Here is a 44,333-nt window from a genome sequence, read left to right as displayed (position 1 = left end):
AAGCCACAGATAACATAAACAACCACACTGCAGTGCTTCCCCTCACCCTGGCCCTCTCCCGGAGGGAGAGGGCACCGTCCGGCTGGCGTTTAGGCCCGGCAAGCGTACTGCCAGGTAACGTTATCCGATGCCACTCCCCTACTTCGCCAGGCTGGCAAAGCGAGCAAAGACCGCATCAAAAATCGCCAGCCCTTGCGCCACCTGCTCAGCAGTAATGGTGCACGGCGGCACCACGTGAATGCGGTTCTCCACCACAAAGGCCAACAGCCCGGCCTCGGTTAAGGCCCCTTTGATCGCGGCCATGTCGGCGGCAGTCAGCGGCGTTTTTTGTTCACGGCTGCTCACCAGCTCCAGCGCCTGGAACAGGCCGCGACCACGCACCTCGCCGATAATGGCGTGCTTCTCCGCCAGCGCCTCGAGACCGGGGCGCAGCACCTCGTTGCCGATATAGGCCGCGTTCTCAACCACCTTCTCCTCTTTCATCGCGTCGATGGTGGCGACAATCGCCGCCATCGCCAGCGGATGGCCGGAGTAGGTCAGCCCGCCGGCAAAAAAGTGGTCGTCAAAATAGCGGGCAATCGGCTCGCTAATCAGCACCCCGCCCGCCGGCACGTAGCCCGCGTTAACCCCTTTGGCAAAGGTCACCAGATCCGGCACCACGCCATCCTGTTCGAAGGCGAACCAGCTGCCGGTACGGCCAAAGCCGGCCATCACCTCATCGAGGATCAGCACGATGCCAAACTCGTCGGCCAGGGCGCGCACACCCTGCATATAGCCTGCCGGCGGCACGAGGATCCCGGCGGTGCCGGGGATGGACTCCAGCAGGATCGCCGCGATGGCCGTCGGCCCTTCGCATTCAATGATCCGCCGCAGATGCGCCAGCGCGCGCTGGCACTCCTCTTCCTCGGTCGCGGCGTTGAACTCGCTGCGGTAAAGGTAGGGGTTGAAGAAGTGCACATGGCCGCGGGAGAACTCATTCGGCACCCGGCGCCAGTCGCCGGTGGCGGCGATCGCGCTGCCGGTGTTGCCATGGTAGGAGCGATAGGCCGACAGCACTTTGTCGCGCCCGGTATAGAGCCGCGCCATGCGAATCGCGTTCTCATTGGCATCTGCCCCAGCGTTGGTGAAGAACACCTTGCTGAAGCCCGCCGGCGCCAGGTCGACGATGCGCTTCGCCGCTTCGCCGCGGGCAAGGTTGGCGGTGGCGGGCGCGATGGTGACCAGGGTCTCCAGCTGCGCCTTCATGGCCGCCAGTACCCGGGGGTGCTGATAGCCAATGTTGACGTTCACCAGCTGGCTGCTGAAATCGAGCCAGGTATTCCCCTCGTAATCCCATAGCTCGCAGCCTTGCGCCCCGGCAATCACCAGCGGATGGAGATTGCCCTGCATCGACCATGAATGAAACACATAAGCGCGATCCAGCTGCCGAACTTCATCATTGCTTACCGCGACCTCGTTCTGTAGTGCCAGCTTCATACCCTGCCCTCTCTCATGTCGTTGTGGTTGGCTTCATCATTGGCCGCGGCAACGCAAAACGGATAGAGCCAGTGCGCGAAAAACGATGTGACACGGTGTCACATCCGCGTCCGCCGTCTGGCCCTGTGCCTTGCCGTCCGGCGTTTTTATAGTGGAGGGACAACCGCACAGGAGAATGACATGGCAACGAGCAACGTAGTGTTTATCACCGGGGCGACCTCGGGTTTTGGCGAAGCGGCAGCGCAGGTGTTTGCCGACGCGGGCTGGTCGCTGGTGCTGAGCGGGCGCCGCTATCCGCGACTGAAGGCCTTGCAGGACAGACTCGCCGCCCAGGTGCCGGTGCATATTATTGAGCTTGACGTTCGTGACAGCGAGGCGGTGGCTGCCGCCGTGGCGTCGCTCCCCGCCCCCTTCGCCGATGTCACCACCCTGATCAACAACGCCGGGCTGGCGCTGTCGCCACTGCCGGCGCAGGAGGTGGCGCTGGAGGACTGGAAAACGATGATCGACACCAACGTCACCGGTCTGGTGACGATGACCCACGCCCTGCTGCCGACGCTGATACGCCATGGCGCCGGGGCGAGTATTATCAATATCGGCTCGATCGCCGGGCAGTGGCCCTATCCCGGCAGCCATGTGTATGGCGCCAGCAAGGCGTTTGTGAAGCAGTTCAGCTATAACCTGCGCTGCGATCTGCTTGGCACCGGCGTGCGGGTCACCGATCTGGCGCCGGGGATTGCCGAGACCGAATTTACCCTGGTACGTACCAAAGGCGACCAGGCGGCATCGGATAAGCTCTATCGCGGCACCACGCCGCTGAGCGCGCGCGATATCGCCGAGCAGATGTTTTATATCGCCACGTTGCCGGCGCATATGAACATTAACCGGGTGGAGGTGATGCCGGTCCGTCAGGCGTGGCAGCCGTTCGCTATTGACCGGGACTAGGCAGGCGCGTGGTTTTTCCCCTGCCGGCGATACCGGCAGGGGATGCAAGCCGGACTAACGGCTGCTTTGCAGAAACTGCCTGACGCGTTCAGAGTCAGGCTGAGTGAAGAACTTCTCCGGCGGCGCCTTCTCAATCAGCAGCCCCTTCTCCAGAAACACCACCTCGTTGGACACCTGGCGGGCAAAATCCATCTCGTGCGTCACCACCACCATGGTGTAACCCTCGGCGGCGAGGGCTTTCATTACCCCCAACACCTCATTAACCAGCTCCGGATCCAGCGCCGACGTCGGTTCATCGAAGAGAATAACTTCGGGCGACATCGCCAGCGAACGGGCGATCGCCACCCGCTGCTTCTGCCCGCCGGAGAGGGTGATCGGGTAAACATCGGCTTTGTGCGCCATGCCCACTTTCTCCAGTTGCTGCATGGCAATGGCCTTCGCCTCGTCTCGTTTCATGCCCTTAACGTGCAGCAGCGCCTCGCTGACGTTTTGCTGAACGGTCAGATGCGGCCACAGGTTAAAACTCTGAAAGACCATCCCCACCCGCTCGCGAATTTTGGCCAGCTGGCGGTGCGACATCGCCCGGCCGCGCTGTTCATCAATCCCCAGTCGCTGACCGCCGATATGAATTTCACCGCGGTCCGGCTGTTCCAGCCAGTTCATACAGCGCAGCAGTGTGGATTTTCCCGACCCGGACGAGCCGAGAATACTCACCACGGTCCCCTTCTCCACCGTCAGGTTAATATCCCGCAGGACTTCCACATTATCGAACTGTTTGGAGACGTTTTTGACGCTTACGGCAATAGACTCAGGCATGGCTCATTCCTCTTTTGGCTCCCCAGGCGGTCAGGCGCTTAATCAGCAGCTCCAGCAGAATGCTGATCGCCCAGTAAAGCCCAATGGCGACGATAAAGGCGTTAAACGGAATAAAATAGGTCGCCTGGACGCTGTTGGCGGCGGCGGTGATCTCCTGAACGGTAATAATGCTCAGGAAAGCGGTGTCCTTCAGGCAAATAATCAGCTGATTGCCGATCAGCGGTAAGGCGGAAGAGATGATATTGGGTAAAATAATCCGCCGAAAAATGGCATAGCGCGAAAAGCCCTGAGCAATCGCCGCTTCAATATATCCGCCGGAAAATACCCGCCGCTGGCTGCGCAATATTTCAAAAAAATAGGCGCCATGATAAATAATCAGGGCCAGTAAACCGGCGGTCCACGGCTCCATGCTAATACCGAGCTGCGGCAGCCCGTAATACAGAAGATAAGCGAGGATCAAAAAAGGGATCGCACGCATCAGGCTGACGAAACCAATAATAATCCGGTTAATCACTTTCTTTTGATATTCGCTAAAATAACACAGCGCAATACCGATAATCAGCGCCGCCAGGGCGGCGGTAATAAACAGTTCGAGGGTCGCGAATAACCCGGCAATAAAGCTATCGCGAACCGACCAGATAACGCCCCACTGATTCATAATGCCTCCCGTTCCTAGCGCGCCAGACGCCTGGCTTTACGTTCCGCGATACCCTGCAGCTTCAACAAACAGCCGATGATCACCACATACAGCAGGCCGGCGGCGAGGATCGGCGACAGCGGCTCGTAGGTGACCGAGGAGATACGGTTGGTGACCCGGGTGAGATCCACCACGCCAATCACGGCGATGGCCGGGCTACCTTTGATCAAAAAGGACATCTCATTGACCAGCGCCGGCAGGCTCTCGATCCACATCTGCGGCAGCATGATGTAGCGGAAGTAGGTCCAGCGGCGCATTCCCACCGACTCCGCCGCCTCCCGCTGTTCGCGCGGAAAAGTGCGGAAGGCGTTGCGCCAGATCTCAGCGTTAAACGCCGACGTGTTAAGCGTCAACGCCACGATGGCGGCCACGTTCTTGTCGAGGTTAATGCCCATCGTCGGCAGGGAAAGGAACAGAAACAGCACCAGCGTCACCAGCGGCGTTGCGCGGGCCAGACTGATATAGACCACCAGCAGCTGGTCGATCACCGGCAGGCGCAGCATCCGTACCAGGGCGATCAGCAGGCCCGCCACCACCCCGAAGGCAATAGCGATGGCCGAAATCCAGAGGGTCGTCCATGCGCCTTCGATTAATAACTGCCAGGAAATTGCATCCATGAGGCCCTCCTTCTCAGCAACAGGCGGCGGTCGCCCGCCGCGGAATATTACAGTCCGGCGAGTTTGTGAAACTGTTCCGGGCTGGTGATCGCCTCGGTCGGCAGGTTGTCATAGGTTTCGCCAAACCATTTTTTCTGCAGCTCGGCGAGCTTGCCGGTCTCCTTCATGTGGTTCATAAACTTGGTCATATAGGCCAGCAGCTGCGGCGAGTTTTTCGGGATCGGCCACGCCATATACCCCGGTCCGGAGACAGCCAGCCCTTTGGCGAAGACCTTCGGTTTGGCTTTCGCCAGGTCGTTTACCGAGATCACCACGTTAATCACGTAATCCAGTCGCTTATTCGCCAGGTCGGCGTAGGCTTCCGGATAGGAGGGATACTCCACCACCGGTCCCAGCTTGCCGCCGGTCTTCTCCAGCATCGCCTTCAGCTCCGGCAAACGCGCCAGCAGCGCGCTCCCGGCCTGTAACCCCACTTTTTTGCCGCTGAGATCGGCAATGGTATTTAACGAAGTATCGCCAGCGCGTTTGACGAAATAGTGCTGCGCGGAGGCCCACGGTGGGGTGAAATCAAAAACCTTCAGCCGCTCATCGGTAATAACCGCCCCGGTTAAGGCCATATCGTATTGCCCGGTGGAGACGGCCGCTAATAATCCGGTCCACGGTAATATGCTCTGGTCGACATGGAATTTGGCGTACTTACGTAATTCCTCAAGCATATCTTTGTTAAAGCCATCGGCCTGGCCATTATTCATAAAGTTAAACGGCGCATAATCATCTTCCGTCGCCACTTTCAAGGTGCCGGATTTTTCTATTTCCGGAAGATCGGCCGCGACGGCGTGATAAGAAAAAGCGACCGTTAATACAGCGCTCAGACACATTGATGCCAATGATTTTTTCATTATTTCACCCCTGATGGATTGGCCAGACGGGTTCATTCCAGAACGCGAAAAGGTTTCTGCAAAATAGTGGCCGGGGACGTTCCGGTCCACGGCGGCTGAATACGTTTTTAATGTGGGAGCGTTTTTCAATTCCGTATAGAGCCAGATGGGCCGCATCGCTGTGTCAGATGGCGGCAGGGTGGTATGGAATTTGCTGAATGTAACGGGTGGTCGCAATGCGTTATTGCCAGAGGAGCCCCGTATGATCCGTCACCTGTTACACGTTGATTTTCAGCCTGGCCGCGGTTTGCAGGAACAGGTGCGAGAGACGCTGGTGAATGCCATTCTCAGCGGGATCTTCGCCGCCGACACCCCGCTGCCCTCCTGTCGCCAGTTGGCCAGCCAGCTTCGCGTCTCGCGCAACACCACCGCGCTGGTGTTTGAAAGTCTGGTCAACGAGGGCTACCTGATTAGCCGCCCACGAAGCGGTTACTACCTGCATCCCGACTATCATGAAGCTTCGCCTGCCGCCGTCGAGAGTGCACCGCAGCGCGAAGCCGCTGCACCACGCTGGGGCGACCGGCTGCAGATGACCCCCAGCCAGCAGGAGTCGATCCTCAAACCGGCGGGCTGGATGCACTACCGCTACCCGTTTATCTACGGCCAGCCCGATACCCGGCAGTTCCCGCTGGCCACCTGGCGCTCGGCGGCGAACTGGCTGCACGGCGGGGTGCGCGACCCGGCGTGGGTCATCGACCATATTGACCAGGATGTGCCGATGCTGATCGAGCAGATCCGCACCCGGGTGCTGCCCAAGCGCGGCATTGTCGCCGCGCCGGATGAAATTCTCATCACCCTTGGCTCGCAAAATGCGCTCTACCTGCTGACCCGACTGCTGCTCTCTTCCACCACCCGCATTGGCGTCGAAAACCCCTGCTTTCGCGAAGCCATCAACACCTTTCTGCTCGCCGACGCCGAGGTGGTGCCGCACCCGGTGGATGAAGAGGGGATCGTGCTTAATGAGCGTCCCTGCGATTACTACTATGTCACCCCCGGCCATCAGGTGCCCACCGGGGTGACCATGAGCAGTGCGCGGCGTCGCCAGCTGCTGGAGCATGCCGCCCGCCATGACGCGGTCATTATTGAAGATGATTATGACTCGGAGAGTAACTTTACCCTCAACCCGCTGCCGGCGCTGAAGGCCAGCGATCGCAGCGGCCGGGTGGTGTATGTCAGCAGCCTGTCAAAAGCGCTGTCACCGGGACTGCGGTTGGGGTTTATGGTCGCCGACCCGGACCTGATCGACGAGGCGCGCGCCCTGCGCCGGCTGGTCTATCGCCATCCGCCGACCAACATTCAGTACCAGATGGCCCACTTCCTTGCCCAGGGCCATTATGAAACCCATCTGCGGCGCTACCACTACGACTCCGCCCAGCGCTGGGAGCGCCTGCACGCCGCCCTGCAGCGCTATCTGCCGTCGTGTCGCGCGCTGGCGGGGAGCGAACATGCTAACGCCTTCTGGCTGCAGACCCCGGCGCAGATCAACACCCAGCAGCTCACCTGGCGCGCCGCCCACGCCGGCGTGCTGATTGAGCCCGGGGCGCGCCATTTTCTCAGCGCCGCGCCGCCGGATAACTACTTTCGCATGGGATTCCACGCCATTAACCCTGACGCCATCGCCCAGGGGGTGGAGGTCCTGCGCGGCCAGCTGGAGCAGATGGGTTAGCGGTATTGTTCATACTCAACGGCGTCGCGCACGCTGAGCAGCGCCTGGCGCAGACTGTCGAAAGGCACCGATCCGAGCGCAATGCGCAGCGCCTGCGGGATCGTGGCGGAGACGCAGAACGGCTCGGCGGTCGACACCGAAATACGGCGTTCCATCAGCGCATTCGCCAGTCGATCGGCCCGGCTCTCTTCACCCAGAGGCAGCCAGACAAAGTACGAATCGGGATGACTGACGACGGGAAGCCCACAAAGCACCTCGCGGGCCACCTGCTGCCGCTGTCGCGCATCCTGTCGTTTCTGCATTTCAAAGCGGGCCACCGTGCCATCTTCAATCCAGGCGCAGATCAGCGAACTTATCAGCGTCGGCGTATTCCACGTCGTGGCGCGGATGGCGCGCTCAATCTCCGGGCGATAGCGCGGCGGAGAGATCACCACCCCCACGCGCAGTCCGGTGGCGATATTTTTTGAAAAACCGGTGACATACACCGTTCTTTCCGGCGCATAGCTGATCACCGGCGGCGGCGGACGGCTCACCAGCCGGGCGTAGGCGGCATCTTCAATAATCAGCAGATCGTGTTGGCGCGCAAGATCGGCCAGCGCCTGCCGCTGCCCGGTGTTGAGCACCCAGCCCAGCGGATTGTGCAGCGTCGGCATGGTATACACTGCCCGCACCCGCCGCTGCTGGCACAGCGTATGAAGCGCCTGCAGGTCCGGCCCCTCCGGTCGACAGGGGATCGCCGCCAGCTCCAGATGATACAGCGCCGCCAGAACCTTGAAGCCCGAATAGGTCAGCGCATCCACCGCCACCACATCCCCCGGACGTAACAGCCCCATGACGGTCACTGCCAGCCCGTGCTGTGCGCCGTTGACGATCAGGACATTTTCCGCATCCGGCGTAAAGTGCTGGCAGGTCAAATGGCGGGCGATAATTTCCCGCTCGGCGAGCCGCCCGGCATGAGGCTGATAGCGCAGATGCGAGTCAATATCGCCCGCCATCGCCAGCTGCCTGAGCGCCTCGCGCAGCGCATCGCCCTGCTCCGGCAGCGAAGGGTAGTTGAAATTGAGATCCACGACATCGGCGGCCACCACCTGCTGATCGACCCCGTGCCCCGGCGGCAGCGAGAGGTCGCGCACGAAGGTGCCGCGGCCGGTTTCGCCGCTGACCAACCCCATCTCTTCCAGTTCACGGTAGACGCGCGTGGCGGTGGCCAGCGAGATGCGCTCCCCGGCGGCAAGGGTACGGTGCGTCGGCAGACGGGTGCCTGCGGGCAGTTGCCCGCTGCGGATCGCCTGGGCATATCGGTCGACAACGGCTTTATATCGGGCTTTCATCGTGAAATGTATCTATGACAATAATTTGATTGTATTAGATTGGGCACATTACCATCGCCGCAGACGATGCTCAAGCGGGCACAGCACATCTGATAACGCGAGGTTAACGTGGTAGATTCAACACTGGATAAATCGGTGCCCGGTCCCTGGTCCGGATGGCTTCATGGTTTACTGGGGGTGATTATTTTTAGCGGGTCGCTGCCCGCGACGCGGCTGGCGGTGCAGGATATGGATCCGTTCTTATTGACCTTTCTGCGCGCCTCCATCGCCGGGCTGCTTGCCGTCGCGCTGCTGGTCGGCTTTCGCCAGAAACGCCCGCGCCTGGCGCAGCTTGTGCCCTTGATCATCGTCTCATCAGGGGTGGTGATCGGCTTTCCGCTGCTCACGGCGCTGGCCCTGCAGCACATCACCTCGGCGCATTCGATTGTGTTTATTGGCCTGCTGCCGCTGATGACCGCCCTCTTCGGCGTACTGCGCGGCGGCGAACGCCCGCGGCGGGCTTTCTGGATCTTTTCGCTGCTGGGCAGCCTGCTGGTGGTGGGATTCGCCCTGACGCAAAGTGCGGCGGCCTCACTCAGCGGCGATCTGCTGATGCTGGCGGCGGTTATCGCCTGCGGCCTCGGCTATGCGGAAGGGGCAAAGCTGACGCGGGAGCTCGGCGGCTGGCAGGTGATCTGCTGGGCGCTGGTGATAGCCCTGCCGTTGATGCTCCCCGCCTCGCTGATGGTTCAGCCCGCGTCCTGGCATGCCATATCGGCCTCCTCCTGGGCGGCGCTCGGCTATGTGTCGCTGTTCAGCATGCTGATCGGTTTCATCTTCTGGTACAAAGGGCTGGCCGCGGGCGGGATCGCCGCCGTCGGCCAGCTCCAGCTATTGCAGCCGTTCTTCGGGCTTGGCCTGTCGGCGGCGCTGTTGCACGAAACCGTCAGCCCCTTGATGCTGGCGGTTACGCTGGGCGTGGTGCTGTGCGTGGTGGGCTCGCGCAAATTTGGCCGCCAGCGGGTTAGCGCAGGGAGCGGGAGCCGTGATTGACCGCCCCGTCATCCGCCGTCCCGGGTCGCGGCGGTGTAACCGCCTTACCCGGGTGACAGCATGATAAACGGCTGGAGGACGCGCCGCCGGGGAGGACGACCGTCTACACCGGCCGCGCGTACTGAAGCATCACCTGCAGCAGCACGTTGGCCCCGGCGGCGACGTGCTCCGGCGAGGCATACTCAATTTCGTTATGGCTGATCCCGTCCTTGCAGGGGATAAAAATCATCCCGGTGGGCGCCAGGTAGCTCATATACACTGCGTCATGCCCGGCGCCGGAGACGATCGGCCGCGCCGGATAGCCCAGCCGCTGCGCGGCATCGGCAATGGCCTGCTGGCATTCAGCATCGAACGGCGCCGCCGGATAGTGGCTTACCTGCTTCAGGGCCACCTGCAGACCGCTCTCCCGCTCAACCTCCGCGATAAACGCCCGCAGCTGGCGATCCATCTCGTCCACCAGCGCATCGCTGAGATTGCGCATATCAATGGAGAAGGTGACCTCCCCTGGCACCACGTTGCGGCTGTTAGGCCACACCTGCACGCTGCCGACGGTGCCGCGTCCCTCTTCGCTGCGCCCGGCAATGGCCACCACTTCCTGCATAATGCGGGTCGCCACCTGCAGGGCATCCTGACGCAGGCGCATCGGCGTGGGTCCGGCGTGCGAGGCCTGGCCGGTGACCACGCAGTCGTACCAGCGGATCCCCAGCACGCCCTGCACGATACCGATGGTTTTCGCTTCATCTTCGAGAATCGGCCCCTGCTCAATGTGCGCCTCAAAATAGGCGCCGATGGGATGCTCCCCCGGGGTCTGCTCGCCGATATAGCCGATCTGCGCCAGCGCCTCGCCGACGCTGACACCCTCTTTATCCGTGACGGCCCAGGTCTCTTCCAGCGGGAAGACGCCGGCAAAGACCCCGGAGCCCATCATCACCGGTACAAAGCGCGACCCCTCTTCGTTGGTCCAGAACACCACCTCAATCGGCGCGTCGGTATCAATCTGCAGATCGTTGAGCGTGCGCACCACCTCCAGTGCCGCCAGCACGCCGTAGTTGCCGTCAAATTTGCCGCCGGTGGGCTGGGTGTCAATATGGCTGCCGGAGACGATGGGCGGCAGGCCGGGGTTGCGGCCTTCCCGGCGCATAAACACATTGCCGATTTTATCGATGGTGACGCTCATCCCGGCCTCCCGCGCCCAGCCTATTACCTTGTCCCGCCCCTGGCGGTCGAGGTCGGTGAGGGTCAGACGGCGGCAGCCGCCCTTCGGCGTGGCGCCGATCTGCGCGAGATCCATTAACGACGCCCACAGGCGGTCGCCATTGATGCGCCAGCCGGTGGTGTCGGTCGCGGGGGTAAAAAGTACATCACTGCTCATGGTAGTCTCCTGACATCAAGGTCGCCGCCAGCGTAACCGGCGGTGGGAATGCGCTATCAACGCCTGGTCTTCATCCTGTATGGTTTTTGCCGCCGATCAGACGGCCAGGGCCTGGGCGTTAGCGTCAATCGCCAGCTCGCGCCAGCGGTGGCAACTCACCGCGTGGCGCTCCGCGACGGATTCCGTCGGCGGCAGACTCTGCTCACAGACCGGGCGACGGTGCGGGCAGCGCTCGGCAAAAGCGCAGCCGGGCGGCAAGCGCGCCAGATCCGGCGGCGCGCCGGGAATGCAGTGCAGGGCATCGCCTTTCTTAAGCCCCTCTTTCGGCCGACTGCCCAGCAGCACCTGGGTATAAGGATGGCGCGGGTGGCGCAGGATCTCGCTCATCGACGCTTCCTCGACGATCCGCCCGGCGTACATCACCGCCACCCGGTCGGCGATCTCCACCGCGGCGCCGATATCGTGGGTCACAAACACGATCGACAGCCCGCGCTGCTTTTGCTGCTCGCGCAGCAGGATCAGGATCTGGATTTGCACCGTGGCGTCGAGGGCGGTGGTCGGCTCATCCGCCAGCAGCAGCTGCGGGTTACAGGAGAGCGCAAGGGCGATCATCGCCCGCTGGCGCATCCCGCCGGACATCTCGTGCGGGTAAGCATCCAGCCGCCGCTCGGGGCTGGGAATGCGCACCTGGCGCAGGGCCTCCAGCGCCCTGTCCCGGGCCGCCTGGCGCGACAGCCCTTCGTGGCGGCGCAGCCCTTCAATAATCTGCTGCCCGACGGTGTAGACCGGATCGAAGGCCAGCAGCGGCTCCTGAAAAATCATCGCGCAGCGTCCGCCGCGATAGCGCCGCAGCTGACTGGCGCTCATCGTCAGCACCTCGCCGTCCCCCACCTGCAGGGTGCCGGAGAGCTCACTGCTCCCTGGCGGGTGCAGGCGCATCAGCGCCCGCAGGGTCACGCTCTTGCCGGAACCCGACTCGCCAATCAGCGCCATCACCTCCCCCTTTTGTACGTCAAAGGAGACTCCATTGACCGCGTTGATGGTCTGTCCGTCGCGGCGAAAGACGACCCGCAGGTCGCGCACATGGACAAAGGCGTTATCCGACATGGCTGACCTCCTTAAGGGGGATGCTTTGGTGCCAGGGCGAGGCCGGCTGCGCCATCAGGCAGGCGCTCTGGTGCCCCTCCCCGACCGCCTCCAGCCGCGGTTTCACCTCGGCGCAGACCGCCTTCGCATGCGGGCAGCGGGTGTGAAAGCGGCAGCCGCTCGGCGGCGCGATGGGGCTGGGGGGATCGCCGCTCAGCGGCGAGGTCAGGGTGCGGTTTTCCGGGTCCATGGAGGGCATCGAGCTTAACAGCGCCCGGGTATAGGGGTGGGCGGAGGCGGTAAACAGCTGCTCCGCCGGGCCAATCTCCACCACTTCGCCAAGGTACATGACGAGGATCCGATCCGACAGCCAGCGAACCACGTGCAGATCGTGGCTGATGAACACGTAGGTCAGCTCGAGAGTCCGTTTCAGCTCCTGCAGCAGCTGCAGCACCTGGGCTTCCACCGATTTATCCAGCGCCGACACTGCCTCATCGAGGATCACCAGCCGCGGCTTCATCGCCAGCGCGCGGGCGATATTCACCCGCTGCCGCTGGCCGCCGGAGAGCGCATGCGGGTAGCGGTCGGCAAAGCGCGCCGGCTCAAGGCCAACGTGCGCCAGCAGATAGCGGGCATATTCGCTGGCCTCTCTGGCGCTGACGCCATGGACGCGCTGGCCGAAGGCGATGCTCTCCTCCATGGTCAGGCGCGGATTGAGCGAAGCATAGCTATCCTGAAAGACCATCTGCACCTGGCGACGGTAGGCTTTCAGCGGCAGACGCGACGAGCCGACCCCCTGTCCGTCGAAGATCAGTTCGCCGCTGTCCTGGGTGAGCAACTGCATCAGCAGCCGGGCGGTGGTCGATTTGCCGCAGCCCGACTCGCCGACCACCCCCAGGGTTTCGCCTTTCATCACCGTGAAGCTGATATCGTCCACCGCCTGCACCACCTCCCGGCCTTTGCCGCCGCGAAAGTACTTCAGCAGGTGATTGACCTTCAGCAGCGGCTGCGCCGGCCCGCCAAGGTCGATATTGATAAAGGGTTGCATCGCTTACTCCTTAATCGCCATTGCCGCACGCAGGCGGTCCGCGAGGATATTGAACGAAATGGAGGTGATAAAAATCATCAGGCCCGGCAGGGCGGCCACCCACGGCTGGGTATAGATTGCCGTGCGCAGCGTATTGAGCATCAGCCCCCACTCGGGCTCCGGCGGCCGCACGCCGAGGCCGAGAAACGACAGGCCGGAGGCGAGGATCATGCACACCGAAATCAGCCCGGTGGAGAAGACGAAGATCGGCCCGAGCACGTTGCCCAACACCTGGACGCGGATAATGGTCAACGCGCTGGCGCCAGTGGCCCGGGCGGCGTCGATATAGTCCATATGTCGCACCTGGGCGGTCACGCTCTCGGCAATCCGCGCCACCTGCGGGACAAACACGAGGGTCAGCGACAACAGCGCATTGCCGATGCCCGCCCCCAACGCTCCCGACAGCGCAATCGCCAGCAGGACGGAGGGAAAGGCATAGAACACATCCACGGTGCGCATAATCACGGTATTGGTTTTGCCGCCCGTATAGCCGGCGATAATCCCGATGGCCCCGCCGATAAAAAAGGCGAACACCACCGGGACAATTCCCATAAACAACGACAGCCGGGTGCCAAGGATCAACCGCGACAGCATGTCGCGTCCCAGCTCATCCGAGCCCAACGGGAAGCCGTCGCTGCCGATGGGTTTCAGGCGCAGGAACATCGACGTTTGATAAGGATCTTTGACGATAAGCCACGGACCGAACAGCGCCAGGGCCAGCAGCAGGAGGATCACCACGCCCACCACCACCCCGCCGGGGTCGCGCAGTAAGCGGCGCAGCACGCCGCGCCAGTAACCTTGCCGGGAAGCGTGGGCCGCTGCGGCCGGGACCGCTTTCGTCGTTGCTGTATCCACCATGGTCAGCTCCTCTTAATACGCGGGTCGAGGGTGGTCTGCAGAATATCCACCAGCAGGTTGAGCAGCACGAAAAACAGCGCCAGCACCCAGATGGTGCCCTGCAGCAGGGGCAGGTCGCGCTGAAAAATGGCGGTATTGAGCAGCAATCCGGTTCCCGGCCAGGAGAAAACGGTCTCCACAAGGATCGAGCCGCCCATCAGATAGCCTACCTGCAGCCCCATCACCGCCAGCGCGGTGGGCGCGGCATTTTTCATGACGTGGACAAAGATGCGCGACTCGTTGAGCCCGCGAGCGCGCAGGCCAACGATAAACTCCTGGCTGAGGATATCGGCCACCTGCGAGCGCACGGTGCGGGCGATAATCCCGGTGGGGATCACCGACAAGGTGAGGGCTGGCAGCAGCATGAACTGCAGGTGCGCCCAGTCCCATTGCCAGCCCACCTCGCCTATCGGCCCGCCGCCGGTGGCCGGCAGCAGCGCGAACTTAACGCTGCAGAGGATCACCAGCAGCATCCCCAGCCAGTAGTGCGGCACGCTAACGCCAAATACCGACAACACCGAGGCCAGACGGTCAATGACGCTGTTGCGAAAATAGCCGGCGACAAAGCCGAACAGGCTGCCGAGGACGAAGCCGATCGCCGTCGCCAGCAGCGCCAGGCGCAGGGAGTACGCCACCGCGGTCATCACTTCGTCTATGACCGGGCGGCCGGTGGCGACCGACATACCAAGGTCGCCGTGCAGCGCCCGCCACAGCCAGTGGATAAACTGCAGGGGCAGCGGCTTATCAAAGCCGTAAGCCTGCATTAACGTCTGACGCAGCGCCTCCGAGGCGTCCGGCGGCATTACCGACACCAGCGGGTCGCCCGGAGCGATCTGCACCAGCATGAAACAGATCACCGCCACCCCAAGCATGGTGGGGATAGCCAGCAGAATGCGGTATAGCAGCGTATTGATCATCGGTCGCCCCTTTCGCGATTACTCTTTTTTGCTCACCAGGCTGAGGTCGATAAACCAGCTCTGCGGTTGCACCACCCCGGTCACCGCAGGGGAAATCGCACGCGGCCCGACGTCGTGGGCGACAAACAGGAATGGCACCTGATCCACCAGCGCGGCGTGCAGCTCACCGGCCGCTTGGTTCATCTCCGCCGGGGTAAAGGCGTGCTTGACGGCGGCGGCCAGCTTCTCCGTCTCCGGAGTGGAGAAGTAACCCCAGTTGGTCGCCACCGGCGGAAACGCTTTGGCGGTCGAGAAGCGGATCAGGCCAAAGTACGGATCGTTAACCGCGGCGCTGACGTTGATCGCATCGATCCCTTTCGCCGAGGGGTCCCGGGCGCCCAGGCGCCAGTTGGTAAACAGGGTGTTCCATTCCACCACTTTGATATCCACATTGAAGAAGCAGCTCTTCAGGCTCTGCTGGATATACTCGTTCATCGGCAAGGGCTGCATCTGCCCGGAGCCGGAGGCCGAGGTGGCCACCGTGACGTGCAGCGGTTTGCTGGCGCTGTATCCGGCCTCGGTCATTAGCTGGCGGGCGGTATCCGGGTCATATTTGATCTGGAAGGTGGGTTTGCCATGCCACGGGCTGTCAGCCTCATAAACCCCGGTGGCCTCGGTCATGTAGCCGCCAAGGTAGCTCTTCAGCTCGGCGCGGTTCAGACACAGGTTGGCCGCTTTGCGCACGCGGATGTCCTGCCACGGCGATCCTTTTTCAAAGGAGAACTGCCAGGGCCACAGGTGCGGCTGGGTATTGGCGTAGAGGTGAAAACCCTGAGACTTGATCTGATCGATGGCGTCCGGCGCCGGGGCTTCAATCCAGTCCACCTGCTTCGACAGCAGCGCCGCGGTACGGGCGTTGGCCTCCGGCAAGGGGATCAGCACCACTTTATCCACCCGGGGAATGCGATCTTTGTTCCAGTAGTCGGGGTTTTTATCGAGGATCAGCTGCTGACGCGGCACCAGCTTCTCCAGTTTGAACGGGCCGCTACCCACCGCGTGGGCGGCGAAGGCGGTCCACGCCTGTTTGCTGCGCGCGGCGCTATCTCCCGCGCTGGCCGGCACCGCGTCATACTGCTTCTGCCACGCCGTCGGCGAGACGATAAACAGGTTGGTGATGTTGTACGGCAGCAGCGCGTCCGGTTCCGAGGTGGTCAGCGCCACAGTGTGGTCGTCAATTTTCTCTGCGCCGGTGAGGGTCGGCATGCGCGACAGGGTGTTGCCGATCTGCCCCGGGGCGTACTGCGGCGCCGCTTTATTCAACACCTTATCCACGTTCCAGACGATGGCGTCGGCGTTCACCTCCGTCCCGTCATGGAACCTGACGCCCGGACGCAAGGTGAAAATCCAGCGGCTGGTGTTCTGCGGATCGATGTGCCACTCGGTCGCCAGCCCCGGCACCAGACCGCTGGGCTTTTCACCTTGCGACAGATCCCACTCCACCAGCGCGTCGTACAGCGGGATGCCGGTAAAGCGGTTGCCCTCATAGCCTTGATCCGGCTGGCCAAGGGTTAACGGAATATCCGCGGCGGTCATGGCAATCCGCAGCGTGGAGGCGTTGGCAGGTAAGGCGGCGCCCGCCAGGGCCAGTGCGCCGCTCACCGCCACGGCGAGACGACCGGCACGCGAAAATAACGTCTTTTTGTGCATCACATGATCCCTGTTAAATAAAGTGTCACGAATTAACAGGCAAAATGCGTACCAGCTCTTACGCGGACGATAATAGGCCAAAACCGACCGGTAAAATAAGAAGGACTTATATTATCACCATGATAATTATGGGAAAATAATTGCGCCTTATTCCGCCGCACCGCCAGCGGGAAATATGTTGCAGAATTGCACCAGCCGCTATATAGCAAATTTCAAATAATCACTCTGCGTCACTTTTTATTCATCCCCCGTCCGCCGCCGCCGCGTATTCTCCGTCGGGATCAATCCCTTCTATACTTCAGGGAACACATCGACCGGGAGAGACTATGCCTTTAGCCGATTTTCACCGCTCCGATCCTTTTACCCTCGGTATCGAACTGGAGCTGCAGGTGGTGAACCCGCCGGGTTACGACCTCAGCCAGGATGCCTCGACGCTGATTGCCGACGTCCAGCATCAGTTGACCGTGGGAGAAGCCAAACATGACATCACCGAGAGCATGCTGGAGATCGCCACCGGGGTGTGCCGCGACATCAGCCATGCCCAAACCCAGCTCAGCGCCATCCAGCAGGCGGTTCAGCGCGCGGCGCTGCGCCATCATCTGCAGATCTGCGGCGGCGGTTCGCACCCCTTTCATGCCTGGCAGCGTCAGCAAATCAGCGACAATCCGCGCTATGTTAAAACCGTCGAGCATTTTGGCTATCTGGCGCAGCAGGCCACGGTCTTTGGCCAGCATGTGCACGTCGGCTGCCAGAGCGGCGACGACGCCCTCTATCTGCTGCACGGCCTGTCGCGCTTTGTACCGCACTTCATCGCCCTTAATGCCGCCTCGCCGTGGTTTGACAGTACCGACAGCCGTTTCGCCTGTTCACGCCTGAACCGCTTCTCCTCCTATCCCGACAACGGTCCGATGCCGTGGGTGGCAGACTGGCAGGGGTTTCGTCGCCTGTTCCGCCAGCTGAGCTACACCAGCATGATCGACAGCATGAAGGATCTGCACTGGGATATTCGCCCCAGCCCGCAGTTTGGGACCGTCGAGGTGCGGGTGATGGACACTCCCCTGACCCTCGCCCAGGCGATCCATATCGCCGGCTTTATACAGACCCTGGCCTGCTGGCTGTTGACGGAGCGCCCTTTTAAGCACCAGCCTGATGATTATCTGCTGTACCCCTTTAACCGCTATCAGGCGTGCCGCTATGGGCTGGACGGGACCCTCACCGACGTGCGCAGCGGAGAGCAGCGCAGCATCCGCCAGGAGATCCTGCAGCTCGCCGACCGGCTGGCTCCCTTCGCCCATCAGTTGAAGGCGACGGCGGCGCTGGAAGCGGTGGTCCGCCAGGCGAAATCGCCGCACAGCGAAGCGCAGCAGATGCGCGACTTTATCGCCAACGGCGGTTCGCTTTCCGGCCTGGTGCAAAAACACTGTGAGATTTGGGCGGCATAAGGCAGCGAGGCGGGTATACTCGGCGCAGACCATAGAAAGGACTGCCCATGTTATTACGTTGCCTGCTCCCCCTGGCGCTGCTGCCCCTGGCCGCCGTCGCCAGCGCCGCCTGTACCCTCACCGACCCGAAGCTGACCCTGCAGAGCTATCGGGTGGATGCGCAGAAAGAGCGCATTGCGATGTACTGGCAGGATCGGCACGGCAAAGCGTGGGGTTCCCTGCGTTCGCTGCTGGCGGGTATCGATGGCGACGGCCGGGTGCAGATGGCGATGAACGGCGGCATTTACGATAAAGCCTACGCGCCGCTGGGGCTGTATATCGAAGACGGTAAACGGCTGACGCCGGTAAACCGTTCCGCCGGCGGCGGGAACTTCTTTATCCGCCCCGGCGGCGTGTTCCTGGTGGCGAACGGCCGGGCGAAAATCGTGCCGCTGCCGGCATACAAACCCTCTCCCGCCATCCGTTATGCGGTGCAGTCCGGCCCGATGCTGATTGAGAATGGCGTCATCAACTGGCGGCTGAAGCCCTCAGCCAGTTCGCGCAAGCTGCGTAACGGGGTGGGTATCGATAAGCAGGGCCGGGTGGTGTTTATGCTCAGCGATCGCGAGACCAACTTCTATGATTTTGCCTGCTATGCGCAGTCAAAGCTCGGGGTGCGGCAGATGCTCTATCTCGACGGCACGCTGTCGAAGATGTACCGCAAAGGCGCCAGCGTGCCGTGGCAGTATCATCCGTTCGTGACCATGATAACGGTGGAGAGGAAGTAGCGGGCGCCCGGCAGACGCTGTTGCTCCGGCAGATAAGGCGGGGCTAACGCCCAAACGCAACGTGAACGGAAAATTCCCCCTAACCCTGGCTCTCCCCCGGAGGAGAGGGGACCGCCCGGCAGACGTTGCAGCCTTGAGTATCCCCGTTACTGACCGGTAGCGCAACACTTACCCCCGCCGATGCGCCCACTCACGCATACGCTGAAACAGCACATACAGCGACGGGATAAACAGGATGCCAATCATCGTCGCCACCAGCATACCGCTGAATACCGTGGTGCCGATGATCCGCCGACTCTGCGCCCCGGCGCCGGTGGCGAGCATCATCGGCATAATGCCGATAATAAACGACACCGCGGTCATCATCACCGCGCGGAAGCGGCGGGTGGCCCCCTCGCGCGCGGCATCGACAATCGACAGCCCCTCCTCGCGCCGGCTGCGGGCGAATTCAACAATCAGAATCGCGTTCTTCGCCGCCAGGGCAATCAGCAGCACCAGCCCTATCTGAACATACACATCGTTGGCATAGCCCGCGGTCCACAGCCAGAGCAGCGCTCCGCCGATGGCGAACAGCACCGAGAGCATGACGCTCGCCGGCAGCGTCCAGCTCTCATACTGCGCCACCAGGAACAGCCACGCCATCGCCACCGCCGCCAGCACGATCCACACTGCCTGATTGCCGGTCTGCTGCTCCTGCCAGGAGATCCCGCTCCAGGCATAGTCATATCCCGGCGGCAGATGGGCCTGCAAAATCTGCTCCATGGCCGCCATCGCCGTGCGGCTGCTGACCCCCTCGGCCGCTGAACCGCTCACTGAAACGGACGGGAACTGATTGTACTGCTGAATAAACGGCGCCCCCACCGTCGGCGTAATGGTGACCAGATTGCTCAGCCGCACCCGCTCGCCGTCGCGGCTGCGGACGTACAGCTCGCTAATCTGCTCTGCCCGCTCGCGCCACTGCATCTCATTTTGCATCACCACATGATAGACACGATTGTTACGGCTGAAATCGCCGGCGCGCGTGCCGCCGAACGCCGTCTGCAGGCTGCTGAAAATCTGCGCCACCGGCACATCCAGCAGCGCCGCCCGGTCGCGGTCGACCGTCAGGGTCAGCTGCGGCACGTTGCTGCTCCAGGTGGTAAACACCCGGCTCAGTTGAGGATGCTGGTTCGCCAGCTGGAGGATCTGCCGCGTCACCTGCTCCAGCTCCGCCGACGACTGACCGGCCTGCGCCAGGATGCGCAGGTCAAATCCCGAGGCATTGCCCAGGCCCGGCAGGGTCGGCGGCGCGAAGGTCATGATCGTCGCCTCGGGTAGCGACAGCAGCTGGCGCTGAATATCCGCCATCACCGCATCCAGCGGCGGCCGCTGGTGCCAGTCCTTGAGCATCACCGAGATAAACCCGCCGTTAGAGGCGCTGGTGCCGTTGAGAATGTTGAACCCGGACACCTGAATCACATCCTCCACCGCCGGGTTAGCCATCAGCAGCTTGCGCGCCTGGGCCATCACCGCTTCGGTACGCTCCAGCGACGCCGCCTCCGGCAGCTGCACGCTGGCAAACAGGTAACCCTGATCTTCCTGCGGCAGGAAGCCTTTCGGCATCGAGGTGAAGCTGAACGCCACCAGCGCGCCTGCCGCCACCGTCGCCGCCAGCGCCAGCCAGGGACGGCGGTTCATCCAGCCTACCAGTCGGCCATAGCCGTCGCGGGTGCCGTCGAGAAGACGGTTAAACGCCCGCCACACCGCCGCTGGCCGGGCGGGACGCGGGCGCAGCAGCAGTGCGCAGAGGGCCGGCGTCAGGGTTAGCGCCACCAGGCTCGACAGGGCCACCGCGGTGGAGAGCGTCACGGCAAACTGCCGGTACAGCTCGCCGACGATCCCCGGGAGCAGCGCCACCGGCACAAATACCGCCAGCAGCACCAGGGTCGTGGCGATCACCGGCCCGGCGATCTGCTGCAGCGCCTGGGCGGTGGCCTGCAGGCGATCCAGCCCTTCCGCCATTTTGGTTTCCACATTCTCCACCACCACAATGGCGTCATCCACCACCATTGTCAGGGCGAGAATGATCGCGAACAGGCTGAGGGTGTTGGCGCTGTAGCCCAGCAGATAGAGCACCGCAAAGGTGCCGATCAGTGACACCGGGATCGCCAGCACTACGATCAGCGTCGCTCGCCAGCTCTGCAGGAACAGCGACACCACCACGACCACTGCCAGCAGGGTCAGCGCCAGCGAGACGCCGATCTCTTTGATCGTCGCCGCCACAAAGCGGGTGGTATCGAACTTCACCTCCCAGGTGAGATCCGCCGGAAAGCGAGTGTGCAGGCGGTTAAGCTCCGCACGCACTGCGCTGGCGACCTGCAGGGCATTGGCGGTGGGCGTCGGGTAGATCCCCAGATAGGCCGACGCTTTACCGTTCAGCTGCGCGCCGGAGCTGTAGCTGCGGGCGCCCAGCTCAATGGTCGCCACGTCGGCGAGGCGAACCAGCTGCCCCTGCGCGCCGCGGCGGAGGATAATCTCGCCAAAGCTGGCCGCCTCGTTAAGACGCCCCAGCCCGTTGATGGTCAGCGTCTGCTGCTGGCCGTTGAATACCGGCGGGGTACCCACCTGCCCCGCCGCGCCCTGCACATTCTGCTCGCGCAGCGCCTGGGCAACGTCATCCGTGGTGATGTTGAGCGCGTTCATGCGGTCCGGGCGCAGCCAGATGCGCATACTGTAATCCCGGGCGCCAAACATCTGCACCTCGCCGACGCCGGGCAGGCGGGCCAGCGCCTCGCGCACCTGGGTGCTGGCGTAGTTACTGACAAACAGCGGCGACAGCGTGCCCAGCGGCGAGTAGAGGCTCACCCCCATCAGCAGGTTGCTGGCGCGCTTGCGGACCTGGACGCCATTCTGCTGCACCTCCGCCGGGAGTTGCGCCAGCGCCTGCGCCACCCGGTTTTGCACGTCGATCGCCGCCAGGTCGGCATCGGTGCCCGCCGCGAAGGTAATGCTCAGGCGGTACGTTCCCTCATCCGAGCTGGTGGACTCCATATACAGCATATGATCGACGCCGTTGAGCTGGGTCTCCAGCGGGGCGGCGATGGCTTCCGCCACATCTGACGCGCTGGCGCCCGGCCAGCTGGCGCTGACGTTCACCACCGGCGGGGTGATCGCCGGGTACTGCTCCACCGGGATCAGCTTCAGCGACACCGCGCCGACAAAGGTCAGCAGCAGCGCGATCACCATGGCAAATCGCGGACGACAGATAAAAAAGGTCAGCATCCCTTCTCCTTACTTAGTTCAGCACCTGTACCGCGGCGCCTTCGCGTAAACGCTGCGCGCCGTCGGTGATCACCTGCTCGCCCGCCTGCAGCCCTTTCTCAACCGCAAACTGCTGCCCCTGCTGCCCCGCGAGGGTCAGACGACGCTGCCCGGCGGTGTGGTCCGGCTTCAGCACCCAGCTGAAAAAGCCCTGCGGATCCTGCTGCACGGCGGCGGCCGGGATCATCACCCGCGACTGCAGTTCCTGCGGACGGAACAGGATCGTTACGCTGCCGCCCGGCAGCAGACGGTGCTGCGGATTGGCGAACTCCGCCCGCACCGCCACGCTGCCGGTGCGGGCGTCAATCCGGTTATCGATGGAGGTCAACACCCCATCGCGCCGTTTGCCATCAACCTCAATCTGCGCCAGCCACGCCTGCTTCAGGGCGTGGATGTCGGCGTGCTGGCCGGTTTTGCTGAAAAACGCGGCTTCGTCGAGAGCGAACGACACCCGCACCGGATCCAGCTGCACGATGTCCACCAGCACGCCGCTGGATGGGTTAATCAGCGTCCCGACGTGAAAGGCGCTGTGGCCCACGCGACCGGTCACCGGCGCCGCAATCCGGGTGTAGCTGAGCACAATCTGCTGGGCCTCGACGCGGGCTTTCGCCTGCTGCACGGCGGCGGCGGCGACGTCGCGCTGCATCCGGGCCGTGTCGACGTCGTTGCGGCTGATGGAGTGGTTGTTAATGAGCCGCTCGTAGCGAGTGAGCAGTTGCTGCGACTGACGTAATGAGGCTTCGGCGCTTTTCAGCTCGGCCTGCGCCAGGGCCAGGGCCGCGCGGGGCTGCGCGTCGTCGAGGGTAAACAGCAGGTCGCCCTCGGTAACATACTGGCCATCCTGGAAGTGGCGCTGAACTATCACCCCTTCGGTGCGCGCGCGAATGTCGACGGCGCGGATCGCCTCGACCCGTCCGGGGATGGCGCGTTCTTCAGCATGAGGCGCCAGTTCAACCGTGGCGACGCGGACCGGCACCGCCGGCGCGGCGGTCGCCGTCAGGGCGCCGCCGGCCAGACCGCAGGCCAGCAGAGCAAAGCGGAAGGTTTTAATCATAGGGGGATCCTTGCGAAAGTAACGCGCGCCTGCAGCGAGGCGCGCGAGATCAATCAAGCCGTTTTGCGGAACCGGCGCGTCAGGCGCTTCTCAACTTCCACCACCAGGAACATGGCGACGCCGATGACCAGGGTGATAAACCAGTAGCGCAGCGGCAGCGCTTCCGTACCAAACATGCTCTGCATCAGCGGGACATAGATAATGACCAGTTGCATCAGCAGCAGGACACCGGTCACCAGCCAGATGCCTTTGTTGCGCAGCAGACCCATGCTCAAGGAGAAGCTGTCGCTGCTGCGGCAGTTGATCATGTAGACCCACTGCGCCGTCACCAGCATCTGCAGCAGCACGGTGCGGATAAACTCCGGACTGTGGCCGCGCGGCACCAGCCAGGCCTCAAGGATAAAGGCGGCAATAGCAATCATAGACCCGACAAAAGCCACTCGCCACACGGCGAAGCCATCCATAACGTGCTGGCCGGTTTTACGCGGCGGGCGGTTCATCACGTTGCGCTCTGCGGCTTCAAAGGCCAGGCCGAAGGAGAGCGTCGCCGACGTCGCCATGTTCATCCACAGGATCAGCACCGGGGTCAGCGGAATAATGTTCCCCGCCAGCAGGGCGATGATGATCAGCAGCCCCTGCGCCAGGTTGGTCGGCATGATGAAGAGGATGGTCTTCTTCAGGTTGTCATAGACCCGACGGCCCTCTTTTACCGAGCTGGCGATGGTCGCGAAGTTATCATCGGTCAACACCATGTCAGCCGCCTCTTTGGTGACTTCGGTACCTTTGATACCCATGGCGATACCCACGTCGGCCTGGCGCAGCGCCGGCGCGTCGTTGACGCCGTCTCCGGTCATGCCGACCACTTCGCCGTTATCCTGCAGGGCTTTCACCAGGCGCAGCTTATGCTCCGGGCTGGTACGGGCAAAGATGTCGTACTCCACCGCCGCCTTCGCCAGCGCCGCATCGTCCATGTGCTCCAGCTGGTAGCCGGTCATGGCCTGGCTGCTGTTGGTGATCCCCAGCATCTGGCCGATGCTCATCGCCGTCTGCGGGTGGTCGCCAGTGATCATCTTCACGCGGATCCCGGCGGTCTGGCAGGCATGGATGGCGTCAATGGCTTCCGGACGCGGGGGATCCATCATCCCGGCGATGCCGAGGAAAATCAGCCCCTCCTGCAGGTCCTCATGGTTGAGGGTGGTGGCATCAAGGCTGGCAGGCTTACAGGCCGCCGCCACCATGCGCAGTCCCTGACGGGCGAAGCGCGCCATCTCCTCTTCCCAGTACTGCGCCTCGAACGGCACCGCGCCGTGGCGGCTCATCTGCTCGCGGCACATGGCGAAGATAACGTCCGGCGCACCGGTGATCAGCACCCGGGCCTCGCCATCGATGTGCTGCAGGGTCGACATATATTTGTACTGTGAGTCAAAGGGGATCTTGGCCACCAGACGGGCCTCCACCGCCGGGAGCTGCGCTTTCGCCGCCAGCACCTTCAGCGCCCCTTCGGTCGGCCCGCCGGTGATCCCCCACAGACCGCGCTCATCCTGGGTAAGCTGGCTGTCGTTACACAGGTCGATGGTGCGCAGCCAGGTCTCCAGCACGGTGCCGGGCTGAACCTGCACGGGCTCGTCGCTCCCCTCAAGGAAGATCCGTCCCTGCGGCTCATAGCTGTCGCCTTCCACCCGGTAGCAGCAGTCTGCCGTGATGATCGCTTTGACGGTCATTTCGTTCATCGTCAGAGTGCCGGTTTTATCCGAACAGACCACAGTCATGGCGCCGAGAGTTTCCACGGTCGGCAGCTTACGAATAATCGCCCGCTTGCGCGCCATCGTCTGCACGCCCAGCGACAGAATAATCGAGATGATCGCCGGCAGCCCCTCCGGTACCGCGGCCACCGCCAGGCTAATCAGCGACAGCAGCAGCTCGCCCATCGGGATATCCCGCAGCGCGAGGCTAAAGATAAACAGCGCCACCATCATGGCGAGGATAATGACAAAAATCGCTTTGCCGAGCTTATCCATCTGCACCAGCAGCGGGGTACGGTGCTTCTCAATGCCCGCCATCATCTGGTTGATATGGCCGAGTTCGGTCTCCGCGCCGGTGGCGGTCACCACGCCGATGCCGCCGCCAGCGCTGACGGTGGTGCCTGAGAAGACCATGTTCACCCGGTCGCCCAGCGGCAGGTCGCCCTCCAGCGCGTCGGTGATTTTATCCACCACCGTCGACTCGCCGGTGAGGATCGCCTCTTCCACCCGCAGGTTGTGGGTTTCAATCAGGCGCATATCCGCTGGTACGCGGTCGCCGGCGCGCAGGATAACGATGTCCCCTGGAACCAGGTCGCGCGTCGGGATAGTCTCATGTTTGCCGTTACGCTGGACGCGGGCATCGCTGGAGAGCATGTTGCGGATCCCCTGCAGGGATTTTTCGGCGTTGCTCTCCTGGATATGACCGATCAGGGCGTTAATCACCGTCACGCCGAGGATCACCAGGGTATCGACCCAGTGACCCATAATGGCGGTCAGCGCCGCGGCAGCCAGCAGCACGTAAATCAGTACGTCGTTAAAGTGGGCGAGAAAGCGCAGCCAGCCCGGTTTACCCTTCTTTTCCGGCAGGGCATTCGGACCAAAGGTATTCAGGCGCTCGGCGGCGTCTGCGGAATTTAACCCAGCGGCCTGGCTTTTTGTCTGCGCCAGCACTGCGTCAACGGTCTGCTGCCAGACCTGCCGTGGCGCGGTGTCGCCCGAGGGCGTCGTAAACTTTGGGTTATTCATCTTGGTCAAATTACATTTTCCTTATAAATTCCGTGAATCGGAAAGCCTGAAATCATTCCTGGCCAATGAAGTAAAACGTGGCTAAAAAGCCGGTAAAAATGTGATCCAATATCCGCCTAAATTTTTCGCAAAATACAAAATGTGTGATAAGTTAATTCACAAGATAAATATTACAGAATATTAATAAACCAAAACTAAACGAGGTTAAATATGTTTGGAATCTACCGCGGACGCCGTCTGGTGCTGTACATCCTGCTGGCCATCATTGTTGCCACGCTGGTGGGATATAGCACTTATAGTTTTGTAAAAGCGCTGGCATAATAATGACGTTAATTTACACCCAGCTGCAATTAACTTAATTACAAATTATTTCAGATTAATTAACATGAGAGCGAAAGGCAGGCAATAATATTTAAAATAGCCGTGTTATAGAGAGTAAAAAAACAAAGCATATTGCGTTAAGCATTATTTTACCGGACAATATGTTTTTTAACTGATGATTAACATGACATGAAACATCCGCTGGAAACGCTTCTCTCCGCCGCCGGGATCTTACTGCTGGCCCTGCTCTCCTGTCTGCTGTTGCCCGCGCCTTCGCTGGGCCTGACGCTGGCGCAAAAGCTGGTTGAGACATTCCATATGATGGATCTCAACCAGCTCTATACGGTGTTGTTTTGTCTGTGGTTCTTAGCGCTGGGCACCCTTGAATTTCTGGTGCTGCGCTGGGTGTGGCGTCGCTGGTTCTCCCTCGAACGGTAAACCAGGAGAGCGCGCCTCAGTGGGCGCGGCTGTGGTTTTCTTTGCGGTAGGCGCCCGGCGGCTGGTTGAAGGTCCGGGTGAAGACGCGGGTAAAGGTCTGTTGCGAATCGAAGCCATACTTCAGGCAGATATCGTAGACCCGCTGATCGGTGTCGCGCAGATCGCGGGCGGCCAGCAGCAGCTTCCTTTCACGAATATAGCGCCCAAGGCTCTCTCCCTTGTACTGTAAAAACAGCCGTTGCAGATGCCATTTCGAATACCCGGCATGGCGAGCGATATCATCAATACGCAGCGGTTGATGCAGGTTGTCATCAATCCACTCGACGATAGTGTCAATCACCTGAGCGGAAATCGTCATATGCTCTCTCCTCTGAAACTGCACTGGCGCTTAGCGCCACCAGGCGTTAAATGATTGCGTCTTATCGGCGACCCACAGCGGCTCGCCCTGCATAGGCGTCAGCAGACGCCAGGCCCTTCCTTCGCTGGCAGCCGCCAGCCGTTGATACGGTTCATCCCAGCTGTGTTTCGCCAGAACAAACCGTCCTGCATGCCCAGGCAGCACCGCGCGGGCGCGCAGGTCGTCGGCAGCCTGAGCCGTTTCATCCGGCATCATGTGAATATATTTCCAGTCCTGGTCATACTGCCCGTTCTCCATGATCGCCAGATCAACCGGACCAAATTCATCACCAATCGCTTTGAAGTGCGGCCCATAGCCGCTGTCGCCACTGTAATAAATTTTTTGCTGCGGGGTGACGAACAGAAAACTGGCCCACAGCGTCTGGTTACGCTTCAGTCCACGGCCGGAAAAGTGCCGCGCCGGCAGAACGTGAACGGTGAATTCATCGCTGACCGGGATCGCCTGCTGCCAGTCCGCTTCGGTAATCAGCGCCCCGTCCATCCCCCAGTAGCGCAGATGCGACCCGACGCCCAACGGCGTAATGACCCGCTTAATTTTCGGCAGCAAGGCGCGGATGGTGGCGTAATCCAGATGGTCGTAGTGATCGTGGGAGATGATCAGCAGATCGATGTCTGGCATCCCTTCCGCCCGCCACGGATAGTCGCCGGGAAAGGCTTTATTGATAAAGGAGAACGGCGCCGCGTAATCGCTGAACACCGGATCGATCAGGATACGTTTTCCTGCCAGCTGCAGGTACCAGGAGGAGTGGCCGAGCCAGACCATCACATCCTGCCCCAGGGGCAGCGTCGCCAGGTCGGTCTTCACCAGCGGCAGCGGCTGAGCGGGACGGGCGTTTTCCCGTTTGGTCATCAGGAAATCCCACCACGCCGCCAGCATATTTTTCTGCCCGGTGAACCCTGGCGTGGGCAATGGGTTATGGAACTGGCCGTCCCGGTAGTGGGGAGACGCTTCCACCTGGCTAAGCTGTGCCCCCTGCGGCGCCTTACCAAAACCGGCATTGAGGACAAACGGCAATGTCGTTGCTGCTGCGAGTAACATGATGGCGACCACGCTAAAAGTGACACGGTTCATATCCTGACCAGACAAAAGCCCCCATCCCGGAGGCTTTGTGATATAACTTGATTATGAGTGAGTACGCACTCATTATTAGGAAAGTGATGAAAGTCGTCAAGACGATTTTCAATTTTTGCGTTCCGCCGTTGCAGCGACCTGGTCAGACGTGCAAAGATCGGCGGTTTGTTTAAACCTGCGTGAGGAAAAAAGTAGTGGCTCGTCCAAAGAGTGAAGATAAAAAGCAAGCGTTACTGGAAGCTGCCACCGCGGCTTTCGCCCAGTCCGGCATCGCCGCCTCGACGTCGGCCATCGCCCGCAGCGCTGGGGTGGCCGAGGGGACGCTGTTTCGCTATTTCGCCACCAAGGATGAGTTGCTCAACGAGCTGTACCTCGCGATTAAGCTGCGCCTGGTGCGCACAATGATCGCCGGGCTGGATCCGCACGAGAAGCGCCCGAAAGAGAACGCGCGCAATATCTGGAACAGCTATATCGACTGGGGCGTGCGCAACCCGATGGAGCACAAGGCGATCCGCCGGATGGCGCTCAGCGAGCGCATCACCGACGAAACCCGTCGCCAGGTAAAAGAGAGCTTCCCGGAGCTCAACGAAATGTGCCAACTGTCGGTGAAAGAGATTTTTCTCAGCGAGGCGTACCGCGCCTTTGGCGATGCCCTGTTTCTGTCGCTGGCGGAGACCACCATCGAATTCGCCAGCCACGATCCGCAGCGCGCCCGGGAGATTATCGCCCTCGGCTTTGAAGCCATGTGGAACGCCCTGCATGAGGCGGACGCCTAATGACCCCCGAGATGCTGCATCCCTGCGCTCATCGTATCGCCCTGACCTACCCGTTTACCGAGCACTGCTGGCCTTTTGGGCCAGAGTACGACGTGTTTAAGGTCGATGGCCGTATCTTTATGATCACCATGACCATTCGCGGCCGGGCGCTGGTCAACCTGAAGGCTGAGCCGCAGAAGTCGCTGCTCAATCAGGAAATTTATCGCAGTATCGAACCGGGCTACCATATGAACAAGAAACACTGGATCACGGTGGTGCCGGGAGAGGATATCAGCGAGGATCTGCTGGCCGAGCTGATTGACGATTCGTGGCATCAGGTGGTGAACAAGCTGAGTAAAAAGGCCCAGCAGCGCCTGCGTCCGCGCTGATTTTCAGCCAAATGCGATAAGTGTTATCGCATTTTTCACCCTTATCATTTGGCGATCTTCGCTGTACTCTTCCTCTCCTTAACGCACCGGTAAGGTGCTGTAAACTGTGAGGAAGAGTTATGGATATCGTATCGGTCGCTTTAACGCGCTATTCCACCAAGGCCTTTGACGCCACGAAAAAGCTGACTGCCAGCGAAGCCGAACAGCTGAAAACGCTGCTGCAGTACAGCCCGTCTAGCACCAACTCCCAGCCGTGGCACTTTATCGTCGCCAGCACCGATGAAGGGAAAGCTCGCGTAGCCAAAGCCGCCAGCGGCACCTACGTGTTCAACGAACGCAAAATTCTCGACGCCTCGCACGTGGTGGTGTTCTGCGCGAAAACCGCGATGGACGACGCCTGGCTGCAGCGTGTGGTGGATCAGGAAGAGGCCGATGGCCGTTTCGCCACCCCGGACGCAAAAGCCGCTAACCACAAGGGTCGTACGTTCTTTGCCGATATGCACCGCAAAGAGCTGAAAGATGACGATCAGTGGATGGCGAAGCAGGTGTATCTCAACGTCGGCAATTTCCTGCTGGGCGTGGCGGCGATGGGTCTCGACGCCGTGCCGATCGAAGGGGTCGATTTTGCGATACTCGATGAGGAATTTGACCTGAAAGCCCAGGGCTACACCAGCCTGGTGGTGGTCCCGGTCGGCCACCATAGCGTGGAAGATTTCAACGCCACCCTGCCGAAGTCGCGTCTGCCGCAGTCGACGACCATTACCGAGATTTAATTCCCTTCTGCCGGGAACGCCCGGGCCATAGCGCAGCAGCGTCTCGCCCGGGACTTTCTTCCCCCCACTCTTTCCCCTCTTATTCTGCCGTTTGTGCCAGGTTTCTGGCGCTAATGAGCCCGCTTGTGCCAGGAATAACGACTTTAGTGTGAACCAGCCGATTTAATTAATTGATAAATAATACTTTTTATTTCTGGCACGCCCTTTGCTCTTAACAGATACCGCTATCTGGATGAAGGAGAAACCGGGTGAAACATATCTATGTGGCCAGCCACGGCCATTTTGCTCGCGGACTGGTGAACAGTTTGTCGCTGCTGATTGGCGACGAACACGGCGTTATCCCGGTCTGCGCCTATGACGAAGATATCGTGACCACCGAACAGCTGGAGCAAACCCTGGAGCATCTCATCGTCCAGGCGAATGGTGATGAAGTGGTGATCTTCACCGACCTGCTTGGCGGCAGTATCAACAATAGCGCCGTGAGCGTCTTGATGCGACATCGCAACGTTTTCGTGGTCGCCGGCATCAATCTGACTCTGCTGCTGGAGTTTCTGCTGTGCGAAGAAGCCACTACCGAGGCCGCGATTATCTACGCCACCAGCGCGGCGCGTGAATCCATTGTTTTCATCAATCCTCTAATAACACAACCATCCTCTGACCCACAGGGAGAATCTCATGATTAAACTCGTGCGCATTGATTATCGGCTGCTGCACGGCCAGGTGGTTTTTGCCTGGACCCGAGCGCTGGATATCGACCATATCATCGTCGCCAACGCCAAAGCCGCGGCGGATGCCTTCATTACGATGTCGCTTAACCTGGCAAAGCCAGCGGGCGTCACGCTGGACATCGCCACCGTTGAACAGGCGGCGGAAAAGCTTAACAGCGGCAAGTTGGATCATAAAAAAGTCATGGTGGTCCTTGGCAATACTGCGGAAACCCTCGCGCTAGTGGAAAAAATCCCGGGAATTAGCGCAATTAATTACGGTGGTCTGCCACAGAAGGAAGGGGCAAGACAATTCGGCAAGGCCATCTATCTGACCGACGAGGAAATCGCCCATAGCAGAGCGCTAAAAGAAAAAGGCATTCGGCTGGAGATGCGTCAGGTACCCGCCCACTCGGCTGAACTCCTTAACGACCAACTTTAACTTCGGAGGTCACTATGTTGCTCACCGCAACGTTACTCGGCCTGATCGCCGCCCTGGGGATACTTGATGGCCGCCTGCTTGGGGTATCAATGATCGATCGACCGCTGGTGATGTGCGCCCTCACCGGTCTGGTTTGCGGTAATTTGCATGAGGGGATTCTGATTGGCGCTACGCTGGAGCTTATTTTCCTCGGCAACGTCGCCATCGGCGCCGCGCACCCGCCAGATATCGTGACCGGCTCCGTATTGGCCACCGCGTTTTCGATCATGTCCGGCCGCGGTCCGGAGGCTGCGCTCACCATCGCCATCCCTGTCTCAATGCTGGCGCAGACGCTAGGCATCCTGGTGCGCGTGGTGAACGCCCGCTTTGGTCATCTGGCGGATCGCTATGCGGCACAGGGTAATACCCGAATGGTCGGCCTGATGCACCTCGCCGGTCCGACGCTACTCTATTTTTTAAACGGATTTCTACCGGTATTTTTTGCCATTCTGCTTGGTTCTTCGGCGGTAAGCTGGTTCCTGGAGGCCATTCCACCGGTGATAACCAACGGATTGATCGTCGCCAGTAAGATCCTGCCAGCGCTCGGCTTCGCCCTGCTGATCAGCATGATGCTCAGCAGCAAACTAATGCCGTACCTCGGTCTGGGATTTCTGATAGCGGCATATACCAAACTGGATATCATCGCCATTGCGCTGTTCGCTGTGGTGTTGGCATTTATCATCAGCCAGTTCCTTAATCTTAAGCAGCAGGAGAGCTAATCATGAGCGAAATGACGCAAACTGTGACTGGCGCTACCCAGCCGCAAAGCGATGACGCAAGCCGCATCACCGCCCGCGATTTACGCAGCGTGTTCTGGCGCTCCTTTACGCTACAGGGCTCGTGGAACTACGAGCGCCAGCAGCATATGGGCTACGCCTTTGCCATGTCGCCAGCCCTGAAGCGTATCTATCAGGACCCAACGGAGCTGGGGCGCGCCCTGCAGCGTCATCTGGTGCTGTTTAACACCACGCCCCATCTCTCGACCTTTATCTTCGGCCTGTCGATTGCCATGGAAGAAGAGAACCAGCGTAACCCCGAATTTAATGAGGAGTCGATAAACGCGATTAAAACCAGCCTGATGGGACCGCTGGCGGGCATCGGCGACTCCATTTTCTGGGGATCATTAAAGGTTATCGCCGCCGGGATGGGTATCTATTTCGCCCAGCAGGGCAGCCTGCTGGGACCGATACTGGCGCTGTTAGTTTATAACCTGCCGCATCTTTTGTGCCGCTGGTATGGCCTGAAGCTCGGCTACCGGGCGGGTACGACCTGGCTGATGAGAATTTACCAAAGCGGCCTTATGGACCGGGTGACCTATATCGCATCAATTGTTGGCCTCATGGTCGTCGGCGCGATGACCGCCAGCATGATAGATATCACCACCCCGCTCAGCTTTACCGCCGGGCAGACCACCATGAAGGCGCAGGAGTTTATTGACAAAATTCTTCCTTCGCTGCTGCCGCTGCTTTTCACCCTCGGGATGTACAAGTTGATCCGTAAGGGAGTCAATATTAACTGGATCCTGCTAGGAACCGTCGCGTTTGGCATGGCGGCCAGCGCGCTAGGCCTGCTTTAAGAAGAGGAATATCACCCATGCACGTAGAAGACTATATGAATGAAACACCCGCCCGTCTGCTCGCTATGCTGACGCAGACGCGGGAAGATCTCTGGCAGGCGGCGAAAGCGCTAACGGAGCGCGGCATCACGCGTATTATCCTGACCGGCTCCGGTACCTCTTATCACGGCGCGCTGACCGCCCGCTCGTTTATGCAGCAGTGGTGCGGGCTACCCGTTGATGTCTACTGGCCTTTTCTGCTGGATGATTCGGCGCTGACCCTCAGCGACAAAGCGCTGGTCATCGGCATTTCTCAGGGAGGCGGCAGCCTCTCTACCCTCGCCGCAATGGAACGCGCCCGGGCAGCCGGGCATCTCACCGCTTCCATGGCCGGGGAAGCGCCAGCCGTTATCGACCGGGCGGCAGATTTGGTCTTAACAGTACCCTGTGGAGAAGAGCGGGCTGGCGCTAAAACCAAAGGGTATCACTGCACCATACTTAATCTGATGCTGCTGGCGCTTGCTGTCGCCAGTCGCCAGCGGCGCCTGAGCGATGAGGAGCGCAAAGCGCTACTCATCCGCATGGATACCACGTTTAATCATTTGCCGACGCTCATTGAGGCCTCGCAGGCGTGGGTTCTCAATCATGCCCGACCGCTTATCGACAGCGCGGACATTCGCCTGACCGGTCCGGCAAGGCTGTTTGGCACCGTTCAGGAAGGTGCGCTAAAGATGCTTGAAACGCTACGCTGTCCGGTTGCCGGTTATGAATTTGAGGAGTTCATCCACGGGATCTATAACGCCTTCGACGAGCGCTCTACCCTGATCATGCTCGATCCGTTTCCCGATGAGCGTCAGGATCGCCTGGCGGAAATACTTGGCGGCTGGACTCAGCATATTTATCGCATTGGTCCACAAGTCGAAAATAACGGCAAAAATATGCCCTTCGCATTTATTAACGATCCCGACTTTGCGGTCTTTGAATATATCATTCCGTTACAAATGGTTTGTGCCCGACTGCCACCAGTGAAGGGCATCGATCCCGCGATACCGAAGGATCCGCAGTTCCACCAGAAAATGAAAAGTAAACAACCCAATTAATTGACGCATAGTAAAAGTTATCCGCTATTCAGCGGAGGACCCGTTACATCTCAAGGAGACCAATATGTCTATAGCTCATAAAAACGCACATACTATTATTCGCGATATTTTATCTAAGCAGCACATTGAGCGCGTATGGTTTGTTGGCTGCGGTGGTTCATTAACCGGTTTCTGGCCGGGGAAATATTTTCTCGATTGTGAAGCTAAAAAGCTGGCCGTCGGCTATGTTACCAGTAATGAATTTGTCCACGCGACGCCGAACGCGTTAGGTAAAAACAGCGTAGTGATCCTCGCCTCGCAGCAGGGCAACACCGCTGAAACGGTGGAAGCCGCCCGCATCGCGCGTCAGAAAGGCGCCGCCACTATTGGACTGGTATATACCCCCGGCACGCCGCTGTGCGAACACAGCGATTACACTATTGAATACTGCTGGGCGCGCTATCCCGAAACCGTCGATCCGACGCAGCAAAAAGCGGCATACAGCCTGTGGCTGGCGCTGGAAGTGCTTGCGCAAACTGAGGGATACGCCCATTACGATCAGATGGTCAGCGCCTTTGCCAGTTTTGAATCCGTGGTACGCGGCGCTCAGCAGCAGGTTCAGGCGGATGCGCGCCATTTTGCCGAAGCCTGGAAGAGCGAAAAGGTCATCTACATGATGGGCAGCGGCCCCTCATTCGGCGCCGCGCATCAGGAATCCATCTGTATTCTGCTGGAGATGCAGTGGATTAACTCCGCGAGCATCCATAGCGGCGAGTATTTCCACGGTCCCTTTGAGATTACCGAAGCGGGAACGCCGTTTATTTTATTAAAAAGCAGCGGCCGCACACGCCCGCTGGATGACCGCGCGATCCGCTTTATCGAACATTACCAGGGAAAACTGCAGATTATTGACGTGGAAAAGGTGGGAATCGACACACTGCACACCAGCGTGCGCGAATATTTCTGCGGCCTGCTGCACAACTGCGTACTGGATGTTTACAACCTGGCGCTGGCCACCGCCCGCAACCACCCGCTGACCACCCGCCGCTATATGTGGAAAGTCGAATATTGATTCGCTAGCCGCCTGCCAGCCCCGGCGTAATTCTCCGGGGCTGCGTTGAGAATTACCAGCTAAAATCTTCAATACGTAATTCAAAAATATCGTGAATATAGCCAATTTCCGCTACCGGTAGCGCCACGTTATAGAGTATTTTCAGGCGCTGGAACGAGTGATTCACCATGGCAATAAATTCGCCATGCTGGCGGGTAAATTGCTCAAGATCTTTATAATGGCTAATTTCATTACGCATTACCAGACGCTCAATCATACAGCTGAGATGCACATATAAACTGATAATTAAGTTATTATTAAAATGAAAACCAAGCGTATTTTGCCACTCAGCGATAATGGTTTCGATATGGCCCATGGTTTTTCCGGCATTCAGTATCGTCAGAGAGTTGACAACGTTATGCAGCGAAAACTCACGAACCATATTTTTATTAATCAGCGCAATTTGCTTTTCATTAAGATAGCCACTTAAGAGCTGACTCAGATGTCGATGCCCCTGCTCGCCAAGTAGTTCCTCAATGCCAACCCAGGGCACTCCGGCCAGCTGCGGGTCGTGGGTACCCACGACCGCAATAACTTCATACTGGTGGAGTAACGATACCGCCGTACGACTGTTTTTTAAGCGCGTATACTCGCAGGCGATGATGTTAATATCAAAATCGTTGAGCAGGCTCTTCTCCATCAGATTTTTAAATTTAAATGCGGTACCGATACCTGTAATACAGGTCACCAGCAGCGCACGCTCTTTTTTTTCTGCGGGCCAGAACACATCCCAACGCGACTGATTAAGCGGCACGATCTCTTCGGCGATTTGTTCGATGTTTTTTCCCAGCGCGATCTCGCTGGCAACGTTCAGCGCCATGCGGGTCGTTACGTTATCCACCACCACCAGCGGGCCGTGAATCACCGACAAAAGCGCATCGGCAATCTCCTTGGTGTAGCCCATATCAATAAGCACCATCACACCCGCACGCGTGTCCGTATGCTGGAGATAATCAACCACGGCGCGACTGACATCGTTAAACGCCACCTCCATCGGCATATCCATGGCCTGGTAGATCTTCTCGCCAATCAGGCGGTTGGCAACGCCGGCAATGCTGCTGGCGGTCGAATAACCGTGGGCGATTATCAGCGCTTTCACTTTTCCGCCGCTGGTCGCATCAATCGCATTGCTGACGATAGCGGCAACCGCCAGGCGGTCAAGCGTATCGATGAGCAGATCGTATTTATTATTGACGACATCCAGTAGTTTCTCCGCGATACGCTGCGCCAGCCCCGCCGAGGAGTCCAGCCAGCGCTGCATCACCAGACGCACGGGCTCAGCAACGCTACGCGGCGCCAGAGGGAGGCTGGTGAGGTAGCGGCCGGTAAGATAAGCGAATTCGACATTTAGCTGAAGGTCATAATTGACAGCGATTGCTTTGCCCACATCTTCAATAAAGCGCAGCCGTTTGTCCTGCAGAGAGACCGTACTCTCCTGATTCATCAGCGCATCAAGATAGAGCGTCACGTTCTGATAAATAAGCTTTTCAAAGGTCCGCACGCTAATATTATCCTGAGCCAACTCCTCGCACAGGCTACAAATATTTTCCGTTAGCCGTTGGTATTCATGGTGACGACCAGAAAAAAGAGGCTGCGCGTCGCCATCGCGGTAAATCATAACCCGCTCGCTATTTTGCTGAAGGGAAAAAGGCGCATCCGCCAGTAATCGGTCGGGCAGCAAACCCGCTTTTATGTGTAAAAGACCGCTATCACGTTCGCCAAATGTCCAGGCGCTGGCGCAAATATTGCGAATCAAATTTTCCAGCCCACCGACATTTCCTTCAAGCGTTTCACGCATGAGCTGGCTGACGATTTCGCCATCCAACGCCAGATCGTGGTTCAAACGCTGGGCTTCACGGCGGAAAAAGTGGTGGATAAACGCCAGCCGCTCGAATTGGCCGCGTTCAGCGATCGGCAGAATTTTTACAATTACCGGAATACGGCGAATAAAGGTCGCCAGGAAATGTTTTTCCAGATCCTCGGTTGAAGCAAAAATTAGCCGCACCGTGGCGCTGCGCTCATCGGTGCTCTCCCCCAGCCGGCGCCAGCTACCGTTATCCATAAAATGAAACAGCTTTTCCTGACCTTCGGGCGGCAGCCGATGAACCTCATCGATAAACAACACCCCACCGTTGCTGGTCTCGATAAGACCAGGAACGGCTTTATCGGCGCCGGTAAAGGCCCCCTTCGCATGACCAAATAACTTCGAGGTCAGTAGTTCTGGATTATTCGCGTACTCGGCGCAGTTAAATACGGTAAAAGGCGCATCGGCAGGTAAAATGCCTTCATCTATTGCGTAGTGCCAGAGCTGGCGAGCTAGAAAACTTTTCCCAGTGCCAGTAGGGCCCCGCAGCAGCAGCGGCAGACCTGCGCCAGGGTAGCTGATGGCAGCCTTGCACTGGCGCAATGCTTCCTGCAGGCTGCCCTGCGCGCCAATCAGCTGCGCCAGACTATCCTGACGCTCCGCGCACAGCGCCTGAATGGAGGCGTATTCGCCGTGCCGAACCGCCAGGCGGTGATGATCGCGCAGAACGGTAACGGGTAAAAACAGCACCGGGCGACCATTCACTTTGACCACCCGCTGCTCGCGATGGAGATTATTCAGATGATGGCTGATGATGCTGCGTTTTTGCTTCAAGCTATCGGCAATGGCCATAGCGTTAAACTCGCCCAGCGCTTCCGCCGTCAGCGCTCGCCCGGCGATCCGTTGTTCTAGCTGGCGAAAAATCGACTCCTTGTTCATCTCGCTCCCCTGTCAAAAGCGTAAAATTCGCTTATACGACAATTCGCGCAGGACGTCGCTGCCGTCAGCCACACTTCTTTAAAAGCGCTTAATTTTTCATGGCTTAACGTTCCCCGCGTGCCAGATGCGCTCGGCATAGCGGCCAATCACCGCCAGCGAGACGGCAAGGATCAGGAAAAACAGCACTTTGTGCATCCCGTTCCAGAAAAACTCAAAGAAACGGGTATAGAGATTGATCGCAAGGAAGGTTAGTCCGAAGCCGCGCAGCATTCCGTCATCGGTTTTCAGGCTGATAAAAATGCAGACGCCGGCCGCTACGGCAAACAGCAGCCCCCACGGCAAGAGTCGCGCCTGGCTCACCTGGTACCAGCTGTCTGCGTCGTAATTGCCGAAAATCGACAGGATCCACAGCGCAATAAACAGGTACGTGAGGCCCATCGCCTTGCTGACGGTAAACAGCTGCCGCTGGCGAAGCAGGGATTGCGCGCCGTAGCAGAGCGCCAGCAGCGCGCCGCCGAACAGGACGAAGCGAATCGGGTAGTTCATGCCCAGCCAGTAGGCGCCCCACCCCGAGACGTAGCCGGTTTCCGCGCCGAACCAGTTGCCCAGCGCCAGCAGAAAAAAGAGCCACACCAGCCCGGAGCGGGCAATATAGCCGATGGCGCCGTAAATCACGCATCCGGCCAGAAACAGCGGTGCGATATGGCCGCTGCCGTTATCCAGCCGTTCGCCAAGCTGCCATAGCGACACGGCGGTAAAGACGACGCCCAGAAACAAAATCGCCTCGGTGCTGTAGTGCCATTGCGTTTCCCGTCGCTGGCGGCGAAAGCCCCAGCCGTAGCAGACGACTGCCAGCAGCGCAGGCAGCAGGATCCGCGTCAGCGCCGAGTGGCTGAACAGGCTCAGCAGCCACGCCACCAGCTCGCTGTCGGCGAACAGGCTGCCCAGAGCAATCAGCACGCAGGCCAGCGCGGTCCAGAAGGCATAGCGGCTCAGGCGCCGCCAGTCGAAGGGGGAGACGCGCAGCGTGTGCGCCAGCCGCTGACTGTCCGACGGGGTTAACTCCCCGCTGGCCTGCCAGGCGTTCAGCGCGCGCTGAATAATGCGCTGCTCTTTTCGGGTTACGTTCATAGGCATTCCTTGAGACTGATGACAAACCTGTTTTCGCTAATGTGCTCGCCTTTCTGCCGGGTGGCGGCGTACGCCTTACCCGGCCTACAAACCCAAATCACCGCGGGTCCTGGGGCTGCTGAAACTGCCGATGCTGGCGGCCTCAACATCGCTGAGACGTTCCCGGCAGGCCGGGGCAGCCCGCATGGATGCGGGCTGAGGGCCGTGTTTTGCACGGACGCTGCCTCGGCCCGACCCGAAGCCTGCAGGGATAAGTCGAAGGTACCACGCAGTGGCGATGTTGCTGGCCGGAGCCCGGGGGTACAGGGGGCGGCGGCGACTGGCCGCCCCCTGTGCGCTCCCTGCGCCATGAGTGACATAACGCAGAAGGCGTATCGGGAGCGCAATGTGTGCTGAAGTCGTAGATCACATACAGGACTTCCCGACAGTGCTTTCCCTACCCCTCTCCCGGAGGGTAAGGGAACCGTCCAGCAGCGCCGGCCGGGAATACCCGAAGATGGCACATTGCCAGCCATCTGATTCCTTGTGATTAATGTTGGTCCAGCCACGCCAGCGCCTGCTCGCCCGCCTCGTCCATCGGCAGATAGACCAGCAGGCGCGAACCGTTGCGCGGCGCCGAATACCAGTACATCTGCTGCAGACTGAATCGCCCGAGCTGCGGGTGGTTAAAATGTTTAATCTGGTTTTCCACACCGCGCACCTCGTAGCGCTGATGCCACAGCGTTTCAAACTCCGACGAGGCAGCGAAAAAGCGCGCCAGCTTGTTTTCCCACGCCGGATCGCCGCGGTGCTCGGCCATCGCGGCGCGAAAATAAGAGACGAAGGTCGGCAGCACATCGCGATTTTCGATCCGGCTGCGCCAGGTCTCATGGGTCAGATAGAGATAAATACAGTTGCGATCTTCTTCCGGGAGGGTGGCGAAATCGATGCCCATCAGGCGGCAGAAGCTGTCGTTCCAGGCCACAATATCAAAGTTCGGTTTCTGAATGCTGGCCGGCTGCGGCATCAGGCTGTCCAGCATCCGGCGGGTGCCGGGGCTGATGCCTTCGCACACCGTCACCTGGGTGGCTTCCGGCGGGGTCAGCCCCGCCAGTACGAACAGGTGCCGGGTCTCCAGCGGACTGCACTGCAGGGCATTCGCGACCCCCACCAGCACCGCCTCCGACGGATTCACCTCCCGCCCCTGCTCCAGCCAGGTGTACCAGGTGACGCCGACGTCGGCGAGCATCGCCACCTCTTCCCGACGCAGGCCCGGCGTGCGCCGGCGGCCCACGCGGGGCAACCCCAGGCGCTGCGGATCGAGGCTTTCGCGGCGGGCGCGCAAAAATGCCCCCAGCTGTTTGCGTCGATCGTCCGGCACGGCGATCGTCAACTCCCGTTGCGGCATCGTGGTCATCACCCCTCCAGCATAGTAGTGCCAGTACCAGTATAGACAGGAACTGGTACCCGTTTAATTTATCGGTAATGCTACGTCGGTCTGCTGAATGACGCAATGGAGAATCCCATGAATACGTCTGCTGTTTCACCCGGCCGCGCCGGTCTGTTGCTGCTGCTGGGCGGCCAGATGCTGCCGCTTATTGACACCTCGATCACCAATGTGGCGCTGGACGCCATCACCCACACCCTGGCGGCCAGCGCCACGCAGCTGGAGCTTATCGTCGCGCTCTACGGCGTCGCCTTTGCCGTCTGCCTGGCGATGGGCAGTAAGCTTGGCGATAACTATGGCCGCCGGCGCCTGTTTATGTGGGGCGTCGCCCTCTTTGGCATCGCTTCCCTGCTGTGCGGGATGGCGAACAGCATCAGCGCCCTGCTGGCGGCCCGCACCCTGCAGGGCGCCGGGGCGGCGCTGATTGTGCCGCAGATCCTCGCCACCCTGCACGTGACCCTCAAAGGCCCCGCCCACGCCCGGGCCATCAGCCTGTATGGTGGGATCGGCGGGATCGCCTTTATTGTCGGACAGATGGGCGGCGGCTGGCTGGTATCGGCGGACATCGCCGGGCTGGGCTGGCGCAACGCCTTTTTTATCAATGTGCCGATCTGCCTGCTGGTGTTGGCTCTGAGCCGCCGCTATGTGCCGGAAACCCGTAGCGAGACGCCGTCGCGTATTGACTGGCAGGGCACGCTGTACCTCGCGCTGATCCTCTGCTGCTTGCTGTTCCCGATGGCCCTCGGTCCGGAGCTGCACTGGCCGCTGTGGCTGCAGCTGATGCTGGTGGCGGTCCTGCCGCTGCTGTTCGCCATGCGTCAGAGCGCCCTGCGCCAGCAGCAGCGCGGCGACCATCCCCTGCTGCCGCCGCGTCTGCTGCAGTTGACCAGCATCCGCTTCGGGATGGCCATCGCCCTGCTATTTTTCAGCGCCTGGTCCGGCTTTATGTTCTGCATGGCGCTGACCATGCAGGAGGGGCTGGGGATGGCGCCGTGGCAGTCCGGCAATAGCTTTATCGCCCTCGGCGTGGCCTATTTTATTTCGGCGCTGTATGCCCCGCGGCTTATCGCCCGCCACAGCATGGGGCGGATCCTGTTGACTGGTCTGGCGGTGCAGATCGCCGGGCTACTGCTGCTGTGCGCCACCTTCTCCCGCTTCGGCATCGCCACCACCGCCCTGACGCTGGTCCCCGCCACGGCGCTGATCGGCTACGGTCAGGCGCTGATCGTCAACAGCTTTTACCGGATTGGCATGCGCGATATCAGCGCCAGCGACGCCGGGGCCGGGAGCGCCATCCTCAGCACCCTGCAGCAGGCGACCCTCGGTCTCGGACCGGCTATCCTTGGTTCGCTGTTCCTGGCGCTGGCCCGTCGCGGCGGCGGAAACTATCCGCAGGCGCTGATTGATTTTCTGCTGGTCGAGGTGGCCATGATGCTGTTGCTGGGGGCGATCGCGCTGTGGCTGCGCCATCATCTCAACCGACAGCCTGCGACGGTAGCGTCGTAATACCGGCGGCGGTGATTTGCATAATAGCTATCCAGCGGTCATCATACCCGCTGGATATTCAGGAGACGTTATGCAGGAATTAATATCGCAAATTGCCGCCTTAGGAATCGAAATAACCCCCACCCGCTCGCTGATGATTATCTTCGGCATTATCTTATTCACCGCCGTGGTCGTGCATCTGATATTGCACAAAGTGGTCCTGCGCGCGTTCGAAAAACGGGCGTTGGCCAGCAGCCATCTGTGGCTGCAAATCATCACGCAGAATAAACTCTTTCACCGACTGGCCTTTACCCTGCAGGGGATCATCGTCAACGTGCAGGCGGTGCTGTGGCTGCAAAAAGGCAGCGAGGCCGCGGAAATATTAACCACCGTGGCTCAGCTATGGGTGATGATATATGCCATGCTGTCCTTCTTCTCGCTGCTGGATGTGATCTTAAAGCTGGCGCAGAAATTTCCCGCCGCCTCACAGCTGCCGCTGAAGGGCATATTCCAGGGGATTAAGCTGGTGACGGCGATTATTATCGGCATCCTGATTATTTCCCTGCTGATAGGCCAGTCACCGGCGATCCTGATTAGCGGGCTCGGCGCGATGGCCGCGGTGCTGATGCTGGTGTTTAAAGATCCGATCCTCGGTCTGGTGGCCGGTATCCAGCTCTCTGCCAACGATATGCTCAAGCTTGGCGACTGGCTGGAGATGCCGAAGTACGGCGCCGACGGCGCGGTGATCGATATCGGCCTCACCACGGTGAAGGTACGCAACTGGGACAACACCATCACCACCATTCCAACCTGGTCGCTGGTCTCCGACTCGTTTAAAAACTGGAGCGGCATGTCGGCCTCCGGCGGCCGCCGCATCAAACGCAGCCTCAACATCGACACCACCAGCATTCATTTTCTTGATGAACAGGAGCAGCAGCGCCTGATCCGGGCGAAGTTGCTTAAGCCCTATATGGATTCGCGCCACGAGGAGATTAGCGCCTGGAACCAGCAGTACGCCGGGGAACAGTCGGTTCTCAATGAGCGGCGAATGACCAATGTCGGCACCTTCCGCGCCTATCTGCAGGAGTATTTACGCCATCATCCACGCATCCGCCAGGATATGACCCTGATGGTGCGCCAGCTGGCGCCGGATGCCAACGGGTTGCCCATCGAGATCTACTGCTTCACCAACACCGTGGTGTGGGCGGAATATGAGGGGATCCAGGCGGATATTTTCGACCATGTCTTCGCCGTGGTGGAGGAGTTTGGCTTACGCATTCATCAAACGCCCACCGGCAACGACATTCGCGCGCTGGCGGGCGCCTTCTCCCGCTGATCCTCAGGCGCTGGCGCGGGCTATCACGCGCCAGTCCATCATCACCCGCTCGACGGCGGCGTCGGGATCGTCGATGCGTTTCATTAACAGATCCACCGCCGTGCGGCCGATCGCCCGGGAGGGCTGTTCGACGGTGGTCAGCTGCGGGGAGACCACTTCCGCCAGCTCGGTGCCGTCGAAGCCGATCACCGCGATATCCTCCGGCACCCGCAGTCCGGTCTGGGCGATCGCCCGCAGCGCTCCGGCGGCAAGCGAGTCCGAAACGGCAAAAACCGCGTCGGGCTGCTCGTCTTGCGACAGCAGTTGCTCCATCGCCCGTTTACCGGCCGCCGCGCTAAGATCCTGCGCGTAAGTCACCTGCTGATACACCAGACCGTGCACGTGCAGCACGCTTTTATAGCCGCGCTCGCGCAGACGGGCATAGCGATAGCTCAGGTCGTGATTAATGAGCGCAATGCGGCGGCGGCCGCTATCGGCCAGTCGGGACACCGCCCCCTGAGCCGCCTCGACGTCGTTAATCCCGACGCAGGAGATGCTGCCGGTGTCGGCATACTCCGCGCACTGCACCCAGGGCGCATCGCCAATCATGGTGGTCAGTTCCGGCAGGCTGGAGAGCGCGTTCATGGTAATAATGCCGTCGACCATTTTGCCGGAGAGCAGCTGCAGGCCCGAGGTCGAGCGGGCCAGATCCGACCCGGAGTTACACAGCAGAATGCGGTAGCCATTCTTCTCCGCCTCTTCTTCTATCCCTTTCACCACCTCGGCGCAAAAGGGGTTAGCGATATTGGAGACCATCACCAGGATCATATTGCTGCGAGCGGTTCGCAGCTGACGCGCCAGCAGGTTCGGCTGATAGTTGCTCTCTTTGATCGCCTGCAGCACGCGCTCACGGTTTTTGGCTTTTACCGTATCGCTGTTGTTCAGCACCCGCGACACCGTGGCCACCGAGACGCCGGCCAGACGAGCAATTTTCTGAATAGACATAAACCCTGCACTTCCTGCGATAGAGGTGGATCCTGCAGGCTATCATAAATGACCTCTGGTCAGCCTGCCAGCCTGGCGCGAAAGCGCGGGAACGCACGAGAAAACTATTAAAAATCAGGGCTTCTCTCCCACGCCGTTAACGCGCATCCTTTTGCCGTTCCACCCGGTTCGCGCTCTGGCGACAGCCCCCCTGGCGCCCTATTTCTTCGTTTATGATTAAGGATGATATCTCCATGAGG

The 44,333-nt window shown here is 60.2% G+C and carries 39 protein-coding genes (1 of these 39 running past the window's edge); 18 read left to right on the top strand and 21 right to left on the bottom strand.

Annotation, left to right across the window (positions count from 1 at the left end):
- Positions 1 to 138: 138 nt before the first annotated feature.
- Entirely contained in the window at positions 139 to 1,476 is a 1,338-nt protein-coding gene (locus tag N438_RS15825) for an aspartate aminotransferase family protein (protein ID WP_008805555.1), read from the bottom strand.
- Positions 1,477 to 1,656: 180 nt separating this feature from the next.
- Between N438_RS15825 and N438_RS15820 the strand changes: the two genes are divergently transcribed.
- Complete coding sequence (locus N438_RS15820) at positions 1,657 to 2,421, top strand: SDR family NAD(P)-dependent oxidoreductase (RefSeq protein ID WP_008805554.1); 765 nt, start codon at positions 1,657 to 1,659, stop codon at positions 2,419 to 2,421.
- A 54-nt stretch (positions 2,422 to 2,475) separates the two neighbouring features.
- On the opposite strand, the gene N438_RS15815 is transcribed toward N438_RS15820, so the two are convergent.
- Genes N438_RS15815 through N438_RS15800 form a run of 4 tightly spaced genes read right to left on the bottom strand, consistent with a single transcriptional unit; the run spans position 2,476 to position 5,450 of the window.
- Positions 2,476 to 3,237: an amino acid ABC transporter ATP-binding protein gene (locus N438_RS15815; protein ID WP_008805553.1), complete on the bottom strand. Its 762-nt coding sequence runs from the start codon at positions 3,235 to 3,237 to the stop codon at positions 2,476 to 2,478.
- Positions 3,230 to 3,895, bottom strand: a complete 666-nt coding sequence (locus N438_RS15810; RefSeq protein ID WP_012968744.1) for an ABC transporter permease subunit — start codon at positions 3,893 to 3,895, stop codon at positions 3,230 to 3,232. Before N438_RS15810 ends, N438_RS15815 begins: the two co-directional genes overlap by 8 nt.
- Positions 3,896 to 3,909: 14 nt before the next feature.
- The gene (locus N438_RS15805) at positions 3,910 to 4,551 is read right to left on the bottom strand and encodes an amino acid ABC transporter permease (RefSeq protein WP_004142522.1); all 642 of its coding nucleotides are present in this window, start codon (positions 4,549 to 4,551) and stop codon (positions 3,910 to 3,912) included.
- A gap of 47 nt (positions 4,552 to 4,598) precedes the next feature.
- The gene (locus N438_RS15800; RefSeq protein ID WP_002893184.1) at positions 4,599 to 5,450 is read right to left on the bottom strand and encodes a transporter substrate-binding domain-containing protein; all 852 of its coding nucleotides are present in this window, start codon (positions 5,448 to 5,450) and stop codon (positions 4,599 to 4,601) included.
- 241 nt (positions 5,451 to 5,691) lie between these two features.
- Between N438_RS15800 and N438_RS15795 the strand changes: the two genes are divergently transcribed.
- Positions 5,692 to 7,155, top strand: a complete 1,464-nt coding sequence (locus N438_RS15795; RefSeq protein ID WP_004176948.1) for a PLP-dependent aminotransferase family protein — start codon at positions 5,692 to 5,694, stop codon at positions 7,153 to 7,155.
- On the opposite strand, the gene N438_RS15790 is transcribed toward N438_RS15795, so the two are convergent.
- Positions 7,152 to 8,486, bottom strand: coding sequence for a PLP-dependent aminotransferase family protein (locus N438_RS15790; protein ID WP_047666039.1), 1,335 nt, complete (start codon positions 8,484 to 8,486; stop codon positions 7,152 to 7,154). The two genes, N438_RS15795 and N438_RS15790, sit on opposite strands and share 4 nt — an antisense overlap.
- A 123-nt stretch (positions 8,487 to 8,609) precedes the next feature.
- On the opposite strand from N438_RS15790, the gene N438_RS15785 reads away from it, so the two are divergent.
- Complete coding sequence (locus N438_RS15785; protein WP_032691344.1) at positions 8,610 to 9,518, top strand: DMT family transporter; 909 nt, start codon at positions 8,610 to 8,612, stop codon at positions 9,516 to 9,518.
- Between the two features lie 103 nt (positions 9,519 to 9,621).
- On the opposite strand, the gene N438_RS15780 is transcribed toward N438_RS15785, so the two are convergent.
- The 6 genes from N438_RS15780 to N438_RS15755 form a co-directional block, all read right to left on the bottom strand.
- A complete protein-coding gene (locus tag N438_RS15780; RefSeq protein ID WP_012542516.1) occupies positions 9,622 to 10,890 on the bottom strand; it encodes a Zn-dependent hydrolase in 1,269 nt (422 codons plus the stop codon).
- 96 nt (positions 10,891 to 10,986) lie between these two features.
- Positions 10,987 to 11,997, bottom strand: a complete 1,011-nt coding sequence (locus N438_RS15775) for an ABC transporter ATP-binding protein (protein ID WP_043875645.1) — start codon at positions 11,995 to 11,997, stop codon at positions 10,987 to 10,989.
- On the bottom strand, positions 11,987 to 13,024 hold the full coding sequence (locus tag N438_RS15770) for an ABC transporter ATP-binding protein (RefSeq protein ID WP_004223507.1): 1,038 nt from the start codon (positions 13,022 to 13,024) through the stop codon (positions 11,987 to 11,989). The genes N438_RS15775 and N438_RS15770 overlap by 11 nt, the downstream gene beginning before the upstream one ends.
- A 3-nt stretch (positions 13,025 to 13,027) precedes the next feature.
- Complete coding sequence (locus N438_RS15765) at positions 13,028 to 13,921, bottom strand: ABC transporter permease (RefSeq protein WP_008805546.1); 894 nt, start codon at positions 13,919 to 13,921, stop codon at positions 13,028 to 13,030.
- Positions 13,922 to 13,923: 2 nt separating this feature from the next.
- A complete protein-coding gene (locus tag N438_RS15760; RefSeq protein ID WP_004178910.1) occupies positions 13,924 to 14,877 on the bottom strand; it encodes an ABC transporter permease in 954 nt (317 codons plus the stop codon).
- A gap of 18 nt (positions 14,878 to 14,895) precedes the next feature.
- Positions 14,896 to 16,563: an ABC transporter substrate-binding protein gene (locus N438_RS15755; RefSeq protein WP_023297185.1), complete on the bottom strand. Its 1,668-nt coding sequence runs from the start codon at positions 16,561 to 16,563 to the stop codon at positions 14,896 to 14,898.
- 326 nt (positions 16,564 to 16,889) lie between these two features.
- On the opposite strand from N438_RS15755, the gene N438_RS15750 reads away from it, so the two are divergent.
- Both N438_RS15750 and N438_RS15745 read left to right on the top strand, forming a co-directional pair.
- Entirely contained in the window at positions 16,890 to 18,005 is a 1,116-nt protein-coding gene (locus N438_RS15750) for a YbdK family carboxylate-amine ligase (protein WP_008805544.1), read from the top strand.
- Positions 18,006 to 18,052: 47 nt separating this feature from the next.
- Positions 18,053 to 18,772, top strand: a complete 720-nt coding sequence (locus N438_RS15745) for a phosphodiester glycosidase family protein (RefSeq protein ID WP_049162203.1) — start codon at positions 18,053 to 18,055, stop codon at positions 18,770 to 18,772.
- Between the two features lie 168 nt (positions 18,773 to 18,940).
- On the opposite strand, the gene N438_RS15740 is transcribed toward N438_RS15745, so the two are convergent.
- From N438_RS15740 to N438_RS15730, 3 genes are read right to left on the bottom strand one after another with little or no spacing between them, the layout of a single operon-like run.
- On the bottom strand, positions 18,941 to 22,033 hold the full coding sequence (locus N438_RS15740; RefSeq protein WP_116696369.1) for an efflux RND transporter permease subunit: 3,093 nt from the start codon (positions 22,031 to 22,033) through the stop codon (positions 18,941 to 18,943).
- 13 nt (positions 22,034 to 22,046) lie between these two features.
- Positions 22,047 to 23,126 (bottom strand): efflux RND transporter periplasmic adaptor subunit, encoded by a 1,080-nt coding sequence (locus N438_RS15735; RefSeq protein ID WP_016160440.1) that lies wholly within the window; start codon positions 23,124 to 23,126, stop codon positions 22,047 to 22,049.
- Between the two features lie 53 nt (positions 23,127 to 23,179).
- The gene (locus tag N438_RS15730) at positions 23,180 to 25,903 is read right to left on the bottom strand and encodes a cation-transporting P-type ATPase (RefSeq protein WP_165818803.1); all 2,724 of its coding nucleotides are present in this window, start codon (positions 25,901 to 25,903) and stop codon (positions 23,180 to 23,182) included.
- A gap of 501 nt (positions 25,904 to 26,404) precedes the next feature.
- Between N438_RS15730 and N438_RS15720 the strand changes: the two genes are divergently transcribed.
- Complete coding sequence (locus tag N438_RS15720; RefSeq protein WP_008805539.1) at positions 26,405 to 26,653, top strand: DUF1158 domain-containing protein; 249 nt, start codon at positions 26,405 to 26,407, stop codon at positions 26,651 to 26,653.
- Between the two features lie 16 nt (positions 26,654 to 26,669).
- On the opposite strand, the gene N438_RS15715 is transcribed toward N438_RS15720, so the two are convergent.
- Both N438_RS15715 and N438_RS15710 read right to left on the bottom strand, forming a co-directional pair.
- Positions 26,670 to 27,011: a RamA family antibiotic efflux transcriptional regulator gene (locus N438_RS15715; RefSeq protein ID WP_002893035.1), complete on the bottom strand. Its 342-nt coding sequence runs from the start codon at positions 27,009 to 27,011 to the stop codon at positions 26,670 to 26,672.
- A 30-nt stretch (positions 27,012 to 27,041) separates the two neighbouring features.
- Complete coding sequence (locus N438_RS15710; protein ID WP_162823038.1) at positions 27,042 to 28,157, bottom strand: MBL fold metallo-hydrolase; 1,116 nt, start codon at positions 28,155 to 28,157, stop codon at positions 27,042 to 27,044.
- Positions 28,158 to 28,336: 179 nt separating this feature from the next.
- Between N438_RS15710 and N438_RS15705 the strand changes: the two genes are divergently transcribed.
- The 9 genes from N438_RS15705 to N438_RS15665 all read left to right on the top strand — a co-directional run bounded on the left by N438_RS15705 (position 28,337) and on the right by N438_RS15665 (position 34,950).
- On the top strand, positions 28,337 to 28,918 hold the full coding sequence (locus N438_RS15705) for a TetR/AcrR family transcriptional regulator (protein ID WP_012968754.1): 582 nt from the start codon (positions 28,337 to 28,339) through the stop codon (positions 28,916 to 28,918).
- On the top strand, positions 28,918 to 29,286 hold the full coding sequence (locus N438_RS15700) for an MmcQ/YjbR family DNA-binding protein (RefSeq protein WP_008805536.1): 369 nt from the start codon (positions 28,918 to 28,920) through the stop codon (positions 29,284 to 29,286). Before N438_RS15705 ends, N438_RS15700 begins: the two co-directional genes overlap by 1 nt.
- Before the next feature lie 119 nt (positions 29,287 to 29,405).
- Positions 29,406 to 30,059: an oxygen-insensitive NAD(P)H nitroreductase gene (nfsB, locus tag N438_RS15695; RefSeq protein ID WP_116696367.1), complete on the top strand. Its 654-nt coding sequence runs from the start codon at positions 29,406 to 29,408 to the stop codon at positions 30,057 to 30,059.
- 248 nt (positions 30,060 to 30,307) lie between these two features.
- A complete protein-coding gene (locus tag N438_RS15690; protein WP_002893017.1) occupies positions 30,308 to 30,742 on the top strand; it encodes a PTS sugar transporter subunit IIA in 435 nt (144 codons plus the stop codon).
- Positions 30,735 to 31,205 (top strand): PTS sugar transporter subunit IIB, encoded by a 471-nt coding sequence (locus N438_RS15685; RefSeq protein ID WP_008805534.1) that lies wholly within the window; start codon positions 30,735 to 30,737, stop codon positions 31,203 to 31,205. Before N438_RS15690 ends, N438_RS15685 begins: the two co-directional genes overlap by 8 nt.
- Before the next feature lie 14 nt (positions 31,206 to 31,219).
- The gene (locus N438_RS15680; protein WP_004183295.1) at positions 31,220 to 31,963 is read left to right on the top strand and encodes a PTS mannose/fructose/sorbose/N-acetylgalactosamine transporter subunit IIC; all 744 of its coding nucleotides are present in this window, start codon (positions 31,220 to 31,222) and stop codon (positions 31,961 to 31,963) included.
- 2 nt (positions 31,964 to 31,965) lie between these two features.
- Complete coding sequence (locus N438_RS15675) at positions 31,966 to 32,820, top strand: PTS system mannose/fructose/sorbose family transporter subunit IID (RefSeq protein ID WP_004176976.1); 855 nt, start codon at positions 31,966 to 31,968, stop codon at positions 32,818 to 32,820.
- A gap of 17 nt (positions 32,821 to 32,837) precedes the next feature.
- The gene (locus N438_RS15670; protein ID WP_004176977.1) at positions 32,838 to 33,899 is read left to right on the top strand and encodes an SIS domain-containing protein; all 1,062 of its coding nucleotides are present in this window, start codon (positions 32,838 to 32,840) and stop codon (positions 33,897 to 33,899) included.
- Positions 33,900 to 33,963: 64 nt separating this feature from the next.
- Positions 33,964 to 34,950: an SIS domain-containing protein gene (locus N438_RS15665; protein WP_060619380.1), complete on the top strand. Its 987-nt coding sequence runs from the start codon at positions 33,964 to 33,966 to the stop codon at positions 34,948 to 34,950.
- Positions 34,951 to 35,002: 52 nt separating this feature from the next.
- Here N438_RS15665 and N438_RS15660 read toward each other — a convergent pair whose 3' ends face one another.
- The 3 genes from N438_RS15660 to N438_RS15645 all read right to left on the bottom strand — a co-directional run bounded on the left by N438_RS15660 (position 35,003) and on the right by N438_RS15645 (position 40,259).
- Positions 35,003 to 37,732, bottom strand: a complete 2,730-nt coding sequence (locus N438_RS15660; RefSeq protein ID WP_008805532.1) for a sigma-54-dependent transcriptional regulator — start codon at positions 37,730 to 37,732, stop codon at positions 35,003 to 35,005.
- Between the two features lie 96 nt (positions 37,733 to 37,828).
- Complete coding sequence (locus tag N438_RS15655) at positions 37,829 to 38,863, bottom strand: hypothetical protein (RefSeq protein ID WP_039102939.1); 1,035 nt, start codon at positions 38,861 to 38,863, stop codon at positions 37,829 to 37,831.
- A gap of 529 nt (positions 38,864 to 39,392) precedes the next feature.
- Positions 39,393 to 40,259, bottom strand: coding sequence for a helix-turn-helix transcriptional regulator (locus N438_RS15645; RefSeq protein WP_022065427.1), 867 nt, complete (start codon positions 40,257 to 40,259; stop codon positions 39,393 to 39,395).
- A gap of 108 nt (positions 40,260 to 40,367) precedes the next feature.
- On the opposite strand from N438_RS15645, the gene N438_RS15640 reads away from it, so the two are divergent.
- Positions 40,368 to 41,795, top strand: coding sequence for an MFS transporter (locus N438_RS15640; RefSeq protein ID WP_012968758.1), 1,428 nt, complete (start codon positions 40,368 to 40,370; stop codon positions 41,793 to 41,795).
- A gap of 70 nt (positions 41,796 to 41,865) precedes the next feature.
- Positions 41,866 to 43,110: a mechanosensitive ion channel family protein gene (locus N438_RS15635; protein WP_004202471.1), complete on the top strand. Its 1,245-nt coding sequence runs from the start codon at positions 41,866 to 41,868 to the stop codon at positions 43,108 to 43,110.
- A 3-nt stretch (positions 43,111 to 43,113) separates the two neighbouring features.
- On the opposite strand, the gene N438_RS15630 is transcribed toward N438_RS15635, so the two are convergent.
- Positions 43,114 to 44,094: a LacI family DNA-binding transcriptional regulator gene (locus N438_RS15630; RefSeq protein WP_094284836.1), complete on the bottom strand. Its 981-nt coding sequence runs from the start codon at positions 44,092 to 44,094 to the stop codon at positions 43,114 to 43,116.
- Between the two features lie 233 nt (positions 44,095 to 44,327).
- Here N438_RS15630 and N438_RS15625 point away from each other — a divergent pair, with 233 nt between their 5' ends.
- A protein-coding gene (locus N438_RS15625) for an Exc2 family lipoprotein (protein WP_004183289.1) crosses the window boundary here: on the top strand, positions 44,328 to 44,333 show its start. It continues 411 nt past the right edge of the window; the window shows 6 of its 417 coding nt (coding positions 1–6); it begins with the start codon at positions 44,328 to 44,330; its stop codon lies off the right edge, out of view.

Source organism: Klebsiella sp. GL120222-02 (assembly GCF_003097195.1).
Classification (GTDB): domain Bacteria; phylum Pseudomonadota; class Gammaproteobacteria; order Enterobacterales; family Enterobacteriaceae; genus Klebsiella; species Klebsiella variicola.
This window is presented reverse-complemented; position numbering and strand designations above follow the sequence as displayed.

Bases quoted from the DNA above. Each gene is read 5' to 3' on its own strand.
- N438_RS15815 (WP_008805553.1), bottom strand. From the start codon at position 3,237: ATGCCTGAGTCTATTGCCGTAAGCGTCAAAAACGTCTCCAAACAGTTC.
- N438_RS15800 (WP_002893184.1), bottom strand. From the start codon at position 5,450: ATGAAAAAATCATTGGCATCAATGTGTCTGAGCGCTGTATTAACGGTC.
- N438_RS15775 (WP_043875645.1), bottom strand. From the start codon at position 11,997: ATGTCGGATAACGCCTTTGTCCATGTGCGCGACCTGCGGGTCGTCTTT.
- N438_RS15750 (WP_008805544.1), top strand. From the start codon at position 16,890: ATGCCTTTAGCCGATTTTCACCGCTCCGATCCTTTTACCCTCGGTATC.
- N438_RS15780 (WP_012542516.1), bottom strand. From the start codon at position 10,890: ATGAGCAGTGATGTACTTTTTACCCCCGCGACCGACACCACCGGCTGG.
- N438_RS15770 (WP_004223507.1), bottom strand. From the start codon at position 13,024: ATGCAACCCTTTATCAATATCGACCTTGGCGGGCCGGCGCAGCCGCTG.
- N438_RS15675 (WP_004176976.1), top strand. From the start codon at position 31,966: ATGAGCGAAATGACGCAAACTGTGACTGGCGCTACCCAGCCGCAAAGC.
- N438_RS15680 (WP_004183295.1), top strand. From the start codon at position 31,220: ATGTTGCTCACCGCAACGTTACTCGGCCTGATCGCCGCCCTGGGGATA.
- N438_RS15820 (WP_008805554.1), top strand. From the start codon at position 1,657: ATGGCAACGAGCAACGTAGTGTTTATCACCGGGGCGACCTCGGGTTTT.
- N438_RS15685 (WP_008805534.1), top strand. From the start codon at position 30,735: ATGATTAAACTCGTGCGCATTGATTATCGGCTGCTGCACGGCCAGGTG.
- N438_RS15795 (WP_004176948.1), top strand. From the start codon at position 5,692: ATGATCCGTCACCTGTTACACGTTGATTTTCAGCCTGGCCGCGGTTTG.
- N438_RS15665 (WP_060619380.1), top strand. From the start codon at position 33,964: ATGTCTATAGCTCATAAAAACGCACATACTATTATTCGCGATATTTTA.
- N438_RS15755 (WP_023297185.1), bottom strand. From the start codon at position 16,563: ATGCACAAAAAGACGTTATTTTCGCGTGCCGGTCGTCTCGCCGTGGCG.
- N438_RS15635 (WP_004202471.1), top strand. From the start codon at position 41,866: ATGCAGGAATTAATATCGCAAATTGCCGCCTTAGGAATCGAAATAACC.
- N438_RS15805 (WP_004142522.1), bottom strand. From the start codon at position 4,551: ATGGATGCAATTTCCTGGCAGTTATTAATCGAAGGCGCATGGACGACC.
- N438_RS15715 (WP_002893035.1), bottom strand. From the start codon at position 27,011: ATGACGATTTCCGCTCAGGTGATTGACACTATCGTCGAGTGGATTGAT.
- N438_RS15700 (WP_008805536.1), top strand. From the start codon at position 28,918: ATGACCCCCGAGATGCTGCATCCCTGCGCTCATCGTATCGCCCTGACC.
- N438_RS15655 (WP_039102939.1), bottom strand. From the start codon at position 38,863: ATGAACGTAACCCGAAAAGAGCAGCGCATTATTCAGCGCGCGCTGAAC.
- N438_RS15790 (WP_047666039.1), bottom strand. From the start codon at position 8,486: ATGAAAGCCCGATATAAAGCCGTTGTCGACCGATATGCCCAGGCGATC.
- N438_RS15735 (WP_016160440.1), bottom strand. From the start codon at position 23,126: ATGATTAAAACCTTCCGCTTTGCTCTGCTGGCCTGCGGTCTGGCCGGC.
- N438_RS15645 (WP_022065427.1), bottom strand. From the start codon at position 40,259: ATGACCACGATGCCGCAACGGGAGTTGACGATCGCCGTGCCGGACGAT.
- N438_RS15640 (WP_012968758.1), top strand. From the start codon at position 40,368: ATGAATACGTCTGCTGTTTCACCCGGCCGCGCCGGTCTGTTGCTGCTG.
- N438_RS15660 (WP_008805532.1), bottom strand. From the start codon at position 37,732: ATGAACAAGGAGTCGATTTTTCGCCAGCTAGAACAACGGATCGCCGGG.
- N438_RS15720 (WP_008805539.1), top strand. From the start codon at position 26,405: ATGAAACATCCGCTGGAAACGCTTCTCTCCGCCGCCGGGATCTTACTG.
- nfsB (WP_116696367.1), top strand. From the start codon at position 29,406: ATGGATATCGTATCGGTCGCTTTAACGCGCTATTCCACCAAGGCCTTT.
- N438_RS15760 (WP_004178910.1), bottom strand. From the start codon at position 14,877: ATGATCAATACGCTGCTATACCGCATTCTGCTGGCTATCCCCACCATG.
- N438_RS15825 (WP_008805555.1), bottom strand. From the start codon at position 1,476: ATGAAGCTGGCACTACAGAACGAGGTCGCGGTAAGCAATGATGAAGTT.
- N438_RS15630 (WP_094284836.1), bottom strand. From the start codon at position 44,094: ATGTCTATTCAGAAAATTGCTCGTCTGGCCGGCGTCTCGGTGGCCACG.
- N438_RS15745 (WP_049162203.1), top strand. From the start codon at position 18,053: ATGTTATTACGTTGCCTGCTCCCCCTGGCGCTGCTGCCCCTGGCCGCC.
- N438_RS15765 (WP_008805546.1), bottom strand. From the start codon at position 13,921: ATGGTGGATACAGCAACGACGAAAGCGGTCCCGGCCGCAGCGGCCCAC.
- N438_RS15670 (WP_004176977.1), top strand. From the start codon at position 32,838: ATGCACGTAGAAGACTATATGAATGAAACACCCGCCCGTCTGCTCGCT.
- N438_RS15810 (WP_012968744.1), bottom strand. From the start codon at position 3,895: ATGAATCAGTGGGGCGTTATCTGGTCGGTTCGCGATAGCTTTATTGCC.
- N438_RS15740 (WP_116696369.1), bottom strand. From the start codon at position 22,033: ATGCTGACCTTTTTTATCTGTCGTCCGCGATTTGCCATGGTGATCGCG.